Source organism: Sphingobium boeckii (genome assembly GCF_014199215.1).
GTDB classification, from domain to species: domain Bacteria; phylum Pseudomonadota; class Alphaproteobacteria; order Sphingomonadales; family Sphingomonadaceae; genus Sphingobium_A; species Sphingobium_A boeckii.
In genome coordinates this window covers 563,346-618,868 of record NZ_JACIJC010000002.1, presented here as the reverse complement: position 1 = coordinate 618,868, position 55,523 = coordinate 563,346, and the positions used below count along the sequence as shown (strand labels likewise).

The window sequence follows — 55,523 nt, the reverse complement described above, 5'->3', positions numbered from 1 at the left end:
GAAGCGGCCATCGCCATCCGCGGTCGCCACCAAGGCGTCGCGCGCATCGGGGGTGAGGGGCAAAGAGTGGCCGTTCAGCGCCTCCGCGCGATCGAGCAACAGGCCGAGCGCGGCCGCATCGAGCCGGTTGAGGATCAGCACCTGACTGCGCGAGAGCAAGGCTGAATTGAGTTCGAAGCTGGGATTTTCGGTGGTCGCGCCGACCAATGTAACCGTGCCATCCTCCACATAGGGCAGGAAGCCATCCTGCTGCGCGCGATTGAACCGATGGATCTCGTCCACGAACAGCAGGGTGCGCTGACCCGTGCGAACATGCTCGCGGGCTTCGGCGAAGACCTTCTTGAGATCAGCGACACCGGAAAAGACCGCGGAGATCGCGGCAAAGCGCAGGCCCACCGCCTCGGCGAGCAGCCGGGCGATGGTGGTCTTGCCCGTGCCCGGTGGCCCCCACAGGATCATCGAGGACAGCCGCCCGGCCGCGACCATCCGCCCGATCGCGCCTTCCGGGCCGGTCAGATGATCCTGGCCCACCACTTCGTCCAGCTTTTGCGGACGCAGCCGATCGGCCAGCGGCGCATCGGCGGCGATGGTTTCGGGATCGGGGTCTGGTGCGAAGAGATCGGCCATGTGGGGATTAGATAGGCCCCCCTTGCTCAGCTGTCATCCTCGCGCAGGCAGGTTTTCCTCACGAACCAGGACCATATCCACCTCGTCATTCCCGCGCAGGCGGGAATCCGTAGGCTCCAGATTATCCGGATCGCTTCGAGCGTATGGATCCCCGCCTGCGCGGGGATGAGGAGGTGGATCAATTTCGGAGGCTTGACGGAGCAGGGGGGATCCCCGGTTTCGCAAGGATGACGAAAAAAATTCACGACAACCTCTTGTCAAAATCCTTACAAGATATATCTTAGACACATCTCGTTATGAAAAGGAATGATTCGAGAATGTTTCACAGACACAAAATGCGTGGCTTCGGGCCACGCGGCGGCGGCCGGTTTGGCCGCGAAGGTATCGAAGGCGGCTGGGGCCGCGGACATGGCGGCGGCGGACGCACCCGCGGTCGGCGTGTGTTCGATGCGGGCGAACTCAAGCTCGTGTTGCTCAAGCTGATCGCCGATCAGCCGCGCCATGGCTATGATCTGATCCGCGCCATCGAAGAGCGCACCGGCGGCGCTTATGCGCCGAGCCCCGGCGTCATCTATCCCACGCTGACCTTGCTGGAGGATATGAGCCTGATCGAAGAGGCGAAATCCGAGGGTGCCAAAAGGCTGTTCGCCATCACCGCAGCCGGCACCGGGCATCTGGCGGACCATGCAGAGGATGTGGACGCCCTGTTCGCCAGGCTTGCCGCATTGGGCGAGGATGCCGCGCGGACGGACAGCAAATCGATCCGCCGCGCTTTGGGCAATTTTCGCCAAGCGCTGCACGATCGGCTGAGCGAAGAGGATGCGACCGATGAGGTGAAGAGCCAGATCGTGGTCATCATCGATGAAGCCGCGCAAAAGATCGAGAGGCTGAAATGAACAGTGCCATCGCCAGCGTGCCGACCAAGAGCGGCAGCCGCTATCTCCAGCAACTCTGCAAGCATTGGGCGCATAATCTGGCGGTGGATTTCACCCCCGCGCAAGGCACCGTGGTTTTCCCCAGGGATAATCGCGGTGCCGATTGGCCGGGCGACGGCCTGTTCACGATGACGGCTGGCGCAGAGGCGCTGGAATGCCGGATCGACGCTTCGTCGCCCGGTCAGCTCGAGGCGCTGAAGGGCGCGGTGGCGCGGCATCTGGATCGCTTCGCCTTTCGCGAGGCACCGTTGCCGTTCGATTGGCGGGATGTGTGATCCCAACAACCGTCACCCTGAACTCGTTTCAAGGTCCATTTTCTAGGCCCGACCCATGTGCGGACGAAGGGATGGATGCTGAAACAAGTTCGGGATGAAGGCGGGTTGGTTGCTCCTCAATCCGTGTAAGGCAATGGACTGCGCCGCGGTGCGCGGCTGCCGGCTTCGCGCTGGCGGATCACACGGAGATAGCCATCGACCAGCGCCTGGTTGACGGCATCCCAGCCATAGCGATTGCTCGCGCGTTGCCCGGCATCGCCCGCCGACGCACGCGCGCCTGAGCTCTGGCAATAATATTGCAGTGCGTCGGCAAATTCCTCGATCGCGCCGGGGCGGACCAGGCGGCCGCTGACCTTGTCGCTGACCAAACTCTGGCTGCCGGTCGCCTTGGCGGCGATGACGGGCAGGCCCGCCGCCATGGCCTCCAGCGTGACATTGCCGAAGGTCTCCGTGACCGACGGATTGAACAGCATATCCATGGAGGCGACCGCGCGACCAAGATCCGGCCCCGCCTGAAACCCGGCGAACACCGCATCGGGCAAGCGATTGCGAAACCATTCGCCCGCCGGGCCTTCGCCCACGATCAGCACGCGATGCTTCACGCCGCGCTGGGCGAGGCGCTCGATCGTATCGGAATAGACGTCCAGCCCCTTTTCCATCACCAGCCTGCCGACGAAGCCGATCGCGACTTCATTGTCGGCGATGCCGAGGCTGCGCCGCCATTCCAGATCGCGGCGGCCGGGATTGAAGATCTCCTGATCGATCCCGCGCGACCAGATGCCCACATCATAGCTCATCCGCTGATCGCGCAGAAGCTGAGCCATGGATTCCGACGGGGCGAAAATGGCGTCGCACCGCTGATAGAAGCGGCGCAGCATGGCCACCATCAACGGCTCCAGAAAGGCGAGCCCATAATAGCGCGGATAGGTTTCGAAGCGGGTGTGGACCGACGCGATCACCGGCTTGTTCTTGCGCCGCGCATAATTGACCGCGCGATGGCCCAGCATTTCGGGGCTGGCGACATGGATCAGATTGGGATTGAAGCGCTTCAGATCGCGCTTCACACGCGGGCCGAGCATGTAGGGCGCGCGATATTCGCTGCGGCCGGGGATGGGGATGGCAGGGACGCCGACCAGATCGCCGGTGGGCGGGAAAGCGGGCAGGTCCACCACCGGCGCATAGACGCGCACCGCCGCACCCTGCCGCAGGAGATAGCCGACCAGCCGGTTGAGCGCCTGGTTCGCGCCGTCACGCACATAATTGTAATTGCCGCTGAACAGCGCGATGCGAAGATCCGAAACGTCCATAAGTCGACACGCTCTAAAGACTTGGCGGGGGAATTGCCATCCGCAAGGCTCAGCCGAACGGCACGATCATATTGGCCGCATCATGGCCGATGTCCGCCGTGCCGAGAAAGGGAATGCCGGAGACGCGGCACCAGTGGCGGACCATCGTCTCCACCTCCATGCCGAAGGGGCGGTCATTTTCGGGGATGTCGCTGAACCGCCCCATGCGGATTCCGGCGACCTGACGGATGCCGGGATTGGACGTGACATGGCCCAGAGCGCGGTCGATGCGGTAATGATATTCGGCCACATCCTCCAGCATCAGCACATGGCCGGCGAGGTCCGGCTGGAGCGGGGTGCCGATGATATGGCTGAGGATGGTGAGATTGAACGCGGCCGCAGGGGCGTGCGGCTCCGCGGTGTCCGGCGCGCGTTCGACCAGCCAGCGGAGCGCGCGATCGACCGCCGCGCCGCCGTCTTCGCGCCGGATATCGGCGGGCATCGGGCCGTGCGCCACCGTGCCGATGCCCTTTGCATAGAGGGCCGCCAGCACTACGCCTGCGTCGCTATAGCCGATCCAGGTCTTGGCGCGGGCGGCATCGTTCAATAGCGGCAGCGCGTCGGCAGCGATCCGCCCCGCCCCATAGCCGCCGCGCGCGAACCAGATCGCATCGATCGCGGGGTCGTTCGCCATCTCGACCAGGGCCGACAGCCGGGTTGCATCATTGCCCGCGAAATGCCCGTCGACCAGCCAGCATTGCGGGTGGAAGATCAGCGCGGGTGCATCTGCGCCATAAAGCGCCGCAGCGCGCGCCGTCACCCCATCCGCCACATCATCATCGATCGGGCAGCTTGGCGCGACGATTCCGATCCTCATGCTTTTGATGCCCTTCGCCGCCCGTTGGTGGTCCCCCTGCTTGTGGATTCCCTCCGGCGTCAATAGAGCGCGGCCATGAGCAATGCCAAAAGCTATTTCTTCTGCGGCGTGGGCGGGAGCGGGATGCTCCCGCTGGCGTGTATCGCCAAGGCGCGGGGCCATGACGTCACAGGATCGGATCGCGCGCTCGATCAGGGGCGGATCGGCGATAAATTCGCGTTTCTGGAGGCGCAGGGCATCGCGCTCTTCGCGCAGGATGGCAGCGGTCTGCACAGCGCTGACCAGATCCTCGTCACATCGGCGGCGGTGGAAGACAGCATCCCCGATGTGATCCGTGCGCGCACCCTGGGCTGCGCAGAGATGCGGCGTGCCGATCTGCTCGCGGCAATGTTCAACGCGTCGGAAACCGGGATCGGCGTGGCGGGGACCAGCGGCAAATCGACCGTGACCGGGATGATCGGCTGGATTCTCCACGCGGTCGGCCGCGCACCCACCGTGATGAACGGCGCGGTGATGAAGAATTTCGTCAGCGCCCAAACCCCTTTCGCCAGTGCCCTGGTGGGGGACGAGGCGCTGTTCGTGAGCGAGGTGGACGAAAGCGATGGCTCGATCGCGCTTTATGATCCCGAAATCGCGGTGCTCAACAATCTCAGCCTCGATCACAAGACGGTGGAGGAATTGCGGCTTCTGTTCGGCGCGTTCATCGGCAAGGCGGGCTGCGCGGTGCTCAATCTGGACAATGAGGAAGTGGCGCGGCTGGCCGCGATCCTGCCCGAGGGGCTGGGGCTGAGCTATGGCATCGGCCGGGGTAACGCCTATCTGAATGCGGTGGATGTGGTGGAGGCAGCCGACGGAATTGCCTTTACCGTGATCGAGAAGGCGGCGGACGAGAGCGCAGATGTCCGCCTGCAGGTGCCGGGGCTGCATAATGTGTCCAATGCGCTGGCGGCGATCGGCGCGGTGCGCGCGTGCGGCGTCAAACTGGCCGATGCGGCTGCGGCGATCGGCGGCTTTGCCGGGCTCAAGCGCCGGCTCGACGTGATCGGGCAGGCGGGCGGCGTCACCGTGATCGACGATTTCGGGCATAATCCGGACAAGATCGCCGCCACCCTGAACACGCTCCATGCCTTTCCGGGGCGGCTGCTCGTGATGTTCCAGCCGCATGGATTTGGTCCGCTGCGCACGATGCGCAAGGAACTGGTTGCCTGTTTTGCGCACGGGCTGGCGGCCGATGACGTGCTGATCATGCCCGATCCGGTCTATTATGGCGGCACCACGGATCGCAGCGTGGGCAGCGCCGAAATCACCGCGGACCTGATCGCCGCCGGCCGGCAGGCCGAGCATATCGCAGACCGCGCGGATTGCGGCACCCGGCTGCTCGCGCTGGCCAAGCCTGGCGACCGCATCGTCATAATGGGCGCGCGCGATGATACGTTGAGTGTGTTCGCCGCGGATCTGCTGGCGGGATTGGCCGCCTAAATCCGCGCCCTTACGCTGGCGAAGACCGTGCGGCCCTGTTCGGGGAAGCCGTCCGTCAGCACATAATATTTATCGAACAGATTGCGCGCGCCCACGCCCAGCGTGACCTGGGGCAGGATGGCGTAGTCGATCCGCAGCCCTGCGGTGACATAGCTGCCGGTGTCGTAATAGACCGGCACCAAGCCGTTGGCCGAAGCCGGGGTGACAGTCGTGCGCTTTGAGGCGAATTCCACGCTGGGCATGATTTCGAGACCGTCGAGCGGACGCCAGTTGAGATAGGCAATGCCCTTGTGATCGGGCACGTCGGTGAGGCGGAACGGCCGGATCAGGCCGCCGCTGGCCGGGGTGCCGACATCGAAGCTGCGATGGATATAGCTGTAATTCGCGCCCACATCGAGTGTGGTGCCGATCCGCGCGTCCAGCGCGATTTCGCCCCCATAATAATCGGCCGAGCCATAATTCTCCCGCCGATTGAGATTGGCGGTGGTGCGCACCGAGACGAGAGCGTCATCGAGTTTGCTGTAGAAGATCGAAGCCGAGGCGCGGACGGGGCCGATCTGCCTGGCGCCGCCCAGTTCGATATTGGTGGCGCGTTCGGGCTTCAGATCGGGATTGGCCTCTGCCGTGCCGAACTGGCTGCTGAATCGTTCGAACAAGGTCGGGAAGCGCGCGCGCGACGAGAGGCTCAGATATGCGCTGGTGCCATCATCACTTCGCCAGTCCAGTCGCCCCTGTGCATTCCATGCGTGGGCATTGCGCAGTGGATAGCTGTAAAGCCGGTTTGCGCCGGTCTGACCCAGAGGAACGCCATATTCTTGTGCGGTATCCAGATCGCGCCAGTCATAGCTTGCGCCGATTGTCAGGCTGAGTGCCGGGGCCAGATCAAGACGGTTTTCAGCAGCAATGCTCCATGTGCGCTCTGCGCTGGTCTGCACTGGCTCGGGCACGCTGGTGGAAAGGCCCGGCCGGCTGGTTTGCGCCTCCTTATGCTCGTCGCGGCGGTAGTGAAGCGCCAGACTGAAACTGTCGGCGGGCGTCAGATTAACAGCGAGTTCGGCCGAGCCGCCATAGGCTCTGTCATCATAGGGGCTGTCGAACGCGCGGGCCAATAACTGGGTCGTCTGGCTAATGTTATCGAATGATTTCAGAAGATTATCGAGCGCGTTATAATAAGCGCGCGTCTTCAGCGTGGCCGTGTCGCCGAGCGCGGTGGTCGAGAGGAAATAGATATTCTCGATATTCCAGGTCGGCCAGACCCAGTTGCGCAGTGAGACGTTGCTGGTGTCGGTCAGGTGCAACGGCGCATTCTTGCTGCCTTCCTGTCGCGTGTAGCTGATCGCATATTCGTCCGTCGCATTGGGCGTAAAGCCGATCTTGGCGTTGACGCGCCAATCCTCGGTGCGGCTGAAATCACGCTTGCCGCCATCTTCGTTCACGGTGGGCATGAAATCGCCCGGCAAATCCCAATGATCCTGAAAGGTGCGTGCGAAGCTCGCCTGAGCGTACCAATGATCCTGCCGCGTGCCGACCAGGCCGAACATCGTATAGCCATTATAATCGGCATCGCGGCCGAGGTTCAGCGTGCCGCGCATTTCGACCTCGAACGCTTGTGTAGGCTTGCGTGTCACCAGATTGATCGCGCCGCCCATCGCGCCGGGGCCGTCCAGCACCGAGGCATAGCCCTTGGCGACCTGGATCTCGGCGATATCGGGGGTAAGGAAGCGGCCATAATCGAGCCGGTTGTCGGCGGGGAGATAGACGCGGATGCCGTCGATCGAGAGCGGCACCTGAAACCGATCGAACCCGCGCACGAAGATGAGGCGTTCATTGCGCGATCCGCCGCTATTGGCCGCGACCACGCCGGGAATCAGGCTGGCAGCTTCGTCCAGCGTATTGCGGTTGAAGCGATAGATCGCCTCGCTCGACACGCCTTCGCTGGTGATCGGGGTATCGGCGGAGGGGGGCGCGGTGACGATGATCTGGCCGAGGCTGAAACCCTGGTCATCGCTGGCGGGCGCAATGCCCTGCGCATGAGCCGCGGACATCGCACATAGCGATGCCGTGATGAGCAACGATCTGAATATTGGCATGAATTCCCCATTTACGCTCTGGCAGTGCCTGCCGAATCACTATATACGGCGCTATATAGCGATGATTTCAACAGGGGATAGACATGCGATACCGGTGGCAGGGTTTGACGGCAGGCCTGGCGATGATGGCGGCGGTCGCGCCCGCCCTGGCGGCCGAAGAAAGGGCACCTGTGGCGTGTGGCGCGATGGACGCGGCGCTGCCTGCCGAACTGAACGGGTGGACCCGCGTGACCGACGGAGCGGTCGTAGTGGGGCAGACGCGCGCGCTGACGCTCTCGCCGATCGCGGCTCTTACCTTTGTGGTGGCCCCCGGCCGTGCGGCCGATGCGGGCACGTTCGGCGCGGTGATGACATTCGATGTCGCCACGTCCGGCCATTATCGTGTGGCGCTGGGGCAGGGCGCGTGGATCGATCTGGTCAAGGATGGCAAGGCATTGACCTCTACGACGCACAGCCATGGGCCGGCCTGCTCGACGATCCGCAAGATCGTCGATTTCGATCTCGTGCCCGGTCGGTATGTGCTGCAGCTATCGGGCGCGAAAGCCGCGGCGATGCCGGTCATGGTGGTGAAGGCGTAAACTCCAATCCCGTTTGTCCCGAGCGCAGTCGAGGGACGTGGGTAAAGCGACAAACGTCCCGCGACTGCGCTCGGGACAAACGGTTTTAGGCAGCCGTCTTTACTTCTTCTGGGCCTGCCTCGGCTGGGTCAATAATGCCGCTGCCAGCGCATCGAATGCCGCGCCCGCGGCCGCTTGCTCGATTGCCGTCTCCAGCACGCGATAACTATCGAGCACCTGCCCCCCCAGCGCGGACAGCCGCGCGCCGCCTCCCTTGCTGCCGCCCGCCGCGGTCTCGACCAGCGGCGTCTTCCAGCAGCGATTCATTACATCGACCAGCAGCCAGGTGCGCCGGTAACTCATCCCCAGCGCGCGTCCGGCGGCGGAGATGGAGCCTGTTTCGGCAATCGCAGCGAGCAGCGCGGCCTTGCCCGGCCCCATCGCGATTTCATCCCCGCAATAGAGCTGGGCTTTGAGTTTCAGGCGCGTGGACATCGGATGATGATGGTCGATCCGCGAGGCGGGTTCAAGCAGGACCGGAACAGAAAAAGCCCCGCCGGATTGCTCCGACGGGGCTTCTTGTGGTCCGTCTAACGGAAGGATTTATCCTTCCGCGCCGTCCTCTCCGTTGCTTTCGCCGACGACCGCACCCAGGGGATCATCCCCCGTGTCGGCCTGCACCGGCTGGCGCAGTTCGGCGGCATGTTCTTCAGCCGCCGAGTTCGGCGCGATCAGGCTTTCCTGCCATGCACGCTGGCTGGCGCGGAGCGCTGCGTCGCGGCTGTTGGCCGTGACGCGCAGGCGGTTCATGCCCGCGCCCGTGCCGGCCGGGATGAGACGGCCGACGATCACGTTTTCCTTCAGGCCGATCAGCGTATCCTGCTTGCCCTGAACCGCGGCTTCCGTGAGGACGCGCGTGGTTTCCTGGAACGACGCCGCCGAGATGAAGCTGCGGGTCTGCAGCGACGCCTTGGTGATGCCGAGCAGGATGGGCTTGCCCTGCGCTGGGGTCTGGTTCTTGGGCAGCTTCGAGTTGATCTCGTCCATTTCGACGCGATCAACCTGTTCGCCCGCCAGCAGGGTGGTATCCCCGCCATCGGTGATCTCGACCTTCTGCAGCATCTGACGAACGATCGTTTCGATGTGCTTGTCGTTGATCTTCACGCCCTGGAGACGATAGACCTCCTGGATTTCCGACACGAGATATTCAGCCAAGGGCTCGATGCCGAGCACTTCGAGAATATCGTGCGGATCGGGCGAACCGCCAATCAGATTGTCGCCGCGCTTGACGTAATCGCCTTCCTGCACGTCGATCACCTTGGACTTGGGGATGAGGTATTCGACCACCTCGCCGCCATCCTCGGGCTGGATACCGATCTTGCGCTTCGCCTTGTAATCCTTGCCGAAGACGACGCGGCCCGAGATCTTCGCGATGATCGCGTTTTCCTTGGGCTTGCGCGCTTCGAACAGTTCGGCGACGCGCGGCAGACCACCGGTGATGTCGCGGGTCTTGGCGGATTCACGGCTGGCACGGGCCAGAACGTCACCGGCATGGACTTCAGCGCCATCCTCGACCGAGAGCGTGGTGCCCGAGGTCAGCATGTAGCGGCCGGCTTCGCCCGAATCCTGATCCAGCAGGGTCAGGCGCGGACGGAGATCTTCCTTCGAACGCGTGGGCGCACGATATTCGATCACGACCCGCTGCGCGATGCCGGTGGCTTCATCGGTCTGCTCGGTCAGCGTCTTGCCGTCGATCAGATCCTGATACTTCACGATGCCGGGGTTTTCCGTGATCACCGGCATGGTGAACGGATCCCATTCGGCCAGACGCTCGCCCTTGGTGACCTTCGCGCCATCTTCGATCAGCACATACGCACCGTAAGGAATGCGATGGACCGCACGCTCGCGGCCTTCGCTGTCCAGAATGGCCAGTTCGCCCGAACGCGCGAGAACCACGCGACGGTCGCGCTTGTCGACGATGATGCGCAGATCGCGATATTCGACCGAGCCATCCGACACCGCTTCGAGGTTCGACTGCTCATTGAGCTGCGCCGCGCCGCCGATGTGGAAGGTACGCATCGTCAACTGCGTGCCCGGCTCACCGATCGACTGAGCGGCGATGACGCCGACAGCTTCACCGATGTTGACCGGGGTGCCGCGGGCGAGATCGCGCCCGTAGCACTGGCCGCAAACGCCGCCCACCGTCTCGCAGATCAGCGGCGAGCGGATCTTGACCGACTGGATGCCGATCGCTTCGATCTGGGCGATCATCGGCTCGTCGAGCAGGGTGCCCGCGGTGATCAGAACGCTGTTATCCTTGCTGTCGACAATGTCTTCAGCCGTGGTGCGGCCCAGCACGCGCTCACCGAGCGACGCGATGGTGGAACCACCTTGGATGATCGCCTTCATTTCAAGCGCGCGTTCGGTGCCGCAATCCTCTTCGACAACGACGCAATCCTGCGACACGTCGACGAGGCGGCGGGTCAGATAACCCGAGTTTGCGGTCTTCAACGCCGTATCCGCGAGACCCTTGCGGGCGCCGTGGGTGGAGTTGAAATATTCAAGGACGGTCAGGCCTTCCTTGAAGTTCGAGATGATCGGCGTTTCGATGATCTCGCCCGAAGGCTTGGCCATCAGGCCGCGCATACCGGCGAGCTGCTTGATCTGGGCGGCGGAACCACGGGCACCCGAATGCGCCATCATGTAGATCGCGTTGATCGGGGCTTCGCGGCCATCCGGGGTCTTCTTGACCGCCTGGATTTCCTTCATCATCGCGGCGGCAACCTGATCACCACAGCCCGACCAGGCATCGATGACCTTGTTATACTTTTCCTGCTGCGTGATCAGACCGTCCTGATATTGCTGCTCGAAATCCTTCACGAGATCGCGGGTCTTATCGACCAGGCCGACCTTCGAATCCGGAATGATCATATCGTCCTTGCCGAACGAGATGCCCGCCTGGAACGCGTGGCGGAAGCCCAGCGCCATGATGGCATCGGCGAACAGCACGGTCTCTTTCTGGCCGGTGTGGCGATAGACGATATCGATGACGTCGCCGATTTCCTTCTTGGTCAGCAGCCGGTTGACGGTTTCGAACGGCACCTTGTGGCTCTTGGGCAGAGTCTCGCCGAGCAACATGCGGCCCGGGGTCGTCTCATAGCGCTTGAGATACTGTTTGCCCTCTTCATCGGTCTGCGGAACGCGGCTGATGATCTTGGTGTGCAGCGTCACGGCCTTGGCATTCAAGGCCTGATGCACTTCCGACATGTCGGAGATCAGCATCCCTTCGCCGGGCTCGTTTTCCTTGAGCATCGAGAGGTAATAAAGGCCGAGGACCATATCCTGCGAGGGGACGATGATCGGCTTGCCGTTGGCGGGCGAGAGGATGTTGTTGGTGGACATCATCAGCACGCGCGCTTCCAACTGCGCTTCGAGCGACAGCGGAACGTGGACGGCCATCTGATCGCCATCGAAATCGGCGTTGAAGGCCGAGCAGACCAGCGGGTGAAGCTGGATCGCCTTGCCTTCGATCAGCACGGGTTCGAACGCCTGGATGCCAAGACGGTGAAGCGTGGGCGCGCGGTTCAGCAGAACCGGATGCTCGCGGATCACTTCGTCCAGAATGTCCCAGACTTCCTTGCGTTCCTTTTCGACCCACTTCTTGGCCTGCTTGAGGGTCATGGAGAGACCCTTGGCATCGAGGCGGGCGTAGATGAACGGCTTGAACAGCTCGAGCGCCATCTTCTTCGGCAGGCCGCACTGGTGCAGCTTGAGCTCAGGACCGGTCACGATGACCGAACGACCCGAATAATCGACGCGCTTGCCGAGAAGGTTCTGACGGAAGCGGCCCTGCTTGCCCTTGAGCATGTCGGACAGCGACTTCAGGGGACGCTTGTTGGCACCCGTGATCGTGCGACCGCGACGGCCGTTATCGAACAGCGCATCGACGGCTTCCTGCAACATGCGCTTTTCATTGCGCACGATGATGTCCGGCGCGCGGAGCTCCATCAGGCGCTTCAGGCGGTTGTTGCGGTTGATCACGCGACGATAGAGATCGTTCAGATCCGAAGTCGCGAAGCGGCCGCCGTCCAGCGGCACCAGCGGGCGCAGCTCGGGCGGGATCACGGGGATCACTTCGAGGATCATCCACTCGGGGCGGTTGCCCGAATCGATGAAGCTCTCAACGACTTTCAGGCGCTTGATGATCTTCTTGGGCTTCAGCTCGGACTTGGTGACCGCCAGCTCTTCCAGCAGCTCCTTGCGTTCGCCTTCGAGATCCAGCTCTTCGAGCATCCGGCGCACGGCTTCGGCACCGATCCCGGCGGAGAAGGCGTCTTCGCCATATTCATCCTGCGCGGTCAGCAGCTCGTCTTCGGTCATGAGCTGGAATTTCTCGAGCGGGGTCAGGCCCGGCTCGATCACGATATAGGCCTCGAAATAGAGGACGCGCTCAAGCTGCTTGAGCTGCATATCGAGCAGCAGGCCGATGCGCGACGGCAGCGACTTCAGGAACCAGATGTGCGCGACGGGGGCGGCCAGCTCGATATGGCCCATACGCTCGCGGCGGACCTTGGAGACGGTGACTTCAACGCCGCACTTTTCGCAGACGATGCCCTTGTATTTCATGCGCTTGTATTTGCCGCACAGGCATTCGTAATCCTTGATCGGACCGAAGATGCGCGCGCAGAAGAGACCGTCACGCTCTGGCTTGAACGTGCGGTAGTTGATGGTTTCGGGCTTCTTGATCTCGCCGAAGGACCAGGACCGGATGCGCTCCGGAGAGGCGATCCCGATCTGGATCTGGTCGAAGGTTTCCGGCTTGGCGACCGGGTTTGCGAAATTGGTCAGTTCGTTCATGGTTTGCTCCAATTCCCCTCCCGCGAGCGAGAGGGGTAAGGGGTGGGCATTCTTAAATCCTGCGAAGGTGGGTCAGGCCCACCCCCGGCCCCTCCCGCAAGCGGGAGGGGAGAAGGGCATTACTCTGCAGCGATGGCTGGATCGTCGGTGTTTTCGGCGACCGAATTCAGTTCGACGTTCAGGCCCAGCGAGCGCATTTCCTTGACGAGCACGTTAAAGCTCTCGGGAATGCCGGCCTCGAAGGTGTCGTCGCCCTTGACGATCGCTTCATACACCTTGGTGCGGCCGACCACGTCATCGGACTTCACCGTGAGCATTTCCTGCAGCGTGTAAGCGGCACCGTAAGCCTGGAGTGCCCAGACTTCCATTTCACCGAAGCGCTGTCCGCCGAACTGCGCCTTACCACCCAGCGGCTGCTGCGTGACGAGCGAATACGGTCCAATCGAACGGGCATGGATCTTGTCGTCCACAAGGTGATGCAGCTTGAGCATGTAGATATACCCAACCGTGACCTTGCGATCGAACGTGTCCCCGGTGCGACCGTCGAACAGCTCCACCTGGCCGGACGTATCCAGCCCGGCAAGGCTGAGCATGGCTGAAACGTCCGCTTCGCGGGCACCATCGAACACCGGCGTCGCCATCGGCACGCCATTCTTCAGCAGCTTGGCCATATCGACGATTTCGGTAGCGGTGCGCGCCTCGATCTCGGCATGGTAGGTTTCGCCATAGACGGTCTTGAGACGATCCACGACCGCCTGGGGCGGAACGCCGCCATGGCCCTCGGGGTTGGCTTCGCGCCAATCTTCCAGAGACTTCGTGATCTGCTGACCCAGGCCGCGCGCGGCCCAGCCCAGATGGGTCTCGAAGATCTGGCCGACGTTCATGCGCGAAGGCACGCCCAGCGGGTTCAGCACGATATCGACCGGCGTGCCGTCCGCGAGGAACGGCATGTCTTCCTGCGCCAGGATGCGCGAGATGATGCCCTTGTTGCCGTGACGGCCGGCCATCTTATCGCCCGGCTGCAGCTTGCGCTTCACCGCGACGAACACCTTGACCATCTTGAGCACGCCCGGCGGCAGTTCGTCGCCACGCTCCAGCTTGTCGCGGCGATCTTCGAACTTGTCGACAATCACCTTCACGGCTTCATCATATTGCGCCTTCACGGCCTCAAGATCGGCCTGGCTCTTGTCGTCCTGAACGGCGAATTTCCACCATTCGTGACGCTCGACTTCCTCAAGCAGAGCCTCGTCGATCTCGATGCCCTTCTTGACGCCCTTGGGCGCGGCAGTAGCGATCTGACCGAGCAGCATTTCCTTCAGACGCGACCAGGTGGCGCGGTTGAGGATGGCGCGTTCATCGTCGCTATCCTTCTTCAGGCGCTCGATTTCCTCACGCTCGATGGCCATGGCGCGCTCGTCCTTGTCGATGCCATGACGATTGAACACGCGGACTTCGACGACCGTGCCGGCCACGCCCGGCGGCAGACGCAGCGAGGTATCGCGCACATCCGAAGCCTTTTCGCCGAAGATCGCGCGAAGGAGCTTTTCCTCCGGAGTCATCGGGGATTCGCCCTTGGGCGTGATCTTGCCGGCGAGAATATCGCCCGGCTCGACCTCGGCACCGATATAGACGATGCCCGCTTCGTCGAGGTTGCGAAGTGCTTCCTCGCCGACGTTGGGGATATCGCGCGTGATGTCTTCAGGCCCGAGCTTGGTATCGCGTGCGGAGACTTCGAACTCCTCGATGTGGATCGAAGTGAACACGTCGTCCTTCACGATGCGCTCGGAGATCAGGATGGCATCCTCATAGTTATAGCCATTCCAGGGCATGAACGCGACGAGCGTGTTGCGGCCCAGTGCCAGCTCACCGAACTCGGTGGAAGGACCATCGGCGATCACATCACCGGGGTTCACCACTTCGCCCACCTTCACCAGCGGACGCTGGTTGATGCAGGTGTTCTGGTTGGAACGCTGGAACTTCATCAGCGTGTAGATGTCCACGCCGGACTGGCCAGCGGCGACTTCGCCGGTGGCGCGGATCACGATGCGGGTGGCGTCCACCTGATCGACGATGCCGCCGCGCTTGGCAGCGATCGCAGCGCCGGAATCGCGGGCCACGGTCTCTTCCATGCCGGTGCCCACGAAGGGCGCCTCGGCGCGGACGAGCGGCACGGCCTGACGCTGCATGTTCGAGCCCATCAGTGCGCGGTTGGCGTCATCGTTTTCCAGGAATGGAATGAGCGATGCGGCAACCGAAACGAGCTGCTTGGGGCTGACGTCCATCAACGTGACGTGATCGCGCGGTGCCATCAGGAATTCGCCGGCTTCACGCGCCGAGATCAGATCCTCGACGAAATGGCTGTCGGCATCCAGCTCGGCGTTCGCCTGGGCGATCGTGTGCTTGGCCTCTTCCATGGCGGAGAGATAGACCACGTCGCGCGTGACCTTGTGATCGACGACCTTGCGATACGGCGTTTCGATAAAGCCATATTTGTTCACGCGGCTGAACGATGCGAGCGAGTTGATCAGGCCGATGTTCGGGCCTTCCGGTGTCTCGATCGGGCAGATGCGGCCATAATGGGTCGGGTGAACGTCGCGGACTTCGAAGCCCGCGCGCTCGCGCGTCAGACCACCTGGCCCAAGCGCCGACACGCGGCGCTTGTGGGTGACTTCGGACAGCGGATTGGTCTGATCCATGAACTGCGAAAGCTGCGACGAACCGAAGAATTCGCGGACAGCGGCCACGGCGGGCTTCGCATTGATCAGATCGTTCGGCATCACGGTGGACACGTCGACCGACGACATGCGCTCCTTCACGGCGCGCTCCATGCGCAGCAGGCCGATGCGATACTGGTTTTCAAGCAGCTCGCCCACGGAACGGACGCGACGGTTACCGAGGTTATCGATATCGTCGATTTCGCCCTTGCCGTCCTTCAGGCCCACCAGCGTCTTCACGACGGCCAGAATGTCTTCGCTGCGCAGCGTGGTCACCGTATCTTCGGCGTCCAGATCGAGGCGCATGTTGAGCTTCACGCGGCCCACGGCCGACAGGTCATAGCGCTCGGGATCGAAGAACAGCCCGGCAAACAGCGATTCCGCGGTTTCCTTCGTGGGCGGCTCGCCAGGACGCATGACGCGGTAGATGTCGGACAACGCCTGATCGCGGTCTTCTGCCTTGTCGGCCTTCAGCGTGTTGCGGATCCACGGGCCGATATTGACGTGATCGATATCGAGCAGTTCGATGCGATCGACGCCGGCCTTGTCCAGCTTTTCGAGATTTTCAGGCGAAACTTCGTCACCGGCTTCGACATAGATCTCGCCAGTGGCTTCGTTGATCAGGTCGAGCGCCGAATAGCGGCCGAAGATTTCCTCGGTCGGGATCAGCAGGCCTTCGAGGCCATCCTTGGCGGCCTTGTTGGCGGCGCGCGGCGAGATCTTCTGGCCGAGCGGGAAGATCACTTCGCCCGACTTGGCATCGACCACGTCGAACACGGGCTTCTGGCCGCGCCACTGATCAGCGACGAAAGGCACCTGCCAGCCGCCCTGACCACGCACATAGGTCACGGTGTTGTAGAATTCGTTGAGGATTTCCTCCGAATTCAGGCCCAGCGCATAAAGCAGGGCGGTCACGGGCAGCTTGCGCTTGCGATCGATGCGGACGTTCACAATGTCCTTGGCGTCGAATTCGAAATCGAGCCACGAACCGCGATACGGGATCACGCGCGCTGCGAAGAGATATTTGCCCGAAGCATGGGTCTTGCCACGGTCATGATCGAACAGAACGCCCGGCGAACGGTGCATCTGCGATACGATCACGCGCTCCGTGCCGTTGATCACGAAGGTACCGTTGCCCGTCATCAGGGGCATGTCGCCCATGTAGACGTCCTGCTCCTTGATATCGAGCACCGAGCGGGTTTCGGTATCGGCATCCACCTCGAACACGATCAGGCGCAGCGTGACGCGCATCGGCGCGGCATAGGTGATTCCGCGCTGGCGGCATTCCTCGGTGTCGAACTTGGGATCTTCAAGCTCGTAATGCACGAAATCCAGCTCGGCCGTGCCGGCGAAATCGCGGATCGGGAACACGCTGCGCAGCGTCTTTTCCAGGCCGGATACATAGCCCGTCTTGGGATCGGAACGCAGGAACTGTTCGTAGGATTCGCGCTGCACCTCGATCAGGTTCGGCATCTGCACGACTTCGTGGATGTTGCCGAAAACCTTGCGGATGCGCTTTTTCGCGGTCGCGGGAGCCGATTTGGTCGCCATGTCGGTTTCTTGCCTCGTGATTATAAAGCGTGATTCGTCAGAATTCTGTCGCGCGAAAACACAAAAAGCCGCAGGTCTTCCGGCAAGGAAAACCGCAGCTTTCAGCGTCTAAGATGCCTCAACCCCTCTATTCGACCGATGCGCTGCGCGACGGCGCATCATTTCCCGAAAGGCTGTGGTGAAGACGCCCATATAGAGAGCGTGTTGGAGAAAGGGAAGGGGGATCGGCGCAGATCGTGATTGCGCGCCGATTCATCGGACCATCGGTGTTATCAAACATTTTGCCGCAATTCCGAGGCTGGGGCGAGACCGAATCCGGGTTCCACTCATTTTCAACCCGTTATGAGAGAGGAAACCGAAATGGCTCACCCCCGCGCCCTGGCTTTGCTTCTTGCGGCCGCCGCGCTCCCCATCACGCCAGCCCTCGCACAGGAGGCTCCTGCCGCAACGCCCGCGCCGGTCACCCCGCCACCGGTCGTCAGTACGACTACAGCGCCGCCGGCCGCCGGCCCGGCTGCGTCATCCACGCCGCGGATCGTGATGATGCCGGCGAAGGAAGTTGCGCAGCCTTTGCCGACGCCCGACGTTCAGCCGGCCGCGCAACCCGCACCCCGCGCCGCGCGACCCGCCGCCCGCACGGTCAGGGCCGAAGCTGCACCGCGCACTATTCCGGCAACGCCAGTCGCTGCGCCGGACGCCCCAGTGTCAGATGCTGTGGTCACGCCCGTCCCGGTCACGCCGACGGTTGTCGAACCCGCACCCGATCCGGTGCTGGCCACGCCAACCGAAGCCGCGCCGGATACCGCGCCCCCTGCGGAGGTGGCCAATAACGATGCGCCGGTATGGCCATGGATCGTCGCCGCGCTGGCGGCGATCGGGTTGATCGGCATGTTCTTCGCGCGCCGTCGCCGGAGCGTCGACGAGGATTATTACGATGAAATGGTTTCCGAGCCGGTCCATGTGGCGCCGGTTGCCGCAGCGCCGCTGATGGCTGCGCCCATAGTCGCTCCAGCGCCGGTGGTTGAAGAGGTTTCGATCACGCCGTCCAATGAAGCCGAGGTCGATGCGATCATGGCAGGTGCTGCGCCGACCGGCGACCGTCCCTGGATCGAACTCGGTCTCCGTCCGATCCGCGCGGGCACGGACGCCCATGACGCGATCGTCGAATTCGAGCTGACGGTCGGCAATGCGGGTTCGGTGCCTGCCGAGGATGTGCGCATTTCGACATGGATGTTCACCGCGGACCCGGCACTGTCGGACAATGAGCGGATGATGATCACCGCGCCTGCCAATTCGGCACTGACCGAACTGACGATCGCGCCGGGCGACGGCAAGCGCGTGGACACGGCGATCGCCTTGCCCAAATCGGGTGTGCACGCCGTAAGCAGTGAAGGCCATGCCGCATTCCTGCCAGTGGTCGGAGCGGAAGCGCGCTATCGCCTGCCCGATGGCAGCGAGGGCCGTATTGCCGCCTCCTTCGCCATCGGGATGCCACAGGGCGAGGGCGAGGGCCTGGCACCGTTCCTGATGGATGGTGCGCCGGACATGCAGGATAATGTCGAGGCCCGCTTATATGGTGATCTCGAACGCGCCTGATCGCTTTGTAATCAACGCATAGAAAAAGGGCGGCACCATCGCTGGTGCCGCCCTTCCTTTTCTTGTCCGAAATTTCGGAGAAGACGATTACTTGAGTTCGACGGTCGCGCCGGCTTCTTCAAGCTGCTTCTTGACCTTCTCGGCCTCGTCCTTGGAAACGCCTTCCTTGACGGCCTTAGGCGCGGCTTCAACGAGCGCCTTGGCTTCAGTCAGGCCCAGACCGGTGATGGCGCGGACTTCCTTGATGACGTTGATCTTCTTGCCACCGTCGCCGGTGAGCACGACGTCGAATTCGGTCTGCTCTTCAGCAGCCGGAGCTGCAGCGCCGCCGCCAGCAGCAGGCGCAGCAACAGCGGCAGCAGCCGAAACGCCCCACTTTTCTTCAAGCAGCTTCGAAAGCTCAGCCGCTTCGAGAACGGTCAGAGCCGAAAGGTCGTCGACGATTTTGTTAAGGTCAGCCATTTTAAGTCTCCATGCGGGGCCAAAGCCCCATCAGTTCAGGTGTTAAGGTCGGTTCAAGCGGCTTCTTTTTCCGCATGTGCGGCAAGAACCCGGGCAAGCTGTGCTGCCGGTGCCTGCGTGATGGTTGCGATCTTGGTCGCAGGTGCCACGATGAGCCCCACGATCTTGGCGCGCAGTTCATCAAGCGACGGCAGCGAGGCAAGTGCCTTCACGCCGTCCGCATCGAGAAGCGTATCGCCCATCGCGCCACCCACGATTTCCAACTTGTCGTTGGTCTTCGCGAATTCAACGATCACCTTTGCAGGTGCCACCGGATCGATGGAGGTCGAAAGCGCCGTCGGCCCCGTCAGCATGTCGCCGATGGGAGCGTATTGCGTGCCTTCGATTGCGAGCTTGGCAAGCTTGTTCTTGGCTACTTTGAAGCTAGCGCCTGCTTCCCGCATCTTCGTGCGCAGATCCGTCGACTGGGCGACGGTCAGCCCGAGATTGCGCGTGATCACGACCACGCTGGTCTCGGCGAAGGTAGCATTCAGTTCGGCGACCAGCTCAGTTTTTTGAGCACGATCCATGCCATTCTCCACTCAATTCCCGGCTCCGCACCGTGCGAAACCGGCAAACCCGCGTCATCAGCGCACGCCAAAGCGCACACGGAAACCGCGGGGCATTCATCCGAGGGGAAGGGTCACCTGCTCCAGGAGCAGAGCCGAAACGACGCGCATTCGCGCAGCCGCAAGGGCATTAAAACTTTTCCCCGTCTAGGCTGGAAATTAAGAGGGGCAAATCCCCCTCACCAACTGTCTCGGACGGCGATCATCGGGCGAACCCGGTGATCAGAGCGAGGTGCTTAGCAGAAAGTGGGGCGGGGTCAAGGTTTGGGTGCGGGCAGGGGATGTGATGGCACGATCGCGAATTCGAGGTTCGATCCTGCCGCGCCTAACGTCCATTATAGCAACGATTTCAATATTTAAGTTGAACATGAGAATAAAACATTAAAAGATTATTAATGCTCAAAACCGATTCGAAAGCTTCGCTATTTAATGATCTTGCAATTTCACCCCTCGATTTGCCACCATCGGGATATAACGACGTCGAAAATCGTGAGAGGGGCAGAGACGGAGAAAACAGGAAATCTGGTTCTCTTTTCCTTGTTCTGCCTCTGCCGATATACAATGTAGAGGGGCGTTTTTTTATAGAATCTCAAGCGTGCAATGGATTGAGATTATGGCTGGAAAATTTTGACTTTGTCACGCTTTGCAATCCAATGGTCTGCGTTTCAGAAGCGCCGAATAATACATTGCCCGTTAAAGAGATGCTGGGATTTGAAAATCTCAAACTTGCGCCACTTCCGGCATCATGGGGTCTGGCGCAGTTCGTTAAGCGACTTCCGTTAGCGATCAAGCAATTGTCATCTCTCATCGCAGAGCACCAGCATCTTTGCTTCGCCATCGGTGGGTTATGGGGGGATTGGGCGGCGGTGGCTGGTTTGCTTGCAAATCGCAAAGAACGAAAAGCTGCTATCTGGACGGATCGGGTAGAGTCCCAAATAAAATTGCAAGAGGCGAGAAATTCAAATGGGCTGAGGTTTCTGTACAGGCATGTGATTGCCGAGTTGCTCAAGCGGCTTGAGCGCGCCGTCATCAGTCGCAGTGCCATGGGTCTGTTTCACGGCATGGACACCTATCAAGCTTATTCGCAATTCAGCCCATCTCCCCACTTGGTGCACAATGTCCATCTGGGGCCGGATTCCCGCATAAGGTGGGAAACGCTTGGCAGAAAGATGCGCCAGATCAACAAACCGATCCTGAAGATCGCATATTGCGGCCGGGTGCATCAGGAAAAAGGCGTTTTTGAATGGATTGAAACGCTGAAAATCCTGTTGAGTCGCGGTATTCAAATAGATGCAAACTGGTTTGGTGAGGGCCCGGAACTAGAAGTTGCGCGGTCGATTGTGTTGGCAGCGGGTCTTGAAAAGAAAGTGAAATTCAAGGGGCACCTCGCGGGCAGGCAAATTCTGCTGAGGCAGATACAGTCGGCGGACATATTCATGTTTTGCCACAAAAGCGCGGAATCGCCACGATGCTTGATAGAGGCACTGCTTTCGGGGACACCCATCGTAGGATTTGGAAGCGCCTATTCTCGTGATCTTATCAAAAATCGCGGTGGTGGTTTGATGACGCCCATGGACCCCGTCATGCTGGCTGATGCCATTGAAGATTTGTATCGGAACCAGGCCAAGCTGAAACGGATGACGCATATGGCGGCGCTCGATGGATATAGGTTGATCGACGAGAGCGTCTTCAAGCATCGATCCGATCTCATCAAATCCCTGCAATCTCTGTAACGCAACGCGCGCTGTAAGCTGATCGACTTTCACGAGCGTCGGGCAACGTCCCCAACAAAAAAGGGCCGGAGTTTCCTCCGGCCCTTTTCGTTTGTTCTGTCGCCCGATCAGGCGGCGGAGACTTCCGACGTGTCGACCTTGAGGCCTGGCCCCATGGTGGAGCTGACGGCGATCTTCTGGAGATATTTGCCCTTGGCGCCCGACGGCTTGGCCTTCACCACGGCGTCAACCAGCGCATCGAAATTCGCACGAAGGTCTGCGGCGGGGAACGATGCCTTGCCGATGCCCGAATGGATAATACCGGCCTTTTCGACGCGATATTCAACCTGGCCACCCTTGGCGGCCTTCACGGCTTCGGCGACGTTCATCGTGACCGTGCCGAGCTTCGGGTTTGGCATCAGGCCCTTGGGACCGAGAACCTTGCCGAGACGGCCGACGAGGCCCATCATATCGGGCGTGGCGATGCAGCGATCGAATTCGATCTTGCCGCCCTGAACGATCTCGAGGAGATCTTCGGCACCAACCACGTCCGCACCAGCGGCGCGAGCTTCGTCAGCCTTGTCGCCCTTGGCGAACACGCCGACGCGCACGGTCTTGCCGGTGCCCTTGGGCAGGGTCACCACGCCACGAACCATCTGGTCTGCGTGGCGGGGATCGACGCCCAGGTTCAGCGCGACTTCGATGGTCTCGTCGAACTTCGAGGTTGCATTGGCCTTGGCCAGCGCAATCGCCTCGTCAACGCCATGCAGCTTTTCGCTGTTGATGGTCTCGGCGAGCTTCTTCGCCTTCTTGCTTACGAATGCCATGATATCAGCCCTCCACCACTTCGAGGCCCATCGCGCGTGCGGAGCCTTCGATGATCTTCGTCGCGGCTTCGAGATCGTTCGCGTTCAGATCCTTCATCTTCATCTCGGCAATCTCGGCGAGCTTGGAGCGCGCGATCGTGCCTGCGGAAATCTTGCCGGGTTCTTTCGAGCCCGATTTGAGGCCGGCAGCCTTCTTGATCAGGAAGCTCGCCGGGGGCGTCTTCGTGACGAAGGAGAAGCTGCGATCCGCATAGACGGTGATGACCGTGGGAATCGGCATGGCCTTTTCCAGATCGCCCGTCGCAGCGTTGAACGCCTTGCAGAATTCCATGATGTTGACGCCGCGCTGGCCCAAAGCAGGGCCGATTGGCGGGGAGGGGTTTGCGGCGCCCGCGGGCACCTGGAGCTTGATATAGCCCGTAATCTTCTTAGCCATTGTTCACTCACTCTGTTGCTGGCCGGATCGCCGAAGCGGCCCGGCCGGTTCAAGTTTAGCGGTTCAAGCGACGATCCCAAAAGACCGTCTCCCGCGATATTCCCGTGCCCCGGCTTGCGCCGGGACACGGTCTGGATCAGGGCCGTCACCCTGATCCAAATCTCTTTATTTCGCCCGTTCGACCTGCTCGAAATCGAGCTCGACGGGGGTGGCGCGACCAAAGATCGACACCGAAACCTTGACCCGGTTCTTTTCGAAATCCAGTTCTTCGACGACGCCGGTGAAGCTGGCGAAAGGCCCGTCGAGCACCTTGACCTGATCACCGATCTCGTAATCGATCCGGATCTGCGTCTTGGGCGCGGCTGCGGCCTCCTCCTTGGTGTTGAGGATGCGCGCGGCTTCGGCTTCGGTGATCGGCTGGGGCTTGCCCATCGAACCCAGGAAACCGGTCACCTTCGGCGTGTTCTTCACCAAGTGATAAACGTCGTCGTTCATTTCGAGCTTGGCGAGGACATAGCCGGGAAAGAACTTCTTTTCCGACTGGATCTTTTTGCCGCGGCGCACTTCGGTCACCGTCTCGGTGGGCACTTCGACCGAATCGATGAGCTGTTCGAGGCCCATGCGATTGGCCTCGCTCATGATCGCGTCACGGACCTTGTTCTCGAAGCCCGAATAGGCGTGGATGATGTACCAGCGCGACATGCGTTTCCCTAAATACCGGTGCTCAGCTTACGAGGCCGAGCAGACCCTTTACGATCGCACTGAATGCGGAATCGATCCCGAAGAAGAACAAGGCGAGGATCGTGGTCATGATGACCACCATCACCACGGTCATGATCGTTTCGCGGCTGGTGGGCCACACCACTTTCGCGGTTTCGGCCCGGACCTGCCGGATGAACTCGCTCGGGTTGACCTTTGCCACGCGTTTCACGCCCTTCTTCATTCAAACAAACAGCGACAACGAGGCCAGTGGCCGCTGTCCGGTTCTTCAACCGTGCGACCTTGACCCCGCTCTCATATTCCCGGTTCCTATACCGCGCGTGCCTTGAAAAGCAAGCGTGGCAGGGGCGGAGGGACTCGAACCCACGGCCCTCGGTTTTGGAGACCGATGCTCTACCAACTGAGCTACACCCCTAGGATCGGGAAGAGCGCGGACATAGCGAGCGTGTGCGCAGGACGCAAGGCTGGACTCGCATGATGATTGCGAAAAGAGTTCACGCGGCCGAGCGGCGGCGGCTGGCGGTGGCGATAAGCTCGCGGGCGTCCTCGGCGGGCATCGGCCGACCGAAGAGATAGCCCTGGACCTTGGTGCAGCCCAATTCGCGGATCAACTGGAACTCGTCCTCGGTTTCCGCGCCTTCGGCCGTGGTGGTCATTCCCAGACTGTCTGCCATCGCGACCACGGCGCGGATGATCGCCAGGCTCTCCGCGCTCTTCTTGGCGGCACCCTGAACGAAGCTGCGGTCTACCTTGATCGTGGAGAATTGGGTCTTGCGCAGATAGCCGAGCGATGAATAGCCCGTGCCGAAATCGTCAAGCGCCAGCTTGATGCCGAGGCCCAGGATCTGGTCGAGCACGGCGATGGCACGCGTGCCTTCGCGCAGAAACACGCTTTCGGTCACTTCCAGCTCGAGCCGGCTCGGCGACAGCCCGGAATGCGCCAGGGCGGAGACGACCGACGTCACGAAATTGGGATCGTTCAACTGTTCGGGCGATACGTTCACCGCGATGCGCACGTCGGCGGGCCAATTGGCGGCCTCCATGCAGGCGGTGCGGAGCACCCATTCGCCGATCGGGGTGATCAGGCGGGCCTCCTCGGCCACGGGAATGAATTTATAGGGCGGGATCACGCCCTTTTCCGGGTGGGTCCAGCGCAGCAGCGCTTCGAAGCCCACCACGCGGGTGTCATTCGCCATCACCACCGGCTGATAGGCCAGATGCAACTCGCCCTTTTCCAGCGCGGTGCGCAGCCAGATTTCCAGCGTGCGGCGCTCTTCGGCATCGGCATGGAGCTGTGGCTCATAGCAATGATGCGCGCCGCCGCCCGCATCCTTGGAGCGGTAAAGCGCCAGATCGGCGCTGCGGATCAGCATTTCGGCGGTGCGGCCATCCTTGGGGCCGATCGCGGTGCCGACGCTGGCACCGATATACAGGGTATGCTGATCCACCTCATAGGGGCGGGACAGTTCGGCGATGATCTCGCCCGCCAGCGCTTCCAGACGGGCCAGATCGCCGCCATCCCGGATCACCACGGCGAATTCGTCGCCGCCGATGCGGCCGCACAATTCGTTTTCGGTCATCAGCGCGCGCAGGCGGCCAGCCACCACGGTGAGCAATTTGTCTCCAGTCGGATGGCCCAGCGTGTCGTTCACCGCCTTGAAGCGATCGAGATCGATCATCATGAACGCGCAATGCCGGTTCCAGCGATCGGCCTCGTCCATCGCGCGGACCAAGGTCTCGTTAATCAACATGCGATTGGGCAGGCCGGTCAGCGTGTCATAGCGCGCCAGGCGATTGATCTTGTCAGCAGAATCCCGCTGCTCGGTCACATCCGATCCCACGCCGCGGAAACCAAGGAAGGTGCCGCGTTCGTCGGTGCGCGGCGAGGCCGACAATTCCCACCAGCGGGTGACGCCATTGATTTTCACCGGCAGGATGAGGTTCGAGAAGCTCTCTCGCCGCTTCAATTTTTCCGCCAGATCGCGCAGGCCGGATGCGAAATTGCCTGCCTGCCAGGTGTCCCCGGCCAGCACCTGGAGCAATGGCTTGCCATCGAGATCGGCCAGCGTGAGTTCAAGCGCGGTGGCAAAGCGCGGCGATACATGGGTAAGGCAGCGGGCGGCATCGGTCTGCCAGAGCCAGTCAGCGCCGCTATCCTCGAATTCGCGCAGCAACAGGCTGACGACCTCTTTCTTCTCCGCCAGCGCCAGTTCGGATACGAGCGTCTCCACGAAGCGCCGCCCGCTGATGAGCGAGGTCGTCAGCAACAGCGCGCAAAAGATGAACGAGGTGCCGGCGATCAGCGCCAGTCCCGCAAAATGCGTCATGAGGATCATGGCCAGGCCGGAAATGCCCAGAAAGATCATCGTGGCGAGCGGGAGGGCTGTCAGCATGAAGGCCGAACCGGTCATCAGCGCAGCGAGGATCGTCCAAATCGCGAAAACGGTGGCGGGTGGCGTGCCGGGGGCCAGGAAGAGCGTGGGGATGGCCCACATGCCGCCGACGAGCACCGAATTCAGCGTTTCGCGATGAAGTTCGGCCCGCGTGGCGGAATTGCTCTTCCATTCGCGCACGCGCCAACGCGCGGCGGCGATATGGATGTTGAGCAGCACGGTGGCACCCGCCCAGCCATAAAGCACCGGCGACGCGATGTGCGCGCGGAGCGCGATGACGAGAAACGTCAGGCCGCAGAGATTGGTGAAGAGCCGGACGAGCGCGCGGTCCTGCACGCACGCTAGCTGCGCGGCGCGAATCGCTCCCCAATCGAGTCCCGGCGGGTTGGTCAGGCCCAAAAGCGCCCGCCAGCCGATCCTCGTTGTCGCGTCTTGATTCCCCGATGTACTTTCCACACTCTGCGGATAGCCCGAAGTGGTTAGCGATCAGTTTAACTCTTGAAAAAAAACTATGGAAAATTGTTAAAAATGCGGGACTTTGCCGTTAAACGCACAGCGCGCGATACTAAGTATCTTTCGGGCACTGCCGCCACGCCTCAGGCGGCAATGTCGAACGGCTGGATTTCACCCGACAGATACAGGTTGCGTGCCTTGGCGCGGCTGAGTTTGCCGGAACTGGTGCGCGGCAGGGTGCGCGGCGGCACGAGTTCGACGACGCAATTCATGCCGGTGATCGAGCGCACCTTTTCACGGATTTCATTGCGCAGCCGCAGGCGCTCCGCATCGTCGGTGGTGCGGCAATGCACCAATACGGCGGGGGTTTCCTCGCCGCCCGGCGTGGTGATCGCGAAAGCGGCGATATCGCCCGCCTTAAAGCCGGGAAGCTGTTCCACCGCCCATTCGATATCCTGTGGCCAGTGATTCTTGCCATTGATGATGATCATGTCTTTCGCGCGGCCCACGATATAGACGTAACCATCGGACATGTAGCCCATATCGCCGGTATCCAGCCAGCCATCGGCCAGGCAGGCATCGGTCGATTCGGGGTCGCGGAAATAGCCGACCATCACCGACGGACCCTTGCACCAGACCTTGCCAATCGCCTTTTCGGGCAGTGGCGTGCCATCTTCCTCACGGATCTGCACCGCCATGTCGCGGCAGGGCTTGCCGCAATTGACGATCGCGCGATAGCGCTGCGGGCGATCGGCATTGCCGGCGGCGCCCGAAAGCTCGGTTTCCTCCACCAGTTCGACCCGAATGCCTTCGCCGGGCGGCATGATGGAGACGGCCAGCGTCGCTTCGGCCAGGCCATAGCTGGGCACGAAGGCCGACGCCTTGAATCCGGCATCGGCGAACGCATCGACGAAGCTCTGCATCACATCGGGGCGGATCATGTCGGCCCCATTGCCGGCCACGCGCCAGCGTGACAGATCGAAGCGATCCACTGCCTTGGTCTGGCTGGACATGCGGCGCGCGCAGATATCGTAGCCGAACGTGGGCGAATAGCTCATCGACGTGCCGGGATTGCGGCTGATCAGATCGAGCCACGCCAGCGGACGGCGCGCAAAATCCTCGGTCTTGAGATAATCGGTGGATACCTGATTGGCGACGGGGGAGAGCAGGCAGCCGACCAGTCCCATGTCGTGATACCAGGGCAGCCAGGAAATGCAGCGATCCGTATCGCCCAATTCCATCCCGTGCGAATGCGCGGCCAGATTGTTGAGCAAGGCGCGATGCGTGATGATCACACCATGCGGAAAGCGGGTCGATCCGCTGGAATATTGCAGATAGGCGATATCGTCGGCAGAGGCTGCGGGCAGCGATGCCTCGGGCGCGGGGCGCTGGGCGAACCCTTCCCAATCAAGCCCTTCGACGCCACAGGCGGCCGCGGCGTCCCCGGCCATCGCGGCCAGTTCATGCGGGTAAAACAGCATCTTGGCGTCCGAGCTGCGCAATTGCACGCTGAGCTGATCGATATAGGAATCGCGGCCGCCGAATGATGTGGGCAAAGGCAAGGGCACCGGCCAGGCACCGGCATAGACCGCGCCGAAGAACAAAGCGGCAAATTCAGCGCCCGTCTCCGCGACCAGCGCGATGCGGTCTTGCGGCTTGACGCCATGCGCGATCAGCCGGCGTGCGGCCTGAATCGCGTCGTGACGCAAATCGGCAAAAGGATAGGGCCGCGCCAGATTGCCGCGTGGATCATGGAAATTCAGCCCGCGCTTGCCCGCGGCCGCATAATCGAGCGCCTCGCCCAGCGTTTCGAAATCGGAATAGCGGCGGGGCAGGGCATCGTCGGTCGGGGTTGGGGTCAAGATCAAATTGGGGTTATCCATCGAAGCGGCCTTCACAGCGGGCATTGCGGTTTCGATTACGCCAGTCATCTCGCAATCCTCCCGTCCAGCCGGTTTTGGCAATGACACATGCCCATTACGCAACCGGCACAAATTCATCCAGTCTTAACCCTTAACCTATGCGGCGCGTTCAAATTCCGGCTCGACTGTGGCATAATCATGGCGGTGAGCTTCAATAAATCCAGATCCGGGCCGCGAGAACCGCGCCAGCCCAAGCCGCTCGATGCCGAAGCGCTCAATCGGCTTGCGCTGCATTATGTGGGAAAATACGCCACCACGCGTGGGAAATTGAGCGACTATCTCAGGCGCAAGCTCCGCGAACGCGGCTGGGCGGGCGATGGTGCGGGGCCGGATATCATCGCTCTGGCGGAGCGATTTTCCGCGCTTGGCTATATCGACGATCGCGCCTTTGCCGAGATGCGCGCTGAATCGCTCGGTCGCCGGGGCTATGGCGTGCGGCGGGTGTCCCAGGCGCTCACCGTGGCCGGAATTACGGAGGAAGACGCCGCGCCCGTTCGCGCTGCCGCGCAGGAACGCGGCTGGGAGTCCGCCCTGGCCTATGCGCGGCGCAAACGGATCGGCCCTTGGGGCGAGATCGCGATCGATCCCGCACGACGCGAAAAGCAATTGGCGGCCATGATCCGCGCAGGGCATCCGTTCGATCACGCCAGACGCATCATCTCCGCCCTGCCGGGCGAAACACTCGATGTGCCGGAGTGACACAATAACCAGTCCCGTTGACCAGATGTTCATAATCGGGGTTAATCCGTTTCGGATTTAATCCGAATCATGTTACGAATTGTAATAGTTGCAGCAGAGGTGGGGGCGGCTCGCGTGCATGAGACCGGTCAATTAGACCAGGATCAACTGGATCAGATAGGAGCCGTTTCGGCCATGGGCGGCGCACTGCCCGATCTGGAACCCGGCGAACATTTCAGCGGCGCGATCAAATGGTTCGATGCCACGCGCGGTTTCGGTTTCATGATTGCTGATGATGAAGCCGGCGATATTCTCATTCATTTCTCGGTTTTACGGGATCATGGGCGGCGCAGTCTGCCCGAAGGCACGCGGCTTGAATGCGTCGCCGTGCGGCGCGCGCGCGGGCTGCAGGCGCGCGAAATCATCAGTTTCGATCTATCGACTGCCATCGCGCCCGATGTCGAGCGGATGGAGCGTTCGCGCCAGGGCCATGTCGATCCCGCAGCATTGATGGACGATGCGGGGCCGTTCGAATCCGTGACGGTGAAATGGTTCAATCGCGTGAAAGGCTATGGCTTTCTGGTGCGCGATGGCACGGGCGAGGATATCTTCATCCATATGGAAACGCTGCGCCGCGCCGGACATCTGGCGATCGAGCCTGAGGACAGGCTGAAAGTGCGCTGCGTGGCGGGCAAAAAGGGCTTGCTCGCGGTGATGGTGGAAGAGGCAGCCTGACTTCATGACATGGCGGATGACGATCGCTGCCGCGCTGCTGGCTTGCGCGACGATCACGGGCTGCTCCGGCAAGGCGTCGGGCGATGCCGCACTGGCGGTGGACGACAAGACGCTGCTGTCGGTCACGATTCTGACCGCACAGGGCGAACGGACATTCCGTGTCGAAGTGGCGCGCACCACCGAAGCGCAGGCGCAGGGCCTGATGTATCGCACCGAACTGCCCGAAGACGGCGGTATGCTGTTCCCATCCGAAACCCCCGAGCCGCGCACCTTCTGGATGAAGAATACGGTGATACCGCTCGATATCATCTTCATCCGCGCCGATGGCAGGATTGCCCGGATCGCCGAAGAAACCGTGCCGCAATCGCTGGAACCGGTGCCGTCGCTGGAACCCGTGACCGCCGTGCTCGAAATCGCGGGCGGAAAATCCGCCGCGCTCGGCATCGCTGCGGGTGACCGGGTGGTGTGGAAGGATGCGGCGGAATAATCCCGGCTTCATTTTCGCAAAACCGGTTTTCAGCCGCGCCTTGATGCGGTAACGGGGCGGGCATGGGCGTATTCAAGAATATTTTCACCTGGTGGGAAGGCGCGACCTTCGGCACGGCTTTGGGCACGATGATGGGCGGCGAGCGCGTCGGCGAGGACGGTCTGGGCAATGTCTATTATCAGGCCAAGAAGGCGCAGAACGGCTTCCGCCGCCGCTGGGTGATCTACAAGGGCGTGAACGACGCGAGCCGGGTGCCGCCCGATTGGCATGGCTGGCTGCATAATACGCTGGACGCGGTGCCTGATGAGTCGCTGCCGCCACCGCGGATGTGGGAGCGTGAGGGCAATCGCAATCCAACTGGCTCGGATCAGGCCTATCGCCCCGCTGGCGCGCTGGAGCGCGGCGGCAAGCGCGCGCAGGCGACGGGCGATTATGAGGCCTGGACCCCGGGCGGCTGATGAATCGCTGGCTTCTCGGTGGATTGGGCGCTGTGGCGCTCGGCCTTGCCGGGTGGCAGGGTGCCCGTGCCCTCCAGAATGAAGCCGACCCAGCCAGCAATGCCGCTGCTGCTGACAATGCACCGATTCGTGCGCCGCAAGCCGCGCCAAAGCCAGCCGCGCCGGCGCTGATCCGCGGCGTAACGCCGATGGCGCAGCGCGAGGCGGTGATCGGCCTGCTCAACAAGCGCAATGGCCTGGCGCGCGACGTGCGGATCAAACCGGGTCAGGCCGTGCGCGTCGGCGATGTGATCATCCGCCTGCGCGCGTGCGAACAGACCGCGCCCTGGGAGCCTGAAAAGCTGACCGGTGCCTTTATCCAGCTCGACGTGCGCAATCCGCAGGATCAGTGGCAGCGCGTCTTTTCAGGTTGGCTCTACAAGGAATCGCCGTCGCTCAACGTGGTCGAGCATCAGATCTACGATGTCTGGCCCAAGGCCTGCACGATGAAATGGCCCGATGTGGGCGCTGAAACCGAGACCGTCTCTTCGGGCGCATCGGCGGGCGAAAGCCGATCGAGTGCAAAGAAATCAGGCGAGGCGAAACCGGTCGCGGAGCCTGTCGCCAGTGCCGAATCGAGCAACGCCACATAATCGTCGCGGCCGATTTCGATCGCGCCCAGCGAGGCGAGGTGATCGGTGATGAACTGGCAATCGAGCAACGAAAATCCGCCGACCTTCAGCCGCGCGACGAGATGCGCCAGCGCGACCTTTGATGCGTCACGCGCCCGGCTGAACATGCTTTCACCGAAGAAGGCACCGGCCAGCCGGATCCCGTAAAGCCCGCCGACCAGTGCACCGTCCAGCCACACTTCGATCGAATGGGCATGACCGCGGGCATGGAGATCGCGGCACGCCGTCTCAATCTGGTCGTTGATCCAGGTGCCCGGGCGCAGATCGGTCGCTTCGGCGCACATCTGGATGACGTGGTCGAACGCCTGATCCGCCGTCACCACGAATTTGTCCGATTTCAGCGTCTTGGCGAGTGAATGCGAGAGGTGGAATCCGTTGAGGGGCAGGATCCCGCGCTTCTTGGGCTCCACCCAATAGACTTTCTCCGCAGCGCGATCATCCGCCATCGGAAAAACCCCGCAGGCATAGGCGCGAAGGAGCATCGTGGTGTCGAGCGGCTGCACGACTTGAATATGGCGCGGTGTGCAGCGCGCTTCAATGGGCTTGGCTTGGGCTTTACGGCTTCTTGGCCAGTTTGCGCTCCACGCCCTTCCAAAGGCCGGAGAAGGCCTGGCCAGCGGGCGACGTGAGCGCGAAGCTGCCGACAGGTGCGCGGTGCACCGCCATTTGCTCGATCGCGCTCGCCATCGGGATCACCGGCCATTCCGGCTTGCGCTCGATCGCCTCGCGGTGCAGCGCGCGCCGGCGATCGACCATCGAGAAGATCGGCAGCATCGGCGCGCGCCGGCCGCTTTGTCGATCGAGGAACGCCACGATTTCATCGAGCGCGCGCTCAGACAGCGGAGAGGGAATGACGGGCGAGAGGATAAGATCGGCGGCGCGCATCACCTGTTCGCTGATCTCGGTCAGCCCGGGCGGGCAATCGAGAATGACACGATCATAATTCTTGTTCAGCGATTCCAGCAGCTTGGCCAGGCGCTTCTTCTTGCCGAGCGAAAACAGCAGATGATCGAGTCCGCGCAGTGAAATATCCGCCGCCAGCAGGTCCAGCCCCGGAACCGTGGAAGGCCGAATCAGCTTTTCCGGCTCGACGTCTTTGGCGAATACAGATTGGGCGGTATCCCGATTGGCGCTGCCGTCGCCGATCAGAAAGCTCGCGCCGCCCTGCGGATCGAGATCCCACAGCAAGGTGCGGCGCGCGGACTGCACGGCGGAAGACCATGCGAGATTGACCGCGAGCGTGGTTTTGCCGACCCCGCCTTTCATGCTGTAAACCGCGATCGTCGCCATGTCGCTCCTTTCGCTGCCCGGCTTAGCGGGTGGGGGACGGGTTGCAAATGCGCAGATTGCAGGGGCTTATTGAGCGCGCCTCCGCGTGTCATCCCGGCAAAAGCGGGGATTCAGAGTCACCCGCGCCATGCCGAACATCGATGGATTCCCGTTTTCGCGGGAATGACAATAAGGGGTCCTGAACCCCATCGCCCTCAGAGGATTTCGCGCACCTTCTCCTGCGGGCGACAAAGGCGGACGCCCTTGTCGGTTTCCACCAGCGGGCGTTCGATCAGGATCGGATCGGTCACCATCGCTTCCAGCACGGCCTTTTCGCTGACATGGGCAAGATCGAGATCGGTCGCGAGCGACTCCTTGCTCCGCAGGCCTTCATGCGGCGTGATCCCGGCGCGCTGATAGAGCGCGGCGAGTTGTTCGGCGCTGGGCGGGGTTTTGAGATATTCGATCACGGTGACATCCACGCCCGGCGTGTTCTGGAGAATTTCCAGCGTCTTGCGCGATGTGCCGCATTTCGGATTGTGCCAGATGGTGGCCTTCATGATTTCGTCTCCGACAGAATGTGCAGGGCGCTCATCGCCTCGTGCCGCTTGTCCCACTGCACGAAGATATGGTCGTGATAATAGCCCGCCACAATATTGGCGCTGATGCCGCGATCCGCCAGTGCCTTTGCGATCGCCGCGCTCAATCCTACGGCAGAGAGACTGGAATGCACCGAAAGGCTGATCCGTGCCCAATTGCCATCCGGTGCGGGCGCGATGATCGTGGTCGCCTCATCCTCATGGATGATGGCAAAGGCATCGGGCGGCGCGGCATGGCCGGTTTCGAAACGGTAGCGTGCAGCGTGAAGCACTGGCCTCATCGCTGCGATCAGCGTGACGAGATCGGTCTCGCCGCTCAGGCGTCGCCCTGCCGCGCCAGCCATTCCTCGAGCCATTTGATCGTATAATCGCCCTTCTGGAAATCGGGATCGTCGAGCAGCGCCTGGTGTAGCGGGATCGTGGTCTTCATGCCCTCGATCACGAACTCGTTCAGCGCACGACGCAAACGGCGGAGCGCGCCATCACGCGTGGTGCCGTAGACGATCAGCTTGGCGATCATCGAATCATAATAAGGCGGCACTCGGTAACCGGCGTAGAGCCCGCTATCGACGCGGACGTGCATTCCGCCGGGCGCATGATAGCTTTTTACCAGGCCGGGCGATGGCGCGAAGGTCCGCGGATCCTCGGCATTGATGCGGCATTCGATCGCATGACCGCGAAACTGCACATCTTCCTGGCGCAAGGTGAGCGGATGACCCTCGGCGATGCGGATCTGTTCGCGGACCAGATCGAGCCCGGTGATCGCCTCGGTCACGGGATGCTCCACCTGAAGCCGGGTGTTCATCTCGATGAAATAGAATTCGCCATTTTCCCACAGAAATTCGATCGTGCCGGCACCGCGATAGGCCATATCGGCCATCGCCTTGGCGCAGATGCCGCCCATGCGTTCACGGTCCTCCTGGCCGAGCACGGGGGAGGGAGCTTCCTCCAGCACCTTCTGATGGCGACGCTGGAGCGAGCAATCGCGTTCGCCCAGATGGATGGCATTGCCCTTGCCATCGCCGAACACCTGAAATTCGATGTGGCGCGGATTGCCCAGATATTTCTCGATATAGACCGTGGCGTCGCCAAAGGCGGCCTTGGCCTCGCGCCCGGCCTGCATCATCAGCGTTTCGAGCTGACTTTCATCCTCGACCACTTTCATGCCGCGGCCACCGCCGCCCGATGCGGCCTTGATGATCACTGGATAGCCGATCTCGTCGGCGATCCTGCGCGCCTCGCCGATCTCGGACACCGCGCCATCCGATCCGGGGACCAGCGGCAGCCCCAGCGCGCCGGCGGTGCGCTTGGCCTCCACCTTGTCGCCCATGGTGCGGATATGCTCGGGTTTCGGCCCGACGAAGATGATGTTGTGAAGCTCGACGATCTCGGCGAACTGCGCATTTTCGGAGAGAAAGCCGTAGCCTGGATGGATCGCGTCAGCGCCGCTGATTTCCGCCGCCGAAATGATGTTCGGGATGTTCAGATAGCTCTCGCCGGCAGGTGGCGGTCCGATGCAGATCGCTTCGTCCGCCAGACGGACGTGCATCGCCTCGGTATCGGCGGTGGAGTGCACCGCCACGGTCTTGATGCCCATTTCATGCGCCGCGCGGTGAATGCGCAGCGCGATCTCGCCGCGATTGGCGATGAGCAGTTTCTTGATGGCCATGACGGGTTTTTACTCGACCACGACAAGCGGCTGATCGAATTCGACCGGCTGGCCATTGTCGATCAGGATGGCAGTCACTTTGCCGGCGGCGGTGGCGATGATCGGGTTCATCACCTTCATCGCTTCGATGATCACCAGCGTATCGCCCGCCTTCACGGTGGCACCCACGGTGATGAACGGCGTCGCGCCCGGCTCTGCCGCCAGGTAGACGGTGCCGACCATCGGGGATTTCACGGCATTGACGGCGGCAGGCGTCGGCGCTGCGGCAGAAGGCGCTTCCGTGCCAGCAGCGGCAGGCGGCGGCGCATAGCCCAGCGGCGCTGCGGCGGCCACCGAGACGGTGCGCGCCACACGGATGCGGCGATCCCCGTCCTGCACTTCGATTTCTGTCAGTTTCGTTTCGTCCAGCAGTTCGGCGAGCTGACGAACCAGCGCGGGATCGACCTGCATGGCGGTGTTGTTTGTTTCGGTGGTCATGCGACCCTCATTGTTACCCTTGTTGGCGCGCTATTGTCAGAGAGACGCCGCCGCGTCCAGCGCCAGGCTGTATGACAGCGCGCCAAAGCCGGCGATGGTTCCCTTGGCGGCCATGCCGACATAGCTCTTGTGGCGGAATTCCTCCCGCTTGTGCGGATTGGACAGATGCACCTCGATCACGGGGACATTGATGGCCTTGATCGCATCATGCAGCGCAACGGACGTATGCGTATAAGCGCCCGCATTCAGCAGCACGGCCTTGGCACCCGCGGCATTGGCCTCGTGCAGCCAATCGACCAGATGGCCTTCATGATTGGATTGCCGGAAATCGATCGTCAGGCCGATTTCCTGCGCCTGATCCTCCATCCGCCCGGCGATATCGTCAAGCGTGTCATGGCCGTAAATCTCCGGTTCCCGTAATCCGAGCAGGTTCAGATTGGGGCCGTTGAGCACGAAGACGGTGGTGGCATCGCTCATCATGGGTCTTTCGGTTGCGACATGGCTTGGCTGCTCCCTATATGGCGCGCAACGCGAACACGCAAAGGTCAGGTTGAATGAGCGCAGACGGTACGATCTCCATCCGGGTGAATGGCGAGCATCGCCGGGTCAAAGACGGGCTGACGCTCGCGGACCTGGCGGCGGAACTGGGGCTTGATCCGGCCAAGGTCGCGGTGGAGCGCAATCTGGTCGTGGTGCCGCGTTCGACCCTGGCCGGCGTTACGGTGGAAGATGGCGATGAACTGGAAATCGTGCATTTCGTGGGCGGCGGCGATCATATCGCGGTGTCGTCCGATAGCTGGACGGTCGCGGGGCGGACATTCAATTCCAGGCTCATCGTCGGCACCGGAAAATATAAGGATTTCGAGCAGAATGCGGCCGCCGTTGCGGCTTCGGGCGCAGAAATCGTGACTGTGGCGGTGCGCCGCGTGAACATCGCCGATCCCGGCGCGCCGATGCTCACCGACTATATCGACCCCAAAAAGATCACCTATCTGCCCAACACCGCGGGCTGCTTCACCGGAGACGATGCGATCCGCACGCTGCGGCTGGCACGCGAGGCGGGCGGCTGGGATCTGGTGAAGCTGGAGGTGCTGGGGGAGGCGAAGACGCTTTATCCCGATATGGTGGAAACGCTGCGCGCGACCGAGATATTGGCCAATGAAGGATTCCTGCCGATGGTCTATTGCGTGGACGATCCCATCGCGGCCAAACGGCTTGAGGATGCGGGCGCGGTGGCGATCATGCCGCTGGGCGCGCCGATCGGATCGGGCCTCGGCATCCAGAATCGCGTGACGGTGCGCTTGATCGTGGAGGGGGCCAAGGTGCCCGTGCTGGTCGACGCCGGCGTTGGCAGCGCGTCCGACGCAGCGGTCGCGATGGAGCTTGGCTGCGATGGCGTGCTGATGAACACCGCGATCGCCGAGGCCAAGGATCCGGTGATGATGGCGGCCGCGATGAAGGCGGCGGTGGAAGCGGGGCGGCTGTCCTATCGCGCCGGGCGGATGGGCAAGCGGATGTACGCCGATCCCTCCAGCCCGCTGGCGGGGCTGATCTAACGGCCTATTGCCCGCGTTGAACCGTTGGCCGCAAAATCCGGAACCGGGGCTTTACTGTTTTGTTACTGTCTTGAATGGTCGCGCAAATGGCTGCGTGGTCACCGGTAGCAAAGGAGTTGCGTCATGGGTGAACTCGTCGACAAGATCAAAGGCAATGCCAACGAAGCCGCCGGCAAGGTGAAGCAGGCCGTTGGCAAGAACAATGGCAATGAGCGCCTGGTCGAAGAAGGTGCCGCGCAGGAAGGCAAGGGCAAGGCCCAGCAGTTTGCCGGCAAGGTCAAAGGCGCGTTGGGCGACGACATCTAGTTTCACAATTCTGTAGAGCAGAGCTCTGCGGGTCGCAGGAAGCCCCGTTCCAGTTAAATGGAGCGGGGCTTTTTCTTTTGCCTTGAGTTCAGCGGTGCCTACGCGTATATACGGACGTATGGGTCAAATCGACAGCAAGGTCTTTCGAAGCGGAAATAGCGAAGCGGTTCGCCTTCCTAAAGAGATTGCATATGGCGCGGATATTGATGTGACGATCACGCGCGTAGGTGATCGTCTGATTATAGATCCCAAGCCCAAGAAAAGTTTAGCTGATTTTATTGCGTTACTTCGGGAGATCGGGCCTCCAGAAGATGGTGTTCAAAAACGCGATCCCGTAGAGGCACCAAACCGGCCTGGGCTCTGATGTGACGTATTTGCTCGATACTAATGTCGCCATCCACTTGCGTGATGCCGATCCCGATATCGTCAATCGTGTCGCCGCCTTGGAAGGCGCGATCCTGCTGTCCATCGTGACTGTAGTGGAAATGGAAGGCGGCATATTGCGCGATCCATCAAGCGCAAGCCATCGTCGCAGGGTTTTGGACGAAATGTCGAACACCTTCGGTACGCTCGCCTTTGGTAGTGCCGAGGCCACGGCATATAGTAAAATCGTTTCAACCAGCGGCTATGCCCGGTCACGTATATTCGATCGGATGATCGCCGCTCAAGCTCTCGTGCTGGATGCCACGCTGATCACCATCAACGGCGCAGACTTCCAGGATATCCCCGATCTCAAGCTGGAAATCTGGCCTAGCCCGGCAAGCTAAACCTAACCGCCCCGCGCCGCCCGCCCCGCTGCCTGCACTTTCTCGATCGTAATGCCGCCAGCGCCGATATGTTGCACCTCGGTCTTCAGGTGCAGCAGTTTGACACCTGTCTCCGCCTGAGCGCGCGCGAGTGCTGGCGCGAAGGCTTCCGTCGTCTGCACCGTCTCCGCCCAGGCGCCATAAGCGCGGGCGAGGGCGGCGAAATCGGGGTTGACCAGATCGGTGGCGGAGAGGCGATCGGGATATTCGCGTTCCTGGTGCATCCGGATCGTGCCGTAAGCCTTATTGTCGATCACCAGCACCAGCATGTCGCAGCCATAGCGGATGGCGGTGGACAGTTCCTGGCCGTTCATCAGGAAATCGCCGTCGCCCGCCAGCACGATGATCTGGCGATCGGGATGACGCAGAGCGGCGGCAACACCCGCGGGCAGGCCATAGCCCATCGCGCCCGCCGTGGGCGCGAGCTGGCTCACAGGACCGGCATAATGCCAGTAACGATGCCACCAGCCGGAGAAATTGCCTGCGCCGTTGCAGATGATCGAATCGCCCGGCAGCGTATCGCGCATCGCCTTTGCGCACAGGCCGAGATCGAGCGCAGCCCCATTGGGCGCGGGGGTGGACCATGCGCGCCATTCGGCATGGGCCTGCCGGCCGGCGTCGAAGTCGAGCAGATCATCCTCCCAATGCGCGGCCAGCTCGGCAAATTCGCGCATGTCGGCACAGATGGGCAGGCAGGTCTTGTAGACGCTGTTCAGTTCATTGGGATCGGGATGGATATGGACCAGGGTCTGCCCCGGATGATCGGGGGTGATCAGCGTATAGCCATCGGTGGTCGCCTCTCCCAGCCGCGGCCCGGCCACGATGAGGAGATCGGCCTCGCGAATCCGCTGGAGCAGCTTGGGATTGGGGCCGTAGCCCAGATTGCCTGCCCAGACCGGACTGTCATTCGCGATCGCATCCTGACGGCGGAAGGCGCAGGCGACGGGCAGTCCGATGCGTTCGGCCCATTGCCGGAAATAATGTGATGCGGCTTCGTCCCATCCGGCACCACCCACGATCGCGACCGGCGCGGCGGCGTCCTTCAGCAGATCGACCAGCGCCATCATCGCTTCGGGATCGGCCGGCTGGGCGGGCTTTTCGACGCGCGGGCGATCCACCGCCTCCACCACATCGGTCAACATATCCTCCGGCAATGCGATCACAACCGGACCAGGGCGGCCCGAAATGGCGACGGCATAAGCGCGCGCGACATATTCGGAAATCCGCTTGGCGTCGTCGATTCGCGTCGCCCATTTGGCGAGGGGCGAGAACATCGCAGTGAAATCCACTTCCTGAAACGCCTCGCGATCCCGGTCGCCGCGCGAGACGTCACCGATGAAGAGGATCATCGGCGTGGAATCCTGCATCGCCACATGCACGCCGATCGAAGCGTTGGTCGCGCCCGGACCGCGGGTGACGAAGGCTATGCCGGGCCTTTTGGTCAGCGCGCCATCGGCTTCGGCCATGAAGGCGACGCCGCCTTCCTGTCGGCACACGACGGTCTGGATGGCGGGCGTGTCATGCAGAGCATCGAGCACCGCGAGAAAGCTCTCACCCGGCACGGTGAAAATCCGGTCGCAGCCCTGGGCCACGAGCTGATCGACGAGGATGCGGCCGCCTGTTCTTTGATGTGTCATGCACCATGACTATCCCAACTATCCGATGGAATGAAGAGGCTCGGTTGCGCGGCGGGCTTTGCGATTGCATATATTGCAATCATAGGTCGATTCCGGTGCAATTGACCGGCGTTTCAGCACATGTCACTTGGCGTTTGAGAAGGTTTTGGGAGACCGTTGAGATGAAGAAGCTCTACCCCGATGCAGCCGCGGCGCTGGACGGACTTCTGTTTGACGGCATGACCATCTGCGCTGGCGGCTTCGGCCTGTGCGGCATCCCTGAAAGGCTGATCGATGCGATCCTGGCGTCGGGCGTGAAAGACCTCACCATTGCCTCCAACAATGCCGGCATCGACGGCGAGGGGCTGGGCAAATTGCTGCGCGCCAAGCAGGTGAAGAAGATGATTTCTTCCTATGTCGGCGAAAATAAGGAATTCGAGCGGCAATATCTGGCGGGCGAGCTCGAAGTGGAATTTTGTCCGCAGGGCACCCTGGCCGAGCGCTGCCGCGCGGGCGGGGCGGGGATCCCCGGTTTTTATACCAAGACGGGCGTCGGCACGCTGGTGGCCGAGGGCAAGGAAGTGAAGAGCTTCGACGGGCAGGATTATATCCTCGAGCGCGGCATCGTGGCGGATCTCTCGATCATCAAGGGCTGGAAGGCCGATGAGACGGGCAATCTGATCTTCCGCAAGACCGCGCGCAATTTCAACCAGCCGATGGCGACCGCGAGCCACATGACTGTGGCCGAAGTGGAGGAGATTGTGCCCGTGGGCAGCCTCGATCCCGATGCGATCCATGTGCCCGGCGTCTATATCAAGCGGCTCGTGCTGGGCGCGCCCTATGACAAGAAGATCGAATTCACGACCACGCGGGAACGCGAGGCGGCGTGAATTTTCTTTTGAACCGTCTGTCCCCAGCGAAGTCGAGGCACGTTGGTGCGTGGCCCCATGCCCCTCGACTCCGCGCGGGAAAAACGGCTTTGGGGCTGTATTTATTGATGGGTGCGTCGGGTTGCGCACAGCAGCATATCTCTCAGGCCTCCTCTGCTCCGGCCATGCCGCCGCCTGCATTCCAATATCTCTACGGATCGGGCGAGGGAGCGGCGATCAGCGTTCAGGCCTATCAGGCGCTGACCCGATATGTGCTGGGCGGCGCGGCGGAAAGCCGGGTGCTGGTCGCGGACGCCACGCTCGATGCGCCGCGCTGGGAAGCCTGCGAGGCCAAGCCCAAGGCCGTGGTGCTGGATGCGGACGAGACCGCGCTGCTCAATCTGGGCGTGGAAGAATGGGAAGCGCGCGCGCCGGGGCCGTTTGACGAGAAGCGCTGGGAGCGCTGGGAAAAAACGGGCGATCAGGCGGTGACCGCCGTTCCGGGTGCGGTCGACGCGTTTGCCGCGCTCCGGCAGGCCGGTGTCGCGATCATCTTCAACACCAATCGCAGCGCTGTCACGGCCGAAGGCACCGAACGCGCGCTGGCGGCGGCCGGGCTTGGCAGCTTCAAACATGGCGAGACGCTGTTCCTGAAGGGCGATGTGGATGGAAAGAGCGGTAAGGATGGCCGCCGCGCTGAAATCGCCAAACGCTTTTGCGTGGTGGCTCTGGTCGGCGATCAGCTTGGCGATTTTTCGGACAGATTTGCGATCGCGTCGGTGGCCGCGCGTCGCGCCGCAGTGACCAGCGGTCCGATCGCGAAACTCTGGGGGCAGGGCTGGTTCGTTTTGCCCAATCCCGTTTACGGAAGCGCGCTCAAGGGCGGCTTCGATGATGTGTTTCCTGCTGATAAAAGCTGGATCGATCCGGTGGAGGAGAAATAATATGGCGTGGGATCGCAACCAGATGGCGGCGCGGGCTGCCAGGGAATTGCAGGATGGCTTTTATGTGAACCTGGGCATCGGAATCCCGACGCTGGTGGCGAATAATATTCCCGACGGGATCGAGGTCACGCTGCAATCGGAAAACGGGATGCTGGGCATCGGACCCTTTCCCTATCCCGATGAGGTGGATCCCGATCTGATCAATGCGGGCAAGCAGACGATCAGCGAATTGCCGCAATCGGCTTATTTCAGCTCATCGGACAGCTTCGCGATGATCCGCGGCGGGCATATCGACCTCACCGTGCTTGGCGCGATGGAAGTGGCCGAAAATGGCGACATCGCCAATTGGATGATCCCAGGCAAGATGATCAAGGGCATGGGCGGCGCGATGGATCTGGTCGCGGGCGTCAAGAAAATCATCGTGGTGATGGAGCATAATGCCAAGGATGGCAGCCCCAAGTTCATCCCCGCCTGCACGCTGCCGCTGACGGGCAAGAACGTGGTGGACATGATCGTGACCGATCTGGCCGTGTTCCAGCGCCCGGATCACGAGACGCCGTTCAAGCTGGTCGAAACGGCCCCCGGCGTGACTGCCGAGGAGATCGCGGCCAAGACGACCGCGCATTATACGGTTTGAACGTGAAATCCGCTTAGCTTCCCTTCAGCCCTTGCTGGAGGGGCTGGGGGTGGCTCTTCTCTCCTGATGGCTGAATGCAGAATAAAAAGGGTCACCCCCGGCCCCTCCACGAAGGCGTGGAAGGGAGAAGGAAGTGGGCAAATCGCCCAGCCGAGTCATTTGCGGGGCAGGCTGTGGATCCTTTGCGGCGGAAGCAATTGTAAACTCTTGGCAAAGCCGCGGAAAAGCGTAGACTTCGACGCATCTTAGAGCCGCAAAGGGCCATTGGTGTCGCTGAATAAAGTCAAAGGTGCCGGGGGCCGTCGCTGGAAATTGGGTTTGCCGCTGGTGCTTGCGTTCGCCGCGGGCGGCACCGCTTACAGCTTCGCCACTGCCGATGCGGGTCAGGCCGCGGAGAAGACGGCTGTCCAGCCGTCCATGCGCGCCGCCAGCTACACCGCCAGCGTCGCCGCGCCGACGAATCCCGTCTCCTTCCATTCCGCCCGCATTGATTATGCGCTGCTCGATCAGCGTCTGGCGCGCCTCATGGCGCAGAAGGACATGGTCGGCCTCTCGGTCGGCGTGGTGGAAGATGGCCGGATCAGCTTCGTCAAAGGCTATGGTGAGACGGTGGCCGGGTCCGGCGATCCGGTGACGCCCAAGACGGTGTTTCGTTGGGCTTCGCTTTCCAAAGGCGTCGCCGCGACGGTGGTCGCCGAACTGGCGCAGGAGGGGAAGCTCTCGCTCGACACACCGGTGAGCCAGATGCGCACATCGCTGCGGCTGCCGGGCGGCGCGGAAAGCCGGGTGACCATCGCCGATCTGCTCTCGCACCGCACCGGGATCGTCAAAAATGCCTATGATGACCGGCTGGAGGATGGCGAGGATCCCAAAATCATCCGCGCTTCGCTGGGTCTGCTGCCATCCTATTGCGCGCCGGCCAATTGCTACACCTATCAGAATGTGGCGTTCGACGCTTCGACCGAGATCGTGCAGCGTGTGACCGGCCTGGATTATGGCGAAGTGGTGCATGAAAAGCTGTTCGCGCCGCTGGGCATGGCCAGCGCAAGCGTGGGCCGGGCAGGGATCGAGAGCGCGGCAAGCTGGGCGCGGCCCCATGCCGGCCAGCGCGAATTGCCGATGAAGGACGCCTATTATCGTGTGCCCGCAGCGGGCGGGGTCAATTCCTCGATCTTCGATCTCGCCAAATGGATGCGCGCGCAGATGGGTGCGGTGCCCTCTGTGCTGTCGGGCGCGGCGCTGGAAACGCTGCATAGGCCGCGGGTGGCGACTCCGCCGCATGGCGGGCGCGGCGCATCGGATCGCGCGCTGACCGACGCCACTTACGGTTTGGGTTGGCGCGATTTCAATTATATGGGTCATGCGCTGGTCGGTCATCGCGGTGCGGTGGACGGCTATCGGTCGCTCATCCTGTTCGATGCGCAGGCGAAGACCGGGATCGTGATGCTGTGGAATTCCAACAGCAACCGTCCGGTGGGCGCGCAACTCGAACTGTTCGACATGTTTTACGGCCTGCCCGTCTTCGACTGGATGGGGCTGGACAAAATGGCTCCCGGCGGTGGTGCCGGGCGGTTGCCGATTGCGCGCTAGACTATCCATTGTGCAAGAAAGTTGCGCACTTCGCGCTTCCGCTGACGTGAGCAATGGCGCTATGGGCCTTGACCCATGAGCAAGCAACAAACCCTCTACGAGAAAATCTGGAACGCGCATGTCGTCGAACGGCGCGATGATGGCACCTGCCTGATCTATATCGACCGGCATCTGGTGCATGAAGTGACCAGCCCGCAAGCGTTCGAAGGGCTTCGTGCGGCGGGGCGGACGGTGCGCCGGCCGGATCTGACGCTTGCGGTGCCCGATCACAACCTGCCGACCACGGCGCGGCGTGATGCGGCGGGCAACCGCCTGCCGATCCTCGACAAGATGTCGGCGCAGCAGCTTGAGGCTTTGGAAGCCAATGCGCCGGCATTCGGCATCCGTTATATCGGCGCGACCGATATCGAACAGGGCATCGTGCATGTCGTGGGGCCGGAACAGGGCTTCACCCTCCCGGGCACGACGATGGTGTGCGGCGACAGTCACACGGCCGCGCATGGCGCGCTGGGTTCGCTGGCGTTCGGCATCGGCACGAGCGAGGTGGAGCATGTGCTCGCCACGCAGACTTTGATGCTCAAGCAATCCAAGTCGATGGAAATCCGGGTCGATGGCACCTTGGGCTTCGGCGTATCGCCCAAGGATGTGATCCTGGCGATCGTGGGCAAGTTGGGCGCGGCGGGCGGCACTGGCTATGTGGTGGAATATACCGGTTCGGTGATCCGCGACATGTCGATCGAAGGGCGTCTGACCATTTCGAACATGGCGATCGAACATGGCGCGCGCTCCGGCCTGATCGCGCCTGACGACAAGACATATGCCTATCTGAAAGGCCGGCCGATGGCTCCCAAGGGCGCTGCATGGGATGAGGCCGTGGCCTGGTGGAAGACGCTGCCAAGCGACGCGGGCGCGCGGTATGACAAAGTGGTGCTGCTCGACGCCGCGGACATCGTGCCCAATGTCACATGGGGCACCAGCCCCGAGGATGTTGTTCCCGTGACCGGCGTGGTGCCCGATCCCGCGAGCTTCGAGGATGCTTCGAAGCGCGATGCGGCGGCCAAGTCTCTGGCCTATATGGGGCTTGAGGCCGGGCAGCGGATGCAGGATGTGGCGGTGGAGAACATCTTCATCGGAAGCTGCACCAACAGCCGGATCGAAGATCTGCGCGCCGCGGCGCATGTGCTGCGCGGCAAGCACATCGCCGCGGGCGTGAAGCAGGCGCTGGTGGTGCCCGGCTCCGGCCTGGTAAAGGCCGAGGCGGAGCGCGAGGGGCTGGACCGCATCTTCATCGATGCCGGCTTCGAATGGCGCGAGCCGGGCTGTTCGGCCTGTCTCGGCATGAACCCGGACAAGGTGCCAGCGGGCGAACGCTGCGCCTCGACATCGAACCGCAATTTCATGGGGCGGCAAGGCCCCGGTGCACGGACCCATCTGCTCTCGCCCGCCATGGCGGCGGCGGCGGCGGTGACCGGGCGGCTGACGGATGTGCGCGAACTTTTGGGGAGCGAATGATATGAAACGGGTGATGGTATTGCTGTTCGGCGGCGCGATCCTGAGTGGCGTGGCGGCCTATGCGGCGATGGCGAAATCTGCGCCGCGGTCTGAACAGGCCGACAGCGCCGAGCAGCCGGCAACGCCGGAGAGCAAGCGATAATGGAGCCCGTGTCCGTCATCGAAGGCAAGGCTTATCCGCTGGGCCTGAAGAATGTCGATACCGATATGATCATCGCGGCGGACTGGCTGAAGACGATCAGCCGCTCCGGTCTTGGCGTGGGCGCGTTCGAGGCGCTGCGCCAGGATCCGGATAATGTGTTCGACAATCCGGCCTATGCCGGTGCACCGATCGTGATCGCGGGCGACAATTTCGGCTGCGGATCGAGCCGCGAACATGCCGCCTGGGCTATGCTCGATATGGGCATCAGGGCGGTGATCGCGCCGAGCTTTTCCGATATATATTCGAGCAACGCCTTCAAGAACGGCATCCTGACCGTGGTGCTGCCGCAGGAGGCGGTCGATCGGCTGCTCGAGGTGGCGCAGACCGATCCGATCCATGTCGATCTGGACAGCCAGACGGTAACCACGCCGTTCCAGGATCGCTTCACCTTCGAGATCGATCCTTTCCGCAAGCAATGCCTGATCAACGGACTCGATGAAATCGGCCTGACTTTGACGAGCGATGCGCATATTGCATCCTATGAAAAAAAGGTCGCCAGCGAGCGGCCATGGGTGTCTGGAGAGAAATCGCATGAAAGCCTTGCTGTCTAAAGCCGTTGGCGGACCCGAAACGCTGGTTGTCGAGGATATTGCCGATCCCGTTGCCGGCCCCGGAGACTTGCTGATCGCGGTCAAGGCATGTTCGGTCAATTATCCCGATGTGCTGATCATCGAAGACAAATATCAGTTCAAACCGCCGCGCCCCTTTTCGCCGGGCGCCGAGATCGCCGGTGTGGTGGAGGCGGTGGGCGCGGGCGTGACCGGATGGTCGCGCGGCGATCGGATCATCGCCACGGCCGGCTCCGGCGGCATGGTCGAAAAGCTCGTCATCCCCGCCAGCAGCGCCTTCCGCTTGCCCGATGAGCGCAGTTTCGTCGAGGGATCGGCACTGTTGCTCACCTATGCCACCACGATCCACGCGCTGGTCGATCGCGGTAAATTGAAGGAAGGCGAGACGCTGCTGGTGCTGGGCGCGGCAGGCGGCGTCGGGCTGGCGGCGATCGAACTGGGCAAGGCCTTCGGCGCGCGCGTGATCGCCGCCGTCTCGTCCGAAGCCAAGGCGCAGGCCGCGCGTGATGCGGGCGCGGACGATGTGGTGATCTATGGCCGGGGGCCATTCGACAAGGATCAGTCCAAGGCGCTGGCGGAATCGTTCAAGGCGGCCTTGGGGCCGGGCGGGGCGGATGTGATCTACGATCCCGTTGGCGGGGACTATTGCGAACCCGCGCTGCGCTCTATCGCGTGGGAAGGCCGCTATCTGGTGGTCGGTTTTCCCGCGGGCATCCCGCGGTTGCCGCTCAACCTGACCTTGCTCAAGAGCTGCGACGTTTGCGGGGTGTTCTGGGGCGCGTTCGCCGCGCGTGATCCAGAGGCCAATAAGGCCCATGTGGCGCGGCTTTTCCGGCTGTGGCAGGGTGGGCAGATCAATCCGCGCGTGACGCAAACCTTCCCGCTGGAGCGCGGCGGGGACGCGATCGCCAAGATGGCCGCACGCGATGTGATAGGAAAACTGGTCGTTACCGTCGCTGAATGATGCGCGCACCGTTGCGGATTGCAGCGATGGTCCCTATTTCTGCTCCGACCAACGATAAGGACCGCCAATGACCAGCTTCAACGACCGTGAACGCGCTTTCGAAACCCAGTTCGCCCGTGATGAAGAGCTGCAATTCAAGCTCACCGCGCGGCGCAATCGTCTGCTCGGGCAATGGGCTGCGGAGAAAATGGGGCTGACGGCGGAAGAAACCGACGCTTATGCCAAGGCGGTGGTGCAGGCCGATTTCGAAGAGGCGGGTGACGAGGACGTGATCCGTAAGCTGCTTGGCGATCTGACCTCGGCTGGCGTCGATACCGATGACAGTACGGTGCGCAATGCGCTGGTCGAAAAGATGGTGGAAGCGCGCCGCCAGTTTATCGAGGCGCAATAATCATGCCGATGGCCGCTGAAGACATCGAGGCGATGATCGTCGCGGCTATACCCGACGCCGCGGTGGAGATCACCGATCTGGCGGGCGACGGCGATCATTATGCGGCGCGCGTGACCAGCGCCGCTTTTCGGGGAATGCCCCGCGTGAAACAGCATCAGGCGGTTTATGCCGCGCTGGGCGGACGGATGGGCGGCGTGCTTCACGCGCTGCAATTGACCACCGTCGCGCCGGAATAAGGAGTTTTCAAGATGAGCGACGACGCACAGGCCCGGATCGACGAATTGGTGAAAGCCAATCATGTTCTGCTGTTCATGAAAGGCACGCCGCTTTTCCCGCAATGCGGCTTTTCCAGCCGCGCCATCTCCATCCTCGATCATCTCGGCGCGGATTATGAGACGGTGGACGTGCTTCAGGATCAGGGCATCCGCCAGGGGATAAAGGAATATTCGGATTGGCCCACGATTCCGCAGCTTTATGTGAACGGCGAATTCGTCGGCGGATCGGATATCATGATGGAAATGTATGAAGCGGGCGAGCTGCATACATTGTTTGCGGGCAAGGGTGCCGCGCAGGCGGGTTAAACCTACAAATCCGCTCATGTCGAGCGAAGTCGAGACACGCACTTTGCCGGTGACCCGTCCCTCGACTTCGCTCGGGACAAACGGATGAGGGTGCGATCTTTCGCTTATTCCTCCAAGCCCAGGCTTACTCCTCCAGCGCCAACCCCCGGCTCAGCAGCGCCGCCTTGGCGCGCTCATTGCCCTTGGCTGCGGCGGCTCTGAACCATTTGACCGCGTCGGTCTCGCTTTTGATGACGCCCTGACCGCCGGCATAGGCAATCGCCAGATTGTACATGGCACCGGGATTGCCGGCCTTTGCTGCGCGCAGAAACCATTTGGCGGCCTCGGCCCGGTCCACGGGCGCGCCATTGCCATGGTAATAGCGATTGCCGATATTGAGCATAGCGCCGACATGGCCCTTTTCCGCCACCGCGCGAAACCAGCGCAGCGCTTCGGCCTCGTCCTTCGCGACACCGTTGCCGTCGGAATATTTTACACCCAGGTAGAACATCGCGGCGGCGTCACCCGCGCCCGCGAGCGTTTGCAGCGTTTCCAGCGGAGAGGCTGAGGAGATCCGCGTCGGGTCGGGCCCTTGCGCCATGGCGAGAAGCGCGACTGGCAGGAGCAGGAGGCGATGTGATGTCATCATGTCCGCCGTCGATACAAGCGCGCGCCATCCGGGCTGTCAATGTTGGGGCGCGTGGAGGGCTGGAAATCCGGGGCGAGCGGGGGCGGCATGTCTTACCAGGGAAATGCCGGCCCCCGCTCTGAAGGGATCACGGAAAGGAAACCGTGTATGCTTCAGAGAGATGCAGGGTGCGTGCCAATTTGCTCAGGCGGCAGATTGCGCGGGATACGATGGTTGACCGATTTTAACCATGAACCAATTCTGTAAAATTCCCCGACAATCCCGCCTGTCGGTCCGTTCATTGACTGTTCAGCGATCCACGACTACATCTGTAATCGTAAGGAAACGCTGTTGCCAGGGAGGGACCAGCACATGACCGAACGGATCAGCGACGCCGAACATGCCGTGATGGAAGTGCTTTGGGATGAAGCGCCGTTAACGGCCGCCGACGTTCATCAGCGCATCGATCCCGCGCGGGGATGGTCCGACCGCACGGTGAAAACCATGCTGTCCCGTCTTCTTGGCAAGGGTGTGCTCGCTTATGAAGAGGAAGGGCGCCGTTATCTCTATCGCCCCGCCGTGGCCCGCGAGGATTATGTTTCCACCGAATCGCGGCGGCTGGTGGACCGGTTGTTTGGCGGACGGATCACGCCGCTGGTGGCGCATCTGGCCGAACGCGATGAATTGACCGATGCCGACATCGCCGAGATCGAAGCGCTGCTGAAGGCGCTCAAGTCATGACCGGCTGGATCTTGGAAACGCTGATCGCGTCGACACTGCTGATGGGGCTGGTGCTTTTGGTGCGGGATCGCGTGGCGACCCGGTTCGGCGCGCGCATCGCTTATCTCCTGTGGCTGCTGCCCGCGCTGCGGATGATCCTGCCGCCGCTTCCAGAGAGCTTTGGTCCGCCGCCGCTGGCGCACATCCCGGTGATCGTGGACATTTCCGCTTTCGCCGTCCCTGGGGGCGAGCCGATGGGCGCGGTGCCGGCTGAGCAGGCCTTTCCCTGGCTCATGGCTATGCTGGCATTGTGGCTTGCCGGGGCCGTGGTGCATCTGAGCTGGCATCTGATCTCCTATCGGCGTTTCGTGCGCGCCGCGCTCGACGATTGCACGGATCTGCCTGAACTGGATGTGCGCGGGATCGAGGTGTGTGCGAGCCGGGCGGTGGAGGGACCGTTCGCCGCAGGCATCTTCCTGCCCCGGATCGTGCTGCCGCATGATTATCGCACGCGTTACAGCGCGGAAGAATTGCGGCTGGCGATGCGGCATGAGGCGATCCATCACGACCGGGGGGATATTCCGGTCAATCTGCTCGCACTGGCGATGCTCTCGCTCCACTGGTTCAATCCGCTCGCGCACCGCGCCTGGCGCGCGTTCCGCACCGATCAGGAACTGGCGTGCGACGCGATCGTGCTGGAGGGGGCCAGCGGAGCGGAGCGCCATAGCTATGGCCTGGCGCTGGTGAAATCCGCCTGCACGCGCACGCCGGTCGCCGCCTGTTCGCTCAACCCGCGCGATCAACTCAAGAAGCGGCTGAGGATGATGAGGGGCGGGGGTGAGCGCCGGCTTTCGGGAACGATGCTTGCGGCCATGCTGGTGGGCGGCGGGCTGATTGCCACGGCGTCGGGCGGGATCGCGGCTGAGACGACGCGCGAGATGCGGCGTGAAATGAAGGAAAAAGTGATCGTGCCCGCGGTCGAAGCGGTGGGCATGGCGACCCCGCCAATGCCGGTGATCGCTCCAGAGCCGCTCGAACCCATGGCTGCGCCGCCGCCGCCCGAGCCCGCGGACGTATGGCCGCCGGAAGCCAGCGCCGAAATGCACGCGGGGATGGAGAACGCCCGCAAAGCCCAGGAAGAGGGTCTGAAACAGGCCGAACAGGCGCGGCGTGCAGCCGATATGGCGCGCCGCGCTGCCGAGGTGGAAATGCGCAGGATGCAGGTCGATCATTCGGCCGGCACGGCGTTGGTCTCCAACGGCTCCGGGGCTTTCGCATTCTCCACGCCGGGCGATTGCCAGGCTGGAGATGGCAAGGCCTCCGTCGCTGTCAGCGGTGGAGCCGGAAAAGCGCAGCGCACGTATATCTCGGTCTGTGGCGCGGGCATGAGCGAGGCCAAAATCGCCAGGGTCACGCTGGACGCGCTGACCAGTGCGCGTCGGGCCTTGGCGGAAGACGGCGCGCTCAATCGCGATCATCGCACCAGGGCACTGGCCGGAATGGACCGGGAGATCGCGCGCCTGAAAGATGAGGTGATGGGCCTTCGATAGCATCGGCGTGCTGTGCGTCCATGGGCGCGGGCGCGCATGATCGATCTTGTTTCCGCGGCGATAGATCGCCAAATGGGCACCATGGACGATTTGCCCGGCAGCGCCGCATTCCCGACCGGAGACGCCATGCGGCTCACCCCGCTGGTGCGGCGCGTGTTGGCACCCAATCCGGGACCATTCACTTATTCGGGGACGCAGACCTATATCGTAGGGGCTGGCTCAGTCGCGGTGATCGATCCCGGCCCCGATGATCCCGCGCATATCGAAGCGATCATGGCAGCGGTGCCTGGCGAGACGATCGCCTATATCGTCTGCACGCATACCCACCGGGATCACAGCCCGGGTGCCGCACCGCTGAAGGCGCTGACCGGCGCAGAGATCGTCGGCTGTGCGCCGCTGGTGCTGGACGACAGCGGGCCGCGCGCGGACGCTTCGTTTGATCGATCCTATGCACCCGATCGGGTGCTGGGCGATGGCGAGGCCGTATCAGGCCCAGGCTGGACGCTCAAAGGTCTGGCCACGCCGGGGCATACCTCAAACCATCTTTGCCTTGCTCTGCCAGAGGAGAAGGCGCTGTTCACCGGCGATCATGTGATGGGTTGGTCCACGACCGTGGTCTCGCCGCCTGACGGGGACATGGCCGCCTATATGGCGAGCCTCGATCTACTCATGGGGCGGGATGACGCGGTCTATTATCCGGCGCATGGCGATCCCGTGACGAAGCCGCAGCGCTTCGTGCGCGGGTTGATGGGGCATCGCAAGCAACGCGAGGGACAGATCTTGCGCCTGCTGCAAAAGGGCGGTGGCATGGTGCCGGAGATGGTCGAGCAGATGTATAAGGGGCTGGATCCCCGGCTGTTTCCCGCGGCGGGCCGCTCGGTGCTGGCGCATCTGATCGACCTTCGGGATCGCGGCGTGGTGCATGAGGATGCCGATCGCTGGGCGCTGGCCGACGCATGAAGCCGCTGGGAAAATGGCTGATCGCTGCTGCCTTTGCGGTGGCGCTTCTGATCGGTGGGGTTCTTTTGTTGCAGCGGACGACGGGCGGCAGTGTGGACAGCATCGCCGCGACCAGTCTGCAGGGATTGCGCGAGCAAAACCGGCTCTCTGCATTCGCCGCGCGCTTCGTGGCCGTGGTCACGTCCGAACAGAGCCGTTTCGGTTTCAGCGCGCGCAAGACCACGATTATGCCGGGCATGGTGCGCTATGAAGTGGATCTATCCAAGCTGCGCGATCGGGATGTCACCTGGGATGCGGCGACCGGGACGCTGGCCATCACGCTGCCGCCGATCGAGATCGCCGGGCCTGAAGTCGATCTGGCGGGCATACGCGAATATGATGGCGGCGGATTGCTGATGGCGCTGACCGATGCCGAAAAGACGCTGGATGCCGCCAATCGCGCGCGCGGCACCGCCGATCTGCGGGCTCAGGCGCTTCAGCCGGTCACGATGAAGCTGGCGCGTGATGCCACGCGACGCGCGATCGCGAGCAATTTCGCGATGCCCTTGCGCGCGGCGGGCATCACGGCCACGGTGAATGTGCGCTTCGCAGACGAAGGCGACGCCGCGAATACAGAGCCGATGGACCGGTCCCGCGCGGTGGAAAATGTGATTGGAAATGCGGCGCAATGACGCTGCGAAGGGAGTTTGAGTGATGGACGCACGCGGTGGCATTGGTGGCAGCCTGACCGGGCTTGACCTGCGCGCCGAGATCGACCGGCTGCGCAAGGAGCGCAATGCGGTGATCCTCGCCCATTATTATCAAAAGCCCGAATTGCAGGATATCGCCGATTTCGTGGGCGACAGCCTCGATCTCTCGCGCAAGGCGGCGGCGACCGACGCGGACGTGATCGCCTTTTGCGGCGTGAAATTCATGGCGGACACCGCCAAGATCCTCTCGCCTGACAAGATCGTGGTGCTGCCCGATCTGGATGCCGGGTGCAGCCTTGAGGATTCTTGCCCGCCCGACAAGTTCAAGGCGTTCCGGGAAGCGCATCCCGATCATATCGCGCTGACCTATATCAATTGCTCGACCGAGGTGAAGGCGCTGAGCGACATCATCGTCACCTCATCGTCTGCGGAAAAGATCCTGAGCCAGATCCCGATGGACCAGAAGATCATCTTCGGCCCGGACAAGCATCTGGGCGGCTATATGATGCGCAAGACCGGCCGGGAAATGCTGCTGTGGCCGGGCGTGTGCATCGTGCACGAGGCGTTCTCGGAAACCGAATTGCTCAAGCTCAAGGCGCAGCATCCTGGCGCGCCCGTGGCGGCGCATCCCGAATGCCCGCCGCATGTGCTGGATCATGCCGATTATGTGGGCTCCACCCGCGGCATTCTGGAATATGCGATGGCGATGACCGAGGATACGCTGATCGTGGCGACCGAGCCGCACATCATCCATCAGATGCAGAAGCAGATTCCGGGCAAGACCTTCATCGGCGCGCCGGGTGCGGACGGCAACTGCAATTGCAATATCTGCCCCTATATGGCGCTCAACACGATGGAGAAACTCTATATCGCATTGCGCGATCTTGAGCCGCGGATCGAGATCGAGGAAGGGCTGCGGCTGGACGCGAAAAGGTCGCTGGACCGGATGCTGGAAATGGCGAGCGCGACGGTGGGGCAGGGCGATTTGGGGCCGGTGCGGGTGACGGGGGATTGAGGGTCAAGCGGGTATGACGGTCTCAATTCCGCGTGCCTCCGCCATATCGACCAGCTCGCGGTCGAATGTGACGAGCCGGTGTCCCAGTCGCTGGCATGTGGCCAGGTGGATGGCATCGGGCATCAGCAGCTTCGGTTTTGGTACGCGGACGAACTGAGCGGCGATGCGAATATCCGCAGGCTCGTTGGCCGCTTTATGCGTGAAGCTATCGCGCCAGATTTCGAATTTTTCGATTGTGGTTTGAGCATCCTGCTCTGTCAGCATGGTCATACGAACCAGCCTTGAAACAGTGGCGTTAAATTCACCGGCTGCCAGATCGCTGACAATGAATGGCCCGGATTGCAATGCGATCCAGGATGTCAGTAAATTAGTCGTCGGTTCGATCAGATGGATCGGCACCAAGACGCTCGTATCGAAATAGAGGCTCAACGCTCGTAATCCGCCTGATCCAGCCGCTTCAGCTCGAGCGATGTGATACTGATATTCGGCATCGTGCTCCGCTGTTTTTCAAGCCATGCCACCATGTCTTGAGTGGATTTTTTTTGCTGTTCCACCATACGCAATGCCACCGTCGGCTTGCCATGGCGCGTGATGATCACTTCTTCGCCCGCCAGCGCCTTGTCGATCAGGCTGGAGAGCTTGTCCTTGGTCGTCGCGACGCTGTAATGAGCCATAAATACTCCTATGGCCATAAATATAGCCATAATTGGATCGCTCGTCCAGCTTGTGGCGGCGGGCGTGGCGGGATAGGCATCTGGCCATGACTTTTACCCTCCCCGATTTCGATCTCCACGCCTTCGTCGCCGCCACGCTCGCCGAGGATCTCGGCGTGATCGGCGATATCACTTCGGCTGCGGTCATTCCCCCCGATGCGGTGTTCGAAGGCGTGATGGACAGCCGTGAGGCGGTCACCGTGGCCGGCCTGCCGCTGGCCGAAGCGTTTTTCAGGGCGCTCGATCCCGATGTGGAAATCGAGACGTTGGTGAAGGATGGCGACCGCGTTGCGGCGGGCAGCGATCTTATGCGGCTGCGCGGCAAGGCGCGGGCGCTGCTCACCGCCGAACGGTCCGCGCTCAACACCGTGCAGCATCTAACCGGCATCGCCACGATGACGCGCAGCTACGTCGACAAGATCGCGGGGACCGACGCGGTGCTGCTTGATACGCGCAAGACCATTCCGGGCCTTCGTGTGCTGGAGAAATATGCCACGCGCACCGGCGGCGCGACCAATCATCGCATGGGCCTGTGGGATGCGGCGATGATCAAGGATAATCATGTCGCGGTTGCGGGAAGCGTCGAAGAGGCGGTGCGGCGTGCGGTCGATGCGGGGATTGCGCGCATCATCGTCGAGGTGGACCGGGTGGACCAGATCGAACCCGCGCTGGCGGCGGGCGCGACGCATCTGCTGCTGGATAATATGGATCCCGCCACGCTGCGCGGCGCGGTGATGCTGGTCGGCCGCCGCGTGCCCACCGAAGCCTCGGGCGGGGTGCGGCTGGATACGATCAAGGCGATCGCCGAAACCGGCGTGACCTATATTTCAGTGGGGCGTCTCACCCAATCCGCACCCGCAGCAGATGTCGGACTGGATTTCAGAGCGGTGTGATCGCTGCGCGCTTAGCCGTCGATCACCACGGTGGACGGATGATGCTTGTCCAGATGCCTTTTGATGATCTTCATATTCTTGGTGTTGGACCGGAAGAAGAAATCGAAGGCATCGCCCACGAAGGGCACCAGGCCGAGCAGCGAATCCACGCCGACATTGGCCGCCATGCGGGTGATCTGGAATTTGGACATGCCCAGATTGCGGGCTTCCCACACGATCCAGGCGCCCATGGCTGTCGTGATCACATCACCCAGCACGGGAATGAGGCCGATGATGGCGTCCAGGCCGAATTGCCGGTTGATGCCGGGCATAGTGAAGCCACGCTCCAATAGCGCCTCCATCGTTTCGATCCGCTTGCGGACGGACGCGGGATCGCGGCCGATCTCGGGCAGGCTGCGGGCGATCTTCTCAAA

58 protein-coding genes, 1 tRNA gene and 1 pseudogene (2 of these 60 cut by a window edge) are annotated in these 55,523 nt (G+C 62.1%); 32 read left to right on the top strand and 28 right to left on the bottom strand.

Annotated elements, in window-relative coordinates; all coding sequences use genetic code 11:
• Positions 1-627, bottom strand: partial view of a replication-associated recombination protein A gene (locus FHS49_RS08145; RefSeq protein WP_184017111.1) — the beginning only. Its footprint begins 687 nt before the window's first position; only the first 627 of its 1,314 coding nucleotides appear in the window; its start codon is at positions 625-627; its stop codon lies beyond the left edge, outside the window.
• A gap of 317 nt (positions 628-944) precedes the next feature.
• Here FHS49_RS08145 and FHS49_RS08140 point away from each other — a divergent pair, with 317 nt between their 5' ends.
• On the top strand, positions 945-1,523 hold the full coding sequence (locus FHS49_RS08140) for a PadR family transcriptional regulator (protein WP_184017109.1): 579 nt from the start codon (positions 945-947) through the stop codon (positions 1,521-1,523).
• A complete protein-coding gene (locus FHS49_RS08135; protein ID WP_184017107.1) occupies positions 1,520-1,837 on the top strand; it encodes a DUF2218 domain-containing protein in 318 nt (105 codons plus the stop codon). Before FHS49_RS08140 ends, FHS49_RS08135 begins: the two co-directional genes overlap by 4 nt.
• A 116-nt stretch (positions 1,838-1,953) precedes the next feature.
• Here FHS49_RS08135 and FHS49_RS08130 read toward each other — a convergent pair whose 3' ends face one another.
• Both FHS49_RS08130 and FHS49_RS08125 read right to left on the bottom strand, forming a co-directional pair.
• Entirely contained in the window at positions 1,954-3,144 is a 1,191-nt protein-coding gene (locus FHS49_RS08130) for a glycosyltransferase family 4 protein (RefSeq protein WP_184017105.1), read from the bottom strand.
• Between the two features lie 49 nt (positions 3,145-3,193).
• Positions 3,194-4,000 (bottom strand): LD-carboxypeptidase, encoded by an 807-nt coding sequence (locus tag FHS49_RS08125; protein ID WP_184017103.1) that lies wholly within the window; start codon positions 3,998-4,000, stop codon positions 3,194-3,196.
• Between the two features lie 75 nt (positions 4,001-4,075).
• On the opposite strand from FHS49_RS08125, the gene FHS49_RS08120 reads away from it, so the two are divergent.
• Positions 4,076-5,479, top strand: a complete 1,404-nt coding sequence (locus tag FHS49_RS08120; protein WP_184017101.1) for a glutamate ligase domain-containing protein — start codon at positions 4,076-4,078, stop codon at positions 5,477-5,479.
• Here the strand turns inward: FHS49_RS08120 and FHS49_RS08115 are convergent.
• On the bottom strand, positions 5,476-7,524 hold the full coding sequence (locus FHS49_RS08115; RefSeq protein WP_246350434.1) for a TonB-dependent receptor plug domain-containing protein: 2,049 nt from the start codon (positions 7,522-7,524) through the stop codon (positions 5,476-5,478). The two genes, FHS49_RS08120 and FHS49_RS08115, sit on opposite strands and share 4 nt — an antisense overlap.
• Positions 7,525-7,652: 128 nt before the next feature.
• Between FHS49_RS08115 and FHS49_RS08110 the strand changes: the two genes are divergently transcribed.
• A complete protein-coding gene (locus FHS49_RS08110) occupies positions 7,653-8,147 on the top strand; it encodes a homogentisate 1,2-dioxygenase (RefSeq protein WP_184017097.1) in 495 nt (164 codons plus the stop codon).
• A gap of 99 nt (positions 8,148-8,246) precedes the next feature.
• Here the strand turns inward: FHS49_RS08110 and FHS49_RS08105 are convergent, their stop codons facing one another.
• The 3 genes from FHS49_RS08105 to rpoB form a co-directional block, all read right to left on the bottom strand.
• The gene (locus FHS49_RS08105) at positions 8,247-8,621 is read right to left on the bottom strand and encodes a winged helix-turn-helix domain-containing protein (RefSeq protein WP_184017095.1); all 375 of its coding nucleotides are present in this window, start codon (positions 8,619-8,621) and stop codon (positions 8,247-8,249) included.
• A 108-nt stretch (positions 8,622-8,729) separates the two neighbouring features.
• Positions 8,730-12,983 carry a DNA-directed RNA polymerase subunit beta' gene (gene rpoC, locus FHS49_RS08100; RefSeq protein WP_184017093.1) on the bottom strand — a complete coding sequence of 1,418 codons (4,254 nt, stop codon included), beginning with the start codon at positions 12,981-12,983 and terminating at the stop codon, positions 8,730-8,732.
• A gap of 119 nt (positions 12,984-13,102) precedes the next feature.
• On the bottom strand, positions 13,103-17,248 hold the full coding sequence (gene rpoB / locus FHS49_RS08095) for a DNA-directed RNA polymerase subunit beta (protein ID WP_184017091.1): 4,146 nt from the start codon (positions 17,246-17,248) through the stop codon (positions 13,103-13,105).
• Positions 17,249-17,608: 360 nt separating this feature from the next.
• Between rpoB and FHS49_RS08090 the strand changes: the two genes are divergently transcribed.
• Positions 17,609-18,844, top strand: coding sequence for a hypothetical protein (locus tag FHS49_RS08090; RefSeq protein ID WP_184017089.1), 1,236 nt, complete (start codon positions 17,609-17,611; stop codon positions 18,842-18,844).
• Positions 18,845-18,931: 87 nt separating this feature from the next.
• Here FHS49_RS08090 and rplL read toward each other — a convergent pair whose 3' ends face one another.
• Both rplL and rplJ read right to left on the bottom strand, forming a co-directional pair.
• The gene (rplL, locus tag FHS49_RS08085) at positions 18,932-19,306 is read right to left on the bottom strand and encodes a 50S ribosomal protein L7/L12 (RefSeq protein ID WP_184017087.1); all 375 of its coding nucleotides are present in this window, start codon (positions 19,304-19,306) and stop codon (positions 18,932-18,934) included.
• A gap of 53 nt (positions 19,307-19,359) precedes the next feature.
• On the bottom strand, positions 19,360-19,875 hold the full coding sequence (gene rplJ, locus FHS49_RS08080; protein WP_184017085.1) for a 50S ribosomal protein L10: 516 nt from the start codon (positions 19,873-19,875) through the stop codon (positions 19,360-19,362).
• A 434-nt stretch (positions 19,876-20,309) separates the two neighbouring features.
• On the opposite strand from rplJ, the gene FHS49_RS08075 reads away from it, so the two are divergent.
• Positions 20,310-21,647, top strand: coding sequence for a glycosyltransferase (locus tag FHS49_RS08075; protein WP_184017083.1), 1,338 nt, complete (start codon positions 20,310-20,312; stop codon positions 21,645-21,647).
• Between the two features lie 107 nt (positions 21,648-21,754).
• On the opposite strand, the gene rplA is transcribed toward FHS49_RS08075, so the two are convergent.
• The 7 genes from rplA to FHS49_RS08040 all read right to left on the bottom strand — a co-directional run bounded on the left by rplA (position 21,755) and on the right by FHS49_RS08040 (position 28,362).
• Positions 21,755-22,453: a 50S ribosomal protein L1 gene (rplA, locus tag FHS49_RS08070; protein ID WP_184017081.1), complete on the bottom strand. Its 699-nt coding sequence runs from the start codon at positions 22,451-22,453 to the stop codon at positions 21,755-21,757.
• A gap of 4 nt (positions 22,454-22,457) precedes the next feature.
• The gene (rplK, locus tag FHS49_RS08065) at positions 22,458-22,889 is read right to left on the bottom strand and encodes a 50S ribosomal protein L11 (protein ID WP_184017079.1); all 432 of its coding nucleotides are present in this window, start codon (positions 22,887-22,889) and stop codon (positions 22,458-22,460) included.
• Between the two features lie 165 nt (positions 22,890-23,054).
• Positions 23,055-23,591, bottom strand: coding sequence for a transcription termination/antitermination protein NusG (gene nusG, locus FHS49_RS08060; protein ID WP_184017076.1), 537 nt, complete (start codon positions 23,589-23,591; stop codon positions 23,055-23,057).
• A gap of 22 nt (positions 23,592-23,613) precedes the next feature.
• A complete protein-coding gene (gene secE / locus FHS49_RS08055; RefSeq protein WP_184017455.1) occupies positions 23,614-23,811 on the bottom strand; it encodes a preprotein translocase subunit SecE in 198 nt (65 codons plus the stop codon).
• Positions 23,812-23,948: 137 nt separating this feature from the next.
• A tRNA-Trp gene (locus tag FHS49_RS08050) sits at positions 23,949-24,024 on the bottom strand.
• Positions 24,025-24,103: 79 nt separating this feature from the next.
• Positions 24,104-26,458, bottom strand: a complete 2,355-nt coding sequence (locus FHS49_RS08045) for a putative bifunctional diguanylate cyclase/phosphodiesterase (RefSeq protein WP_343052933.1) — start codon at positions 26,456-26,458, stop codon at positions 24,104-24,106.
• A 140-nt stretch (positions 26,459-26,598) separates the two neighbouring features.
• Positions 26,599-28,362 carry a fatty acyl-AMP ligase gene (locus tag FHS49_RS08040; protein WP_184017451.1) on the bottom strand — a complete coding sequence of 588 codons (1,764 nt, stop codon included), beginning with the start codon at positions 28,360-28,362 and terminating at the stop codon, positions 26,599-26,601.
• 153 nt (positions 28,363-28,515) lie between these two features.
• Here FHS49_RS08040 and FHS49_RS08035 point away from each other — a divergent pair, with 153 nt between their 5' ends.
• The 5 genes and pseudogenes from FHS49_RS08035 to FHS49_RS08015 all read left to right on the top strand — a co-directional run.
• Positions 28,516-29,076: a regulatory protein RecX gene (locus tag FHS49_RS08035; protein ID WP_184017074.1), complete on the top strand. Its 561-nt coding sequence runs from the start codon at positions 28,516-28,518 to the stop codon at positions 29,074-29,076.
• Positions 29,077-29,190: 114 nt separating this feature from the next.
• Positions 29,191-29,790 carry a cold-shock protein gene (locus FHS49_RS08030; protein WP_343052931.1) on the top strand — a complete coding sequence of 200 codons (600 nt, stop codon included), beginning with the start codon at positions 29,191-29,193 and terminating at the stop codon, positions 29,788-29,790.
• Positions 29,791-29,806: 16 nt separating this feature from the next.
• Positions 29,807-30,277, top strand: a complete 471-nt coding sequence (locus FHS49_RS08025; RefSeq protein ID WP_184017072.1) for a DUF192 domain-containing protein — start codon at positions 29,807-29,809, stop codon at positions 30,275-30,277.
• A 62-nt stretch (positions 30,278-30,339) separates the two neighbouring features.
• Positions 30,340-30,735 carry an NADH:ubiquinone oxidoreductase subunit NDUFA12 gene (locus tag FHS49_RS08020; protein WP_184017070.1) on the top strand — a complete coding sequence of 132 codons (396 nt, stop codon included), beginning with the start codon at positions 30,340-30,342 and terminating at the stop codon, positions 30,733-30,735.
• Positions 30,735-31,157 (top strand): annotated as a pseudogene (locus FHS49_RS08015) (DUF2155 domain-containing protein); the annotation flags it as partial. The gene FHS49_RS08020 and the pseudogene FHS49_RS08015, both read left to right, overlap by 1 nt.
• 35 nt (positions 31,158-31,192) lie before the next feature.
• Here FHS49_RS08015 and aat read toward each other — a convergent pair.
• The 7 genes from aat to aroQ form a co-directional block, all read right to left on the bottom strand.
• Positions 31,193-31,909: a leucyl/phenylalanyl-tRNA--protein transferase gene (gene aat / locus FHS49_RS08010; protein ID WP_184017068.1), complete on the bottom strand. Its 717-nt coding sequence runs from the start codon at positions 31,907-31,909 to the stop codon at positions 31,193-31,195.
• 52 nt (positions 31,910-31,961) lie between these two features.
• Entirely contained in the window at positions 31,962-32,696 is a 735-nt protein-coding gene (locus FHS49_RS08005; protein ID WP_184017066.1) for a ParA family protein, read from the bottom strand.
• A gap of 194 nt (positions 32,697-32,890) precedes the next feature.
• Positions 32,891-33,235: an arsenate reductase (glutaredoxin) gene (arsC, locus tag FHS49_RS08000; RefSeq protein WP_184017064.1), complete on the bottom strand. Its 345-nt coding sequence runs from the start codon at positions 33,233-33,235 to the stop codon at positions 32,891-32,893.
• Positions 33,232-33,618 (bottom strand): ACT domain-containing protein, encoded by a 387-nt coding sequence (locus tag FHS49_RS07995; protein WP_221240419.1) that lies wholly within the window; start codon positions 33,616-33,618, stop codon positions 33,232-33,234. The genes arsC and FHS49_RS07995 overlap by 4 nt, the downstream gene beginning before the upstream one ends.
• Positions 33,591-34,943: an acetyl-CoA carboxylase biotin carboxylase subunit gene (accC, locus tag FHS49_RS07990; RefSeq protein WP_184017063.1), complete on the bottom strand. Its 1,353-nt coding sequence runs from the start codon at positions 34,941-34,943 to the stop codon at positions 33,591-33,593. The genes FHS49_RS07995 and accC overlap by 28 nt, the downstream gene beginning before the upstream one ends.
• Before the next feature lie 9 nt (positions 34,944-34,952).
• Positions 34,953-35,420 carry an acetyl-CoA carboxylase biotin carboxyl carrier protein gene (gene accB, locus FHS49_RS07985; protein ID WP_184017060.1) on the bottom strand — a complete coding sequence of 156 codons (468 nt, stop codon included), beginning with the start codon at positions 35,418-35,420 and terminating at the stop codon, positions 34,953-34,955.
• 36 nt (positions 35,421-35,456) lie between these two features.
• Positions 35,457-35,897 (bottom strand): type II 3-dehydroquinate dehydratase, encoded by a 441-nt coding sequence (gene aroQ / locus FHS49_RS07980; protein WP_184017445.1) that lies wholly within the window; start codon positions 35,895-35,897, stop codon positions 35,457-35,459.
• A gap of 77 nt (positions 35,898-35,974) precedes the next feature.
• Here aroQ and thiS point away from each other — a divergent pair, with 77 nt between their 5' ends.
• The 4 genes from thiS to FHS49_RS07960 all read left to right on the top strand — a co-directional run bounded on the left by thiS (position 35,975) and on the right by FHS49_RS07960 (position 38,049).
• Positions 35,975-36,976, top strand: coding sequence for a sulfur carrier protein ThiS (thiS, locus tag FHS49_RS07975; protein ID WP_184017058.1), 1,002 nt, complete (start codon positions 35,975-35,977; stop codon positions 36,974-36,976).
• A gap of 123 nt (positions 36,977-37,099) precedes the next feature.
• Complete coding sequence (locus FHS49_RS07970; RefSeq protein WP_184017056.1) at positions 37,100-37,282, top strand: CsbD family protein; 183 nt, start codon at positions 37,100-37,102, stop codon at positions 37,280-37,282.
• 118 nt (positions 37,283-37,400) lie between these two features.
• Positions 37,401-37,646 carry an antitoxin gene (locus tag FHS49_RS07965; RefSeq protein ID WP_184017054.1) on the top strand — a complete coding sequence of 82 codons (246 nt, stop codon included), beginning with the start codon at positions 37,401-37,403 and terminating at the stop codon, positions 37,644-37,646.
• A gap of 1 nt (position 37,647) precedes the next feature.
• The gene (locus tag FHS49_RS07960) at positions 37,648-38,049 is read left to right on the top strand and encodes a PIN domain-containing protein (protein ID WP_184017052.1); all 402 of its coding nucleotides are present in this window, start codon (positions 37,648-37,650) and stop codon (positions 38,047-38,049) included.
• A 2-nt stretch (positions 38,050-38,051) separates the two neighbouring features.
• Here FHS49_RS07960 and FHS49_RS07955 read toward each other — a convergent pair whose 3' ends face one another.
• Positions 38,052-39,725, bottom strand: coding sequence for a thiamine pyrophosphate-binding protein (locus tag FHS49_RS07955; protein ID WP_184017050.1), 1,674 nt, complete (start codon positions 39,723-39,725; stop codon positions 38,052-38,054).
• A 161-nt stretch (positions 39,726-39,886) separates the two neighbouring features.
• Between FHS49_RS07955 and FHS49_RS07950 the strand changes: the two genes are divergently transcribed.
• The 11 genes from FHS49_RS07950 to grxD all read left to right on the top strand — a co-directional run bounded on the left by FHS49_RS07950 (position 39,887) and on the right by grxD (position 47,963).
• Positions 39,887-40,594, top strand: coding sequence for a CoA transferase subunit A (locus tag FHS49_RS07950; RefSeq protein WP_184017048.1), 708 nt, complete (start codon positions 39,887-39,889; stop codon positions 40,592-40,594).
• Positions 40,595-40,701: 107 nt separating this feature from the next.
• Entirely contained in the window at positions 40,702-41,517 is an 816-nt protein-coding gene (locus FHS49_RS07945; protein ID WP_184017046.1) for a 5'-nucleotidase, lipoprotein e(P4) family, read from the top strand.
• Position 41,518: 1 nt separating this feature from the next.
• Complete coding sequence (locus tag FHS49_RS07940) at positions 41,519-42,154, top strand: CoA transferase subunit B (RefSeq protein ID WP_184017044.1); 636 nt, start codon at positions 41,519-41,521, stop codon at positions 42,152-42,154.
• A 267-nt stretch (positions 42,155-42,421) separates the two neighbouring features.
• On the top strand, positions 42,422-43,744 hold the full coding sequence (locus FHS49_RS07935) for a serine hydrolase domain-containing protein (protein ID WP_343052929.1): 1,323 nt from the start codon (positions 42,422-42,424) through the stop codon (positions 43,742-43,744).
• Positions 43,745-43,819: 75 nt separating this feature from the next.
• Positions 43,820-45,256, top strand: a complete 1,437-nt coding sequence (gene leuC / locus FHS49_RS07930) for a 3-isopropylmalate dehydratase large subunit (RefSeq protein WP_184017042.1) — start codon at positions 43,820-43,822, stop codon at positions 45,254-45,256.
• A gap of 1 nt (position 45,257) precedes the next feature.
• Positions 45,258-45,398 (top strand): hypothetical protein, encoded by a 141-nt coding sequence (locus FHS49_RS07925; protein WP_184017040.1) that lies wholly within the window; start codon positions 45,258-45,260, stop codon positions 45,396-45,398.
• A complete protein-coding gene (gene leuD, locus FHS49_RS07920) occupies positions 45,398-46,009 on the top strand; it encodes a 3-isopropylmalate dehydratase small subunit (RefSeq protein WP_184017038.1) in 612 nt (203 codons plus the stop codon). Before FHS49_RS07925 ends, leuD begins: the two co-directional genes overlap by 1 nt.
• Positions 45,990-46,991 (top strand): NADPH:quinone oxidoreductase family protein, encoded by a 1,002-nt coding sequence (locus FHS49_RS07915; RefSeq protein WP_184017036.1) that lies wholly within the window; start codon positions 45,990-45,992, stop codon positions 46,989-46,991. The genes leuD and FHS49_RS07915 overlap by 20 nt, the downstream gene beginning before the upstream one ends.
• A 67-nt stretch (positions 46,992-47,058) precedes the next feature.
• Entirely contained in the window at positions 47,059-47,382 is a 324-nt protein-coding gene (locus FHS49_RS07910; protein ID WP_184017034.1) for a DUF1476 domain-containing protein, read from the top strand.
• Positions 47,383-47,384: 2 nt separating this feature from the next.
• Positions 47,385-47,618, top strand: coding sequence for a BolA/IbaG family iron-sulfur metabolism protein (locus FHS49_RS07905; protein WP_184017032.1), 234 nt, complete (start codon positions 47,385-47,387; stop codon positions 47,616-47,618).
• 12 nt (positions 47,619-47,630) lie between these two features.
• A complete protein-coding gene (gene grxD, locus FHS49_RS07900; protein ID WP_184017030.1) occupies positions 47,631-47,963 on the top strand; it encodes a Grx4 family monothiol glutaredoxin in 333 nt (110 codons plus the stop codon).
• 124 nt (positions 47,964-48,087) lie between these two features.
• Here grxD and FHS49_RS07895 read toward each other — a convergent pair whose 3' ends face one another.
• Positions 48,088-48,591, bottom strand: a complete 504-nt coding sequence (locus FHS49_RS07895) for a tetratricopeptide repeat protein (protein WP_184017028.1) — start codon at positions 48,589-48,591, stop codon at positions 48,088-48,090.
• A gap of 351 nt (positions 48,592-48,942) precedes the next feature.
• Between FHS49_RS07895 and FHS49_RS07890 the strand changes: the two genes are divergently transcribed.
• From FHS49_RS07890 to nadA, 5 genes are all read left to right on the top strand, one after another.
• Entirely contained in the window at positions 48,943-49,311 is a 369-nt protein-coding gene (locus FHS49_RS07890; protein ID WP_184017026.1) for a BlaI/MecI/CopY family transcriptional regulator, read from the top strand.
• On the top strand, positions 49,308-50,840 hold the full coding sequence (locus FHS49_RS07885) for a M56 family metallopeptidase (protein WP_184017024.1): 1,533 nt from the start codon (positions 49,308-49,310) through the stop codon (positions 50,838-50,840). Before FHS49_RS07890 ends, FHS49_RS07885 begins: the two co-directional genes overlap by 4 nt.
• Positions 50,841-50,912: 72 nt before the next feature.
• Positions 50,913-51,800, top strand: coding sequence for an MBL fold metallo-hydrolase (locus tag FHS49_RS07880; RefSeq protein WP_425502678.1), 888 nt, complete (start codon positions 50,913-50,915; stop codon positions 51,798-51,800).
• Complete coding sequence (locus FHS49_RS07875) at positions 51,797-52,471, top strand: DUF4230 domain-containing protein (RefSeq protein WP_184017020.1); 675 nt, start codon at positions 51,797-51,799, stop codon at positions 52,469-52,471. Before FHS49_RS07880 ends, FHS49_RS07875 begins: the two co-directional genes overlap by 4 nt.
• A gap of 22 nt (positions 52,472-52,493) precedes the next feature.
• Positions 52,494-53,504 (top strand): quinolinate synthase NadA, encoded by a 1,011-nt coding sequence (nadA, locus tag FHS49_RS07870; protein WP_184017018.1) that lies wholly within the window; start codon positions 52,494-52,496, stop codon positions 53,502-53,504.
• A 3-nt stretch (positions 53,505-53,507) separates the two neighbouring features.
• Here nadA and FHS49_RS07865 read toward each other — a convergent pair whose 3' ends face one another.
• Positions 53,508-53,933: a type II toxin-antitoxin system VapC family toxin gene (locus tag FHS49_RS07865; RefSeq protein ID WP_184017016.1), complete on the bottom strand. Its 426-nt coding sequence runs from the start codon at positions 53,931-53,933 to the stop codon at positions 53,508-53,510.
• Positions 53,930-54,178 carry a type II toxin-antitoxin system Phd/YefM family antitoxin gene (locus FHS49_RS07860; protein ID WP_184017014.1) on the bottom strand — a complete coding sequence of 83 codons (249 nt, stop codon included), beginning with the start codon at positions 54,176-54,178 and terminating at the stop codon, positions 53,930-53,932. The genes FHS49_RS07865 and FHS49_RS07860 overlap by 4 nt, the downstream gene beginning before the upstream one ends.
• Positions 54,179-54,264: 86 nt before the next feature.
• On the opposite strand from FHS49_RS07860, the gene nadC reads away from it, so the two are divergent.
• Positions 54,265-55,110, top strand: coding sequence for a carboxylating nicotinate-nucleotide diphosphorylase (gene nadC, locus FHS49_RS07855; protein ID WP_184017011.1), 846 nt, complete (start codon positions 54,265-54,267; stop codon positions 55,108-55,110).
• An 11-nt stretch (positions 55,111-55,121) separates the two neighbouring features.
• Here nadC and FHS49_RS07850 read toward each other — a convergent pair whose 3' ends face one another.
• Positions 55,122-55,523 carry the 3' portion of a DUF4112 domain-containing protein gene (locus FHS49_RS07850; RefSeq protein WP_184017009.1) on the bottom strand. Its footprint extends 21 nt past the window's final position, so the window shows 402 of its 423 coding nt (coding positions 22-423); its start codon lies beyond the right edge, outside the window; it ends in the stop codon at positions 55,122-55,124.

Excerpts from the sequence above, each read along its gene's own strand:
- FHS49_RS08130 (WP_184017105.1), bottom strand. The coding sequence starts at position 3,144 with ATGGACGTTTCGGATCTTCGCATCGCGCTGTTCAGCGGCAATTACAAT.
- FHS49_RS08090 (WP_184017089.1), top strand. The coding sequence starts at position 17,609 with ATGGCTCACCCCCGCGCCCTGGCTTTGCTTCTTGCGGCCGCCGCGCTC.
- FHS49_RS08125 (WP_184017103.1), bottom strand. The coding sequence starts at position 4,000 with ATGAGGATCGGAATCGTCGCGCCAAGCTGCCCGATCGATGATGATGTG.
- FHS49_RS08110 (WP_184017097.1), top strand. The coding sequence starts at position 7,653 with ATGCGATACCGGTGGCAGGGTTTGACGGCAGGCCTGGCGATGATGGCG.
- FHS49_RS07885 (WP_184017024.1), top strand. The coding sequence starts at position 49,308 with ATGACCGGCTGGATCTTGGAAACGCTGATCGCGTCGACACTGCTGATG.
- nusG (WP_184017076.1), bottom strand. The coding sequence starts at position 23,591 with ATGTCGCGCTGGTACATCATCCACGCCTATTCGGGCTTCGAGAACAAG.
- FHS49_RS08025 (WP_184017072.1), top strand. The coding sequence starts at position 29,807 with ATGACGATCGCTGCCGCGCTGCTGGCTTGCGCGACGATCACGGGCTGC.
- nadC (WP_184017011.1), top strand. The coding sequence starts at position 54,265 with ATGACTTTTACCCTCCCCGATTTCGATCTCCACGCCTTCGTCGCCGCC.
- FHS49_RS07970 (WP_184017056.1), top strand. The coding sequence starts at position 37,100 with ATGGGTGAACTCGTCGACAAGATCAAAGGCAATGCCAACGAAGCCGCC.
- FHS49_RS07895 (WP_184017028.1), bottom strand. The coding sequence starts at position 48,591 with ATGATGACATCACATCGCCTCCTGCTCCTGCCAGTCGCGCTTCTCGCC.
- nadA (WP_184017018.1), top strand. The coding sequence starts at position 52,494 with ATGGACGCACGCGGTGGCATTGGTGGCAGCCTGACCGGGCTTGACCTG.
- arsC (WP_184017064.1), bottom strand. The coding sequence starts at position 33,235 with ATGAAGGCCACCATCTGGCACAATCCGAAATGCGGCACATCGCGCAAG.
- FHS49_RS07860 (WP_184017014.1), bottom strand. The coding sequence starts at position 54,178 with ATGGCTCATTACAGCGTCGCGACGACCAAGGACAAGCTCTCCAGCCTG.
- rpoC (WP_184017093.1), bottom strand. The coding sequence starts at position 12,983 with ATGAACGAACTGACCAATTTCGCAAACCCGGTCGCCAAGCCGGAAACC.
- FHS49_RS07955 (WP_184017050.1), bottom strand. The coding sequence starts at position 39,725 with ATGACACATCAAAGAACAGGCGGCCGCATCCTCGTCGATCAGCTCGTG.
- FHS49_RS08120 (WP_184017101.1), top strand. The coding sequence starts at position 4,076 with ATGAGCAATGCCAAAAGCTATTTCTTCTGCGGCGTGGGCGGGAGCGGG.
- FHS49_RS07875 (WP_184017020.1), top strand. The coding sequence starts at position 51,797 with ATGAAGCCGCTGGGAAAATGGCTGATCGCTGCTGCCTTTGCGGTGGCG.
- FHS49_RS07915 (WP_184017036.1), top strand. The coding sequence starts at position 45,990 with ATGAAAGCCTTGCTGTCTAAAGCCGTTGGCGGACCCGAAACGCTGGTT.
- rpoB (WP_184017091.1), bottom strand. The coding sequence starts at position 17,248 with ATGGCGACCAAATCGGCTCCCGCGACCGCGAAAAAGCGCATCCGCAAG.
- FHS49_RS08140 (WP_184017109.1), top strand. The coding sequence starts at position 945 with ATGTTTCACAGACACAAAATGCGTGGCTTCGGGCCACGCGGCGGCGGC.
- FHS49_RS07925 (WP_184017040.1), top strand. The coding sequence starts at position 45,258 with ATGAAACGGGTGATGGTATTGCTGTTCGGCGGCGCGATCCTGAGTGGC.
- accC (WP_184017063.1), bottom strand. The coding sequence starts at position 34,943 with ATGGCCATCAAGAAACTGCTCATCGCCAATCGCGGCGAGATCGCGCTG.
- thiS (WP_184017058.1), top strand. The coding sequence starts at position 35,975 with ATGAGCGCAGACGGTACGATCTCCATCCGGGTGAATGGCGAGCATCGC.
- rplK (WP_184017079.1), bottom strand. The coding sequence starts at position 22,889 with ATGGCTAAGAAGATTACGGGCTATATCAAGCTCCAGGTGCCCGCGGGC.
- grxD (WP_184017030.1), top strand. The coding sequence starts at position 47,631 with ATGAGCGACGACGCACAGGCCCGGATCGACGAATTGGTGAAAGCCAAT.
- leuD (WP_184017038.1), top strand. The coding sequence starts at position 45,398 with ATGGAGCCCGTGTCCGTCATCGAAGGCAAGGCTTATCCGCTGGGCCTG.
- FHS49_RS07905 (WP_184017032.1), top strand. The coding sequence starts at position 47,385 with ATGCCGATGGCCGCTGAAGACATCGAGGCGATGATCGTCGCGGCTATA.
- FHS49_RS07940 (WP_184017044.1), top strand. The coding sequence starts at position 41,519 with ATGGCGTGGGATCGCAACCAGATGGCGGCGCGGGCTGCCAGGGAATTG.
- FHS49_RS07945 (WP_184017046.1), top strand. The coding sequence starts at position 40,702 with ATGGGTGCGTCGGGTTGCGCACAGCAGCATATCTCTCAGGCCTCCTCT.
- FHS49_RS08115 (WP_246350434.1), bottom strand. The coding sequence starts at position 7,524 with ATGTCCGCGGCTCATGCGCAGGGCATTGCGCCCGCCAGCGATGACCAG.
- rplL (WP_184017087.1), bottom strand. The coding sequence starts at position 19,306 with ATGGCTGACCTTAACAAAATCGTCGACGACCTTTCGGCTCTGACCGTT.
- rplJ (WP_184017085.1), bottom strand. The coding sequence starts at position 19,875 with ATGGATCGTGCTCAAAAAACTGAGCTGGTCGCCGAACTGAATGCTACC.
- accB (WP_184017060.1), bottom strand. The coding sequence starts at position 35,420 with ATGACCACCGAAACAAACAACACCGCCATGCAGGTCGATCCCGCGCTG.
- FHS49_RS08040 (WP_184017451.1), bottom strand. The coding sequence starts at position 28,362 with ATGCCCGCTGTGAAGGCCGCTTCGATGGATAACCCCAATTTGATCTTG.
- aroQ (WP_184017445.1), bottom strand. The coding sequence starts at position 35,897 with ATGAGCGATGCCACCACCGTCTTCGTGCTCAACGGCCCCAATCTGAAC.
- FHS49_RS07965 (WP_184017054.1), top strand. The coding sequence starts at position 37,401 with ATGGGTCAAATCGACAGCAAGGTCTTTCGAAGCGGAAATAGCGAAGCG.
- FHS49_RS08005 (WP_184017066.1), bottom strand. The coding sequence starts at position 32,696 with ATGGCGACGATCGCGGTTTACAGCATGAAAGGCGGGGTCGGCAAAACC.
- rplA (WP_184017081.1), bottom strand. The coding sequence starts at position 22,453 with ATGGCATTCGTAAGCAAGAAGGCGAAGAAGCTCGCCGAGACCATCAAC.
- FHS49_RS07950 (WP_184017048.1), top strand. The coding sequence starts at position 39,887 with ATGAAGAAGCTCTACCCCGATGCAGCCGCGGCGCTGGACGGACTTCTG.
- FHS49_RS07890 (WP_184017026.1), top strand. The coding sequence starts at position 48,943 with ATGACCGAACGGATCAGCGACGCCGAACATGCCGTGATGGAAGTGCTT.
- FHS49_RS08020 (WP_184017070.1), top strand. The coding sequence starts at position 30,340 with ATGGGCGTATTCAAGAATATTTTCACCTGGTGGGAAGGCGCGACCTTC.
- FHS49_RS08105 (WP_184017095.1), bottom strand. The coding sequence starts at position 8,621 with ATGTCCACGCGCCTGAAACTCAAAGCCCAGCTCTATTGCGGGGATGAA.
- FHS49_RS08035 (WP_184017074.1), top strand. The coding sequence starts at position 28,516 with ATGGCGGTGAGCTTCAATAAATCCAGATCCGGGCCGCGAGAACCGCGC.
- FHS49_RS08135 (WP_184017107.1), top strand. The coding sequence starts at position 1,520 with ATGAACAGTGCCATCGCCAGCGTGCCGACCAAGAGCGGCAGCCGCTAT.
- FHS49_RS07995 (WP_221240419.1), bottom strand. The coding sequence starts at position 33,618 with ATGGCTGGCGCGGCAGGGCGACGCCTGAGCGGCGAGACCGATCTCGTC.
- FHS49_RS08075 (WP_184017083.1), top strand. The coding sequence starts at position 20,310 with ATGCTCAAAACCGATTCGAAAGCTTCGCTATTTAATGATCTTGCAATT.
- leuC (WP_184017042.1), top strand. The coding sequence starts at position 43,820 with ATGAGCAAGCAACAAACCCTCTACGAGAAAATCTGGAACGCGCATGTC.
- FHS49_RS07910 (WP_184017034.1), top strand. The coding sequence starts at position 47,059 with ATGACCAGCTTCAACGACCGTGAACGCGCTTTCGAAACCCAGTTCGCC.
- FHS49_RS07880 (WP_425502678.1), top strand. The coding sequence starts at position 50,913 with ATGGGCACCATGGACGATTTGCCCGGCAGCGCCGCATTCCCGACCGGA.